The sequence below is a fragment of the Streptomyces mangrovi genome (assembly GCF_900114215.1).
Taxonomy (GTDB): Bacteria; Actinomycetota; Actinomycetes; order Streptomycetales; family Streptomycetaceae; genus Streptomyces; species Streptomyces barkulensis.
This window is the reverse complement of record NZ_FOSG01000021.1, coordinates 57672-105431: the sequence shown is the minus strand read 5'-3', so window position 1 is coordinate 105431 and position 47760 is coordinate 57672. Positions and strand designations below refer to the sequence as shown.

Sequence of the window (47760 nt, the reverse complement as noted above, 5' to 3'; positions counted from 1 at the left end):
CGGGGTGATGTTCGGGTCGCCGGAGACGACCACCGGTGGGCGGGCGCTGAAGTTCTACGCCTCGGTGCGGCTGGACATCCGCCGGATCGAGACGCTCAAGGACGGCACGGACGCGGTGGGCAACCGCACCCGGGTGAAGGTGGTCAAGAACAAGGTGGCGCCGCCGTTCAAGCAGGCGGAGTTCGACATCCTCTACGGGGTGGGGATCAGCCGGGAGGGCGGGCTGATCGACATGGGGGTGGAGCACGGCTTCATCCGCAAGTCGGGTGCCTGGTACACCTATGAGGGCGACCAGTTGGGGCAGGGCAAGGAGAACGCCCGCAACTTCCTGCGTGACAACCCCGATCTGGCCGACGAGATCGAGAAGAAGATCAAGGAGAAGCTCGGCATCGGGGTCCGGCCGGAGGCGGAGGACGAGGCGGAATCCGGGGAGGAGGCCATCCGCACCCTCGCCGCCGGGTTCTGACCCGCCTCGCCGGCACCCCGCCCCGCCGCCGTCCCGGCCGTCCCACGCCCGGAGGATCATGGGAGCCGGCCGGGACCGGGAGCCACGGCCTGCGGCCTGCCCCGGTCCCGGCCGGCTCCGCCGGGCTCAGCCGACCCGGACCGCCGGTTCCCTGCCGGCCTCACCGTCGGTCTCTCCGCCGCTCCCCCCGCCGGCTTCCGGAGCACCGTCACCGTCCACGGGCCGCTGCCCCGGGCCGTCCGAGGCCCGGGCTCCGGCGCCCGCGGACTCCTCGGCCAGCCGTTCCATGCCGCTGGTGGTCTTCAGCGGCTTCTCCTTGATGAACACGACGGCGACCAGGGCGAGCAGGGCGAAAGGCGTCGCGACGAGGAAGAGGTCCGCGGTGGCGACACCGTAGGCGTGCTCCACGATCGCCCGGATCGGCGCCGGCAGGGCGGTGACGTCGGGGACGCCGCCCTCCGGGCCGCCGGGGGCCCGGAGGGCGGCGGCGGGAACGCCCGCCTGCTCCAGCCCCCGGGTCATCTCGGTCGCGACCCGGTTGGCCAGGATCGCGCCGAGCACGCTGGTGCCGATCGTGCCGCCCATGCTGCGGAAGAAGGAGAGCACGGAGGTCGCGGCGCCCAGCTCGGCGGCGGGGACGTCGTTCTGCGCGGCCAGCACCAGGTTCTGCATCAGCATGCCGACTCCGATGCCGAGCACCGCCATGTAGACGCTCAGCAGGCCGAAGCCCGTGCCGGAGTCGATCGTGGAGAGCAGTCCGAGACCGGCGGTCATGGTGATCGCGCCCGCCACCAGGTACACCTTCCACCTGCCGGTGGCGCTGATGACCTGGCCGGCGACGGTGGAGGAGACCAGCAGGCCCAGGATCATCGGCAGGCTCATCAGACCTGCGACGGTGGGGGACTTGCCCAGGGAGATCTGGAAGTACTGGGAGAGGAAGACGGTGCCGCCGAACATGGCCACACCCACCAGCAGGCTGGCCACGGTGGTCAGGGTCACGGTGCGGTTGCGGAAGATGTCCAGCGGGATGACCGGCTCGGGCACCCGCGACTCGACGTAGACCGCGGCGATCAGCAGCACCGCGCCGCCACTGGTCAGAACGGCGGTCTGCCAGGAGAGCCAGTCGAACCGGTTCCCGGCCAGCGAGGTCCAGACGAGCAGCGCGCAGACACCCGCGACGATCAGGAAGGCGCCCAGGAAGTCGATCCTCACCTCGCGCCGGACGGTGGGCAGCCGCAGGGTGCGCTGCAGCAGCACGATCGCCAGCAGGGCGAACGGCACCCCGATGAAGAAGCACCAGCGCCACCCCAGCCACGAGGTGTCCACCAGGACACCGCCGATCAGCGGTCCGGCCACGGTGCCGACGGCGAAGACGGCGCCGAAGACGCCCGCGTACTTGCCCAGCCTGCGGGGCGGGATGACGGCGGCCATCACCACCTGGGCCAGGGCGGTGAGGCCGCCCGCGCCGATGCCCTGGACGACTCGGCTGAAGATCAGCAGCTCGACGCCCTGGGAGAAACCGGCCAGCAGCGAGCCGACCACGAACATGCCCAGGGAGAGCTGCAGCAGCAGCTTCTTGTTGTAGAGGTCGGACAGCTTGCCCCACAGCGGCACGGTCGCCGTCATGGCCAGCAGCTCGGAGGTGACGACCCAGGTGTAGGAGGACTGGCTGGCCCCCAGGTCGGTGATGATCCGGGGCAGCGCGTTGGCCACCACGGTGCCCGCCAGGATGGCGACGAACATGCCGGCCATCAGGCCGGACATGGCCTGGAGGATCTGCCGGTTGGTCATGGATGTGGGCGGCGCCTGGTCAGGCGCCTGCGATGCGGTCACAACGTCCTTCTCTGGGTCTCTCAAGGGCTCGTGGATCGCTCTCCTGCGCCGGTACGGAGCGCGCGGGGCCCGACCGGGCCCTGTCGGGCGGGGTGTTTCGGACCGGGCGGGGAGCGGGTCGGGTCAGCGCCGCCGGTTCCCGCCGGACGGCGCCGGCAGTCCGGCGGCCAGGTGCTCGAAGACCTGCCGGAAGACATCGGTGAAGGCGAGCCGGTCCTGCCGTGCGCACCAGTGCTCGACGGCGACCCGGACGGCGGTGCCGCCGACGGCGGCCAGCAGCCGTGGGTACAGATCCAGCGCCCTGCGCCGCTCCTTCTCGGAGACGGGAGGCGCCGGGCCGGCGGCGGTGGCGGAACCACCGCCGAGGCGCTCGGTGAGCGCCTCGGCCAGGCCGAGTTCGTCGGCCAGATGCGCGGCGAGACTGCGGGCGAGCAGATGCGGTGACGCGCTCAGCACCCTGGCGTGGAGGTCCCACACCTCATGGCGCTGCTCGACCTCCGCCAGTTCCGCCGCCATGGCCTCGCGCAGCGCCTCCAGAGGGGAGAGGCCGGCCGGCGCTTCGAGCACACCGCGACGGACCCGCACGCCCGACTCCGCGTCGACCATGACGAAGGCGTCGTCGCGGGAGTCGAAGTAGTTGAAGAACGTCCGGGGGGAGACGCCGGCCGCCTCGCTGATGGCCTCGACGGTGACGTGCTCCGCCCCGTGTTCCGCCGCGAGCCGTACCGCCGCTTCCGTGAGAGCGGCACGGGTGGCCCGCTTCTTGCGCTCCCGCAGCCCGCTTCCCGGAGCCTTCTTCTCCACCACATCTTGCATGCTAGGAAAAAATGCATGCTCTGTAAAAATTATTTCCGGCCGTCTCCGGTGCCGGGGTCACCCGTCCCCACCGATTGCGGGCCTTCCAGGCGGCCGGGTTCCGGCCGGTGGGAGCCGAGGTACTGCTCACCGAGCGATAGGAGCGTCCCCCGCGGCCTCGTCGGCGCCCGCGGGAGTCCCCACGCGCCCCAGTTCGCGCAGGATGCGGGCCAGATCGCCGGGGGCGGCGGCGAGGCGGACCGGGCGGCCGGCGTCGTCGAGGTCGGCGATGTGCCAGCCGCTGGGTACGGCCTTGCCGTCGCCGCCGCGGGCGCGCCGCACCTCCTTGACGGTGAGCCGTTCCGCGGGAATCGGCTTCGCCGCGAACCGGCCGGGGCCGGAGTGCGGCGTCACCGCGGGCGGCCCGCCGCCGATGACGATGTGGGTGCCGAAGTGGTGTGGGTTGTAGTCGGTGGACTCCAGGAAACGGGCGGCCAGGAACACCTCCGCGTCCCGCCCCGCGGGCTCCCCGGCCGCCGCGGCTGCGTCGGCTCCGCCGGGCGCGCGGACGCGGGTGGCGCGCCAGGCCCAGGCGAACAGACCCAGTGTGACCAGCGACCCCGCGGCCGTCCACACGATCCCCGCGGCGGAGTCGAACGGGCCTGTGGGGTGGAGGTAGGCCAGCGGCAGCAACCACAAGGCCGTGCCGGCGAGCGCGCCCACGAACGGAAGCTCCGAGGGGAGGACCTCGTCGTCGGGCAGCCGCCGCCGGCGCAGCCACAGCAGCACCCGCGCGCCGGGCCAGCCGGCGGCCAGGGCGCACAGGGCCGCGAGGACGGCCACGCTCCCCGGGGTGACGACGTGCTCGCGCCACACGTACCGCTCCCCGGCAACCTCCATCACCTCGCCCCGCCACAGGGTCAGCTCGACCCTGTCGCCGGGCCGGAACTCCTGGGCGGCCTCCTGGGAGACCCTGAGCCGCTCCAGCGGCCGGCCGTCGGCGAAGTACAGCCGGCCGGGATTCCTGGGGCGGCCCGCCTCGGTCCGCTCGATCTCGGTCGGCAGGGTGCTCAGGCACTCACCCCGCTCCGCCGCGGGCACCCGGGCGGTGCACGGGACGGCCGACTTCCACGCCCGTTCCTCGGCGGCGGTGCCCGATACGGACCACACCGCCAGGCCCGCCCCCGACAGCAGCAGCACGCACAGGGCCAGCGACCCGAGCCGGCCGTATCCGGCGGATCGGTGGGAGACGACCGGCAGATGGTCCGAGCGGGGGGTTCCGTGGCGGCGGTGCAGCGTACGGAGCGTCTCCAAGGCCGCGTCGAACCCCGGGTCCTCGGGGGACCAGCTGCGCGGCAGGGGCAGCAGCCGCCTGCGCCCGTCGTCCAGCACCACAGCGACGCAGCGGGTGTCCGGGGCCTTGTGGTTCCACTCGTTCTTCATGCGGATCTGCAGATCGGCGATGCCGGACCACGGCATGCTCCGGCGGCGCAGCAGCGTCCGGACGTGCAGACCGTACGCGTCGGCGCTCACCCGGGCGACGGCCCCGCGCAGCGAGGCGATGGCCACCAGCGCCGACAACAGGCCGATCCCCGACCACACACCCCACAGTCCGCCGCGATCCGCCGCGTACACCGCGGTCGCGGCCGTCGCGGCCGTCACTGCCGCTCCCAGGGCAGCGAAGATCCACTGGGTGCGTCGGTAAGGAGAACGACAGGTGACTTCCCGGACATCGGTCATGGGTACGACCCTGCCGCCGTCCGGCCGGGGCCTCATGTGCACGATGCGGCAGCTTTCCGCCCGGCGATGCTTCCGGATACGGGAGACTCCGCATCCCAGGCCGGGCCGGTCACCGCGGGGAGCCCCCGCGCCCGGGCGGAACCTCATGGCTTCCTTAGGGCTTCCTGAAGAAGCCCTTCTCCGGTGCCCCGCAGGCCCCGGACCTGCCTAGGCTCTCGCCCGACCCCGATTCCCCGACCGACTTCCCGAGGTACCGTCCGCATGAGCTCCCGCCGAGCCGGCCGTTCCCGCCACCGCTCCCACGCCCGTGCCAAGGGCGCCCCGCCGGCACGCAACATCGTCCTCGCGCTCAGCGTGGTCACCATGGCGGCGGGCGCCGGTCTCACCGTGGTCGCGGGCGGAGGGCAGGACGGACCGGCCGACCGTGTGGCGGCGGACGCGGCCGGCACCGCGCACGACACGGAGGACGGGGCGGCCGGCCGCGCGTCCCTTCCCGCCTCCCCCGATCCGCGGGAGAGTACGTCCGCCTCGCCCGGTGCCGACGGCGCCGGGAAGCCGGGGAAGTCCGAGAAGTCCGGGAAGCCCGCACGCGGCGCGACTCCCTCCGCCTCCGCGCCCGCGTCCGGTTCCGCCTCGGCCTCCGCCGGGGGAGCGGACCCCGGCAGGGCGGCCGGGAACGAGCGGGACCGAAGCGGCGCGGCCGGCTCCGAGGGCACTGCCGGGTCCGGCGGCGGGAAGGGCGCCGGCGCCCCCGGGGCGGACGCGCCGGAGGACAGCGGGCCGCAGGCGCAGGTACTCGCACTCGTCAACAGGGAGCGGGCCGCGGCCGGTTGCCGCCCGGTCACCGCCGATGCCCAACTGACACGGGCCGCGGAGGACTACAGCGACACCATGGCCGCCTCCGGCGTGCTGTCCCACACGGGGCCCGACGGCTCCACGATGGCCGGCCGGGTCGAGGCGGCCGGGTACGCCTGGAGCAACCTGGGCGAGAACATAGCCCAGGGGCAGCCGGACGCCGCCTCGGTCATGAAGGCGTGGATGAACAGCCCCGGCCACCGCGCGAACATACTGAACTGCGCCTTCGAGGAGCTGGGTGTCGGTGTCCACTTCGGCGACGGCGGCCCGTGGTGGACCCAGAACTTCGGCACCGGCCGGTAGCGGCGCGGCGCCGACGGCCGCCCACGGGCAGGAAAGAGGTCCGGCCCCGGTGCTGAACGCACCGGGGCCGGACCTTCCAGTAGCGGGGACAGGATTTGAACCTGCGACCTCTGGGTTATGAGCCCAGCGAGCTACCGAGCTGCTCCACCCCGCGGCGGTGCCACCACTGTACGGCACGCCGCGGCCCGAGGCGAAACGGGCAGGCCGCCAAGGGAATTCAGCCCGTGCCCGCGGCACGCACCGTCCGGGTGCGCACGGTGGCGCCGGCGCAGGCGATCACGGCGACGCCGCCGAGGACGGTGGGCCAGGTGATCTGCTCGCGCAGGAGCAGCGCGGCCCAGCAGATGCTCATCACGGGCTGGACGAGCTGCACCTGGCCGACCCGCGCCATCGGGCCGATCGCAAGCCCCCGGTACCAGGCGAAGAAGCCGAGGAACATGCTCACCACCCCGAGGTAGGCGAACGCGGACCACTCGGCCGGACCTCCGGTCGGAGGCCGCGACGAGGCGGAGAGGACGGCGAGGGCCGTCATCAGCGGCGCGGAGAGCACCAGCGCCCAGGAGATGGTCTGCCAGGCGCCGAGTTCACGGGCGAGGATCCCGCCCTCCGCGTAGCCGGTACCGGCCGCCGCGACGGCGCCGAGCAGAAGCAGGTCGGACCAGTGGAGCCCGCCGAACCCGCCCCCCTGGAGAGAGGCGAACACGACCGCGGCGACCGCGCCGACGGCCGCCATGACCCAGAACGGGGCCGGAGGGCGTTCGTGTCCGCGGAGCACGGCCATCACCGCGGTCGCGGCCGGCAGGAGCGCGATCACGACGGCGCCGTGACCGGCCGAGGCGGTGGTCAGGGCGTAGGAGGTCAGCACGGGGAAGCCGACGACCACACCGCCGGCGACGACCGCCAGGCGGCCCCACTGGGTGCCGCGGGGCGGGCGCTGCCGGGTGACCGCCAGCGCGACCGCCGCCAGCAGCGCGGCGACCACCGCGCGGCCGGAGCCGACGAACAGCGGTGACATCCCGCCGCCCTCGACGGCGACCCGGGTGAACGGGACGGTGAACGAGAACGCTCCGACCCCGAGCAGCCCCCACCCGAGACCGGAGCGGGACGGGGATAGCACCTGGGCTTCAAGTGCAGTAGCGCTACTGTTGTCTGTCATGGACAACGATAGCAGTTCGCGGATCGTCGCCGATCTCCGCGAATGGATCGCGTCGGCCGCCCCGGGCGCGAGACTGCCCTCCACGCGCACACTGGCCGCCCGTTACGGGGCGAGCCCCGTAACGGTCCAGAAGGCGCTGCGGACCCTGGCGGCGCAGGGAATGGTGGAGAGCCGCCCCGGCGTGGGGACCTTCGTCCGCGCGATCCGTGTGGCCCGCCCGAACGACTACGGGTGGCAGACCGCGGCGCTCGGGTCGCCGCGCAACCGGGCACCGCAGCTCTCCACCGCACTGCGCACCGCCCCGAACGACGTGATCGCGCTTCACTCGGGCTATCCGGACCGGGAGTTGCTGCCCGAACGCCTGGTCCGCTCCGCGTTCACCCGGGCGGCCCGGAGCGACGCCGCCGTCAACCGCCCCCCGGCCGCGGGACTGCCCGAACTCCAGGCGTGGTTCGCGGCCGAACTCGCCACCGCGACACCGGCCGGGACCACGCCGCCGGCACCGGGCGACGTCGTCGTCTTCCCCGGCAGCCAGAGCGGACTGGGCACCGTCTTCCGCGCCCTCGTCGGAGCGGGCCGCCCCCTGCTGGTGGAGTCGCCCACCTACTGGGGCGCGATCCTCGCCGCCGCGCAGGCGGGCGTACAGGTCGTGCCCGTCCCCAGCGGGGCGCGCGGCCCCGACCCGGAGGAACTGGCCCGGGCGTTCGAGCGGACCGGGGCGCGCGCGTTCTACGCCCAGCCGAACTTCGCCAATCCCACCGGCGCCCGGTGGGCGCCCGATCTGGCCGACCGGGTCCTCGGCACCGTCCGAAGGCACGGCGCGTTCCTGATCGAGGACGACTGGGCGCACGACTTCGGCATCGACGCGGATCCGGTCCCGATCGCCGCCCGGGACGACGCGGGGCACGTCGTCTACCTGCGTTCCCTGACCAAGAGCGTCTCCCCGGCCGTCCGCATCGCCGGGGTCGTCGCCCGGGGCCCGGCCCGCACGCGCGTCCTCGCCGACGCCCAGGCCGAGTCGATGTACGTCAGCGGTATCCTCCAGACCGCCGCGCTCGACGTCGTCACCCAGCCCGCCTGGCGCACACATCTGCGCAACCTCCGCCATCAGCTCGCCGCCCGCCGGGACCTGCTGATCGCGTCGCTGCGGGAGCACGCGCCCACCGCCCGCCTCGAAGCGGTGCCGCAGGGCGGGCTGAACATCTGGGTCCGGCTGCCGGACGCCACCGACCTGGCACGGCTGGTGAGGGACTGCGAGAGCGACGGGGTGCTCGTCGCCCCCGGCGGCGAATGGTTCCCGGCCGAACCGACCGGGGCCTACCTCCGGCTCAACTACTCGGGACCCAACCCCGGCGCCTTCCCCGACGGCGCGCACGCCGTCGGACGGGCGCTCGCCCGGCAGCGGACGCGGTAGCGTCGGTCAGGGTGCCCACAGGGTCCGCGTACGCCCCGACCCACTGCCCGGGCCCGGCGCGAGGCCCCTTTCGGAGGATTCCGGTGGCAGCGACCGAAACGGATCTCGTGCTCCGGCGGTTCGTCTCCGCGGCACGGTCGGTGGTGCCGGTGGCCGTCTGGGCACACGGTTCACTCGCGATGGGCGACTTCCGGCCGGGGCGCAGCGACCTCGATCTCATCGCGGTGGTCGAAGAGCCCCTGGACCGCGAGCACGGGGAACGGCTGACCGACCTCCACCGGAGGCTTACGGAGGAGGAACCGGCAGCGGCCGAGCTGCACTGCTCCTACATGGTCGAGGCGGCGCTCTCCGAGGCCGGGGCGGCCCATGTCACCTGGGCGCACGGCATGCTTCTGGAGCGCCCGGTCACACCGGTCACCCGGCGGGAGCCGCTCGACGGCGGACTCACCCTCCACGGCCTGCCGCCGGCGGAACCGCTCCCGCCGCTCGCCCTGGGCCGGCTGGAGGAGTTCATCCGGCGTGACCTGGCGGAGTTCTGGTTCCCGGCCACGGCCAGACCGTGGCTCTGGCTCCGGGACGTATGGGTGGATCTGGGCCTGCTGGTCCTGGCCCGCGCCACCGTCACGCTCCGCGACGGACGGCTGATCACCAAGGGCGAGGCCCTGGCGGAGCTGCCGGCGCTCGGCGCGCCCGCGGACGTGGTCCGCGACATCCGCGAGCGCCGGTACGCCGACCCCGGACCGACCGGCCCCCTGCGGCGTGTCCGCCGGGCGGTGCGGGCCCGCGCCTTCGTACGGCGAGGCATCGAACGCACTCTGGCCGCGGAGGCGGGACCCGGGCGGTCCCCGTAAGCCCTCGCCGGTACGGCCATCCGTGTCCGCGTCCGCCCGAGCGCCGGCTCCGCTCCGCTGCCGCCGTCCGGTCCAGGGGAAGGCCGCCCTCCGGTCCCGGACGAAGGCCCGGCGGCCGGTTCGTGACACGCCATCCGGGTGCCGCCGGTGTCCGCCGGATGCCGGAGGGCCCCGTGTGAGCGGGCGGCGGCGGGGGCACCGATCCCGCATGCGCACCGTGATCAACAGGGTGACCGGGAGTAACGGCCCCGCCGTCGAAGGCCGCCCGCGCGCCGAGAGCGCGTACGGCGGCGCCGGTCGGTCCCGGCGCCCACCCGCCGTGCCCGGCCCGCCGCGCGAGAGGCCCGCCGGGAACCGCGTCGCGGTACGGCGGTGCCCGTGACCGCCGGAGAGGTCCGGGCGCGCCCCGGACCATCGACCGCGCTCGCGCTGCTCACCGCCGCCCACGGCGGTCCGGCCCTGGCGGTCACCGCCGTCGCGGGCCTGCTCGCGCTCCGCGGCGGGCTGCGCCTGCCGGAGGCCGCAGCCGTCACCGCCGCGGTGCTCGCCGGCCAGCTCACCATCGGCTGGGGAAACGACCTGCGCGATCTGGCCCGCGACCGCGCCGCCGGACGTGCCGACAAACCACTGGCCGCCGAGGACCTCCCGGCGGGCGCGGTGGTGCGCGCCCTGGCCGTGGCCGCACTCGCCTGCCTCGTGCTGTCCGCGCTCGCCGGCCCGCGCGCCGCGCTGGTCAACATCGTCCTCGTCACCGGCGCGGGCCACGCCTACAACCTCGGCCTGAAGGCGACCCGCTGGTCCTGGGCGCCGTACGCCTGCGCCTTCGGGGCACTGCCCTCGGTGATCACCCTCGCCGGGCCCGCCCAGGCCTGGGCCGCGCCGTGGGCCACCGGCGCCGGCGCCGCGCTCGGAGTCGGGGCGCACCTGCTCAACACCCTGCCCGACCTCGCCGACGACGAACGCGTCGGAGTGCGCGGCCTGCCGCACCGGATCGGCGAACGCCCCTCGCGCGCCCTGGCCGCCGCTCTGCTGGCCGCCGCCTCGCTGCTCGCCGTGCTCGGCCCCGCCGGGAGCCCTCCGGCCTGGGCACTGGCCGCCCTCCTGCCGGTGGCCGTCCTCACGGTGCTCACCCTGGCCGCACACGGCCGTACCCCCTTCCGGGCCGCGGTGGCCGTCGCCCTGCTCGACGTGGCACTGCTCGTGGCGGCCGGCCGATGAGGCGGGCATCCACGCGATCCACGCACTGGGACCTCGTGGTGGTCGGCGCCGGCCCGGCCGGCGCCGCCGCCGCCCTGGGCGCGCTGCACACCGATCCCGGCCTGCGCGTCGCCCTGGTGGACCGGGCGGACTTCCCCCGGGACAAGGCCTGCGGGGACGCGGTGGCCCCGCACGTACTCGACCTCCTCGCCCAGGTCGGCGTCACCGGCCTCCTCGACGACCGGGTCCCGGTCGGCCGGCTCCGTCTGGGCCGCGGCGGCCTGACCGCCGAGCGGCCGATGGCCCGACCGGCATGGGTGGTGCCGCGCCGGATCCTCGACGCCCGGCTGGCCGACGCCGCGGTCGCCGCCGGCGCCCACCTCCTGCGGCACCGGGTCCGCGACCTGCGGCAGCACACCGAAGCGGTGGTCCTGGACGGGCGGATCCGCGCCGCGGCCGTCGTCGGCGCCGACGGCGCCCACTCGGCCGTCCGCCGCGCGCTCGGCCTGCCCGGCGGCCCGGTGGCCCTGGCGCTGCGCGGTTACGCCCCGGTCCCGCCCGGGCGGCGCGGCGCGCAGGTGATCGAGTTCGGCACCCGGCACCAGCCGTCGTACGCCTGGTCCTTCGACCGCGGCGACGGCCTGGCGAACGTCGGGTACGGCGAAACCCTCCACCCCGGCCGTACGGCGCCGGCCCGCGCCCGGCTGCTCGAACGGCTCGACGCGCTGCTGCCCGGCGCGGCAGAGGGCGGGCGGCAGTGGGTCGGGCACCATCTGCCGCTCTCGACGGCGCGCTGGCGTCCTCCGGCCGGACGGGTGCTGCTCGCGGGCGACGCCGCCGGACTGGTGAACCCGCTGACCGGCGAGGGCATCTACTACGCGGTGGCCACCGGCATCGCGGCGGGCCGCGCGGCGGCCGCGGCCTGCCGCGACCGAAGACCCGAACGGGCGGGGGAGCGGTACGCCCGCGCCACGCGCCGGATCCTGCTGCCCCACCTGCGCCACACCGCCCTGGCGGCCCGGCTCGCCCGCGGCCGCCGCACCGTCGAGGCCGCCCTGCGCGCCTCCGCGGCCGACCAGCGCGTCTTCGACGACCTCGTCGAACTCGGTCTGGCCCGGGGCCGCCTCACCCCCGCTCTGGCGTTCGGCCTCGGCCGGGCGCTCGCCGCATCCGCCCGCCCGACCGGCCCAATCCGGGAGCCAGCATGAGCACGCGCGTCCTCAGCGTTCGCGGCACCCTGCCCGAGCACCGCCACCGGCAGGAGGAGATCACCGAGTTCATCACCGCCATGCCGACCGCCGGCGCCGTCGACCGCGGCCTCGTCGAACGACTGCACCGCAACGTGTGCGTCGAGACCCGGCACACCGCGCTCCCGCTCCAGGAGTACGCCCGGCTGGAGGACTTCGGCCGGGCGAACGACGCCTTCATCCGGGCCGGCACCGAACTCGGCGGCCGCGCGGTCGTCGAAGCGCTCAAGGACGCCGGCCTCGCCCCCGCCGACGTCGACTACATCGTGTCGTGCACGGTGACCGGCCTGGCCGTCCCCTCACTGGAGGCCCGCGTCGCGGCGGAGATCGGGCTGCGCCCCGACGTGGTGCGCCTGCCGCTGGTCGGCCTCGGCTGCGTCGCCGGCGCGGCCGGCCTCGCCCGGCTGCACGACCTGCTGCGCGGCCGGCCGGACGGGGTCGCGGTGCTGATGTCGGTCGAGTTGTGCTCGCTCACCCTCCAGCGCGACGACGCCTCGGTCGCCAACCTCGTGGCCGGCGGCCTGTTCGGCGACGGCGCCGCGGCGGTGGTCGCCGTCGGTCCCGAGCATCCGCTCGCGCACTCCGAGAACCCCGCCCAGCCCCTGGTACTGGCCTCGCGCAGCCGCCTCTACCCCGACTCGGAGCGCGCGATGGGCTGGGACGTCGGACCCGGCGGCTTCAGGATCGTGCTCGACACCTCGGTCCCCGACCTGGTGCGCCGGTACGTCGGCGGCGACGTCCGCGACTTCCTCGCCGACCACCGGCTGACCGCCGGCGACCTCGGCTGGTACGTGGCGCACCCCGGCGGCCCCAAGGTGCTCCACGCGCTGCAGGACGCGCTCGGGGTCGGGCGGGACGCCCTGGGCGTGACCTGGGACTCGCTGCGCCGGATCGGCAACCTGTCCTCCGCCTCGGTGCTGCACGTCATGGCGGACACGCTCGCCGACCGCCCGCCCCGGCCCGGCTCCTACGGGCTGATGCTCGCCATGGGACCGGGCTTCTGCTCCGAACTCGTCCTCCTGCGCGCCCCGGGCGGTGCGCGATGAGCAGTGAGCTGCTGTTCACCGCCCTGGTCGTGGCCGTCGGCCTGGAGCGGATCGCGGAACTGGCCGTGTCCCGCCGCAACGCCGCCTGGAGCTTCGCGCGCGGCGGTGTGGAACTCGGGCGGGGGCACTACCCGCTCATGGTGGCGCTGCACACGGGCCTGCTCGCCGGCGCGCTCGTGGAGGTGTGGACGCGCGGACCGGACGCCGTACCGGTGCTGGCCTGGGCCATGCTCGTCCTCGTCGCGGCCTCGCAGGCGCTGCGCTGGTGGTGCATCGCCACCCTGGGGCGGCAGTGGAACACCCGGGTGATCGTCGTGCCCGGCGCCGCGCGGGTGACCGGCGGCCCCTACCGCCGCCTGCCGCACCCGAACTACCTCGCCGTCGTCGTCGAGGGGCTCGCCCTGCCGCTGGTCCACTCGGCCTGGATCACGGCGGCCGCCTTCACCGTACTGAACGCCCTCCTGCTGGCCGCCCGCGTCCGCACCGAGGACGCCGCGCTGGCACGACTGGCCTGAGATGTCCGGGAGGACCGCCGTGGACCTGCTCGTCGTCGGCGGCGGCCCGGCGGGGCTCGCCACGGCCCTGCACGCGGCCCGGGCGGGACTCGGGGTCACCGTCCTCGAACAGCGCGCCGGTACCGTCGACAAGGCGTGCGGCGAAGGGCTGATGCCGGGAGCCGTCGCCGCCCTGGCCGCGCTCGGCGTGCATCCGGCCGGGCACGAACTGCGGGGTGTCCGGTACGTCGCCGGACCCCGCCGGGCCGCCGCCGCCTTCCGGGCGGGACCGGGCCGCGGGGTGCGCCGCACCGTGCTGCACGCGGCGCTGCGCGAGGCGGCGCTGGCCGCGGGCGTGCGGATCGAGCACCGCACCGTGCGCGGCGTCGAGCAGGACGGGCGGGGCGTGGTGGCCGGCGGCCTGAGGGCCGCCCACCTGGTGGCGGCCGACGGCCTGCACTCGCCGATCCGCCGGGCACTGGGCCTGGACCGGCCGCACCGGGCGCGCCCGCGGTACGGACTGCGGCGCCACTTCGAACTGGCCCCCTGGAGCGACCATGTCGAGGTGCACTGGGCCCGCGGCGCGGAGGCCTATGTGACCCCGGTGGCCGACGGCCTGGTGGGCGTGGCGGTGCTCACCGCCGGCCGCGGATCCTACGACGACCACCTCGCCGCCTTCCCCGGCCTGCGCGAGCGGCTGTTCGGGGCCCGGCCGGCCGGACCGGTGCGCGGGGCCGGACCGCTGCGCCGCAGCGCGAGAGCGCGCACCGCCGGACGGGTGCTGCTCGTCGGCGACGCGGCCGGCTACGTCGACGCGCTGACCGGTGAGGGCGTCGCGCTGGCGCTGGCACAGGCGCCGGCGGCGGTACGCGCGGTCACCGGAGGCGATCCGAGAGCCTATGAGCGGGACTGGCGGCGGCTCACCCGGCGCTACCGCCTGCTGACCCGCGCCCTGCTCGCGGCGACCGGGCCGTCTCCCGCCCGGGCGGCGCTGGTCCCCGCGGCGCAGCGGCTGCCGTGGCTGTTCTCCGCCGCCGTCGACGCGCTGGCCCGCCCGGCGGGGGAGTGCGCCCCGGCGGACAGGTGGTGACCGGCGGTCAGCGCTTTCCGATGTCGGAGTCGACCGCCTCCCGGAAGTTGCGCAGCGCGTCACCGGGGAGCAGGTAGCCGGACAGGACGTTGCGGGTGTCGGCGCGGCGGACGGCCAGGACGTAGCCGGTGTGCGAGGGGTAGAGCCGGTCAAGACGGCCCTCGTCGAACGGGATGTGGGTGCCGAACAGGAGACAGAAGGTCTCCCCGGAGTTGTCGCCGGTGTTGAGCGCGGTCGGCACCCCGACCTGGGAGAGCCTGATGCCGCCGCGCGCCAGACCGAGCTCGTCGCGGGCCTTGCTGCCGTCGGGCGCGAACTCCAGCGGCGGCGCGGACGGCGGGCGGACTCCGTGCTCGGCCCAGCGCACCAGATGGCCGTAGGCGGCGGCGATCACATGCTGCAGCGGGACCCTGCTGAAGGGCGGCCGGTCGCATCTGTAGGCAGGTGCGGAGCCGAGGTCGCGGTCGAGGAGGGACTTGCGGTACTCCTGCCCGTGCCAGCCGGAGTGCGCGGTGCCGGCGACCTCCCAGCGCCGGTAGCGGTCGTCGTCGGCGCGTCGCTCGGGGGTGCGCACATCGGTCTCCGACAGCACGTGGAACACCGGTTCGGCGCCCTTCCGGGACGGCGCGGGACCGACGACATGGGCGTAGCCGTCGAAGACGGGCTCCACCTGGGGCAGGACGCGGTCGTAGTAGACCGTCATCCGCGCGGCGGACTGCGACGCACCGACGGCCAGCACCGTCTCGGCCCGGAGCGGGCCGAGGGGGGCGGCGCCCTCGCGGGTCCGCAGGGCCCGGGCGGCCTGCGCGAACACGTCGTAGGAGAGTTCGTCGGCGGTGAAGCGGCCCCGGCCGGTGACGTCGAGATTCCCGTAGCGGGCGGGGCTCCAGTCGCGCAGCTGGTCCACGCCGACCCGCTGGGCGGAGACGCCGACCCAGGCGTAGCCCCCGCGGACGATCTGCTCGGGGGACCACAGGGCGTCCAGGTCGTACCCGGCCGAGACGTTCTGCCACTCGGTCAGGACGGTGCCGTTGAAGCCCCCGGGGTCGGCGGGACGGCGGACGATGACGCGGGTGGTGTACGGCACACCGGAGGCGAGGAGTTCGCCGGTGGTGCTGTAGCCGTCGGCCTCGCCGGACAGGTAGAACTCCTCCTCCACGTATCCGGCGGCGGCCAGGTCGGTGGAGGTGGACAGCCACGGATGGGTGTCCTCCACCTCCGGGGCCGACGGGTCGCCGGGAACCGTCCCGGCGACGGGCCCCTGCACGACCGGCGTACCGACCGGTGTGCCGACCGCCGGCCCGGGTGCCGCCTCCGCCGCCGGGGCGGATCGCGGGGCGGCCTCGGCCGCTCCCGTGACCAGGGTGGCGGTGACCAGGGCGGCCAGTAAGATCCGCGACGTTCTGCGCCATGTGCTCATACGCGTCCGGCTCCTTTTCCCGGGCGGGGCTGTGTGCCCGCCCGTCCCCGAAGAGGATGGCCGGTGCGGGGCCGGGGCCCATCGGCCGAATCACCGGTCGCGCCCGGGGGCGGTGTGCGCCGACACGGCGTCGGCGCACACCGCCCCCGGGCGGGACGGGCCGCGGGAGACGGGCCGCGCGGTCGTTCCCGTTACCCCGGGTCGCGGTCGAACAGCGACTTGGACCAGAGGTGGCCGAGTGCGGCCAGGACCAGGCACCAGGCCACCGCGAGCGGCCCGTTGTGGCCGATCTCGGTGCCGAGCAGCAGGCCGCGCAGGGTCTCGATGGCCGGCGTGAAGGGCTGGTACTCGGCGATCGGCCGGAACCAGCCCGGCATCGCGTCGAGGGGGACGAAGGCGCTGGAGATCAGTGGCAGGACGATCAGCGGCAGCGCGTTGTTGCTCGCCGCCTCGGCGTTCGGACTGACCATGCCCATTCCGACGGCGATCCAGGTGAGTGCCAGGGCGACCAGCGCCACCAGCCCGAACGCTGCCAGCCACTCCAGGGCGGTCGCGTTCGCGGACCGGAAGCCGATGGCCACGGCGACGGTGCCGACGAGGACCACACTGGCGACCGACTGCAGCACGCTGCCGATGACGTGCCCGATGAGCACGGAGCCGCGGTGGATCGCCATCGTGCGGAAACGGGCGATGATGCCCTCGGTCATGTCCATGGACACCGACACCGCGGTGCCCACCACGGTGCTGCCGATGGTCATCAGCAGCAGGCCCGGCAGGAGGTAGGCGAGGTACGCGGAGCGGTCGGCGCCGCCGATGCCCGCGCTCATCACCTCGCCGAAGACGTAGACGAACAGCAGCAGCAGGACGATCGGCGTGAGCAGGAGGTTCAGCGTCAGGGACGGGTAGCGCCGCACATGCAGCAGATTGCGGCGCACCATCGTGGAGGAGTCGCGGACGGCGAGGGACAGGGAACTCATCGGGAGGTCTCCTCAAAGGGCTGGTCGGTGCCGCCGGTCAGGGCGAAGAACACGTCGTCGAGGTCGGGGGTGCGCACGGTCAGCTCGTCCGCCTCGACACCGGCGGAGTCCAGCCGGTCGAGGACGGAGCGCAGCTCGCGCTGACTGCCGTCGCCGGGGATGGACAGCGTGAGGGCCGCGTCGTCGCGGGCGGCCCCGCGCAGGGCGCCGGCGGCGGACCGGTAGGCGGCCGGGTCGGTGAAACGGAGGCGGACATGGCCGCCGGGAACCAGCCGCTTCAGCTCTTCCGGGGTGCCCTCGGCGGCGATCCGGCCGTCGGTGAGCACGGCGATGCGGTCGGCGAGCTCGTCGGCCTCCTCCAGGTACTGGGTGGTGAGGAGGACCGTGGTGCCGCCCGTGACGAGTTCACGGACGACTGCCCACATGTTGTGGCGGGCGCGCGGGTCGAGGCCGGTCGTCGGCTCGTCGAGGAAGATGACGCGCGGACCGCCGACGAGTGTCATGGCGATGTCGAGGCGCCGCTTCATACCGCCGGAGTAGGTGGAGGCCGGCTTCCCGGCGGCGTCGGCGAGGCCGAAGCGTTCCAGCAGTTCGGCGGTGACCCGCCGCCCCTCGCGCCTGGACAGGTGGTGCAGGTCGGCCATGAGGAGCATGTTCTCCTCGCCGGTGATCAGGCCGTCGACGGCGGAGAACTGCCCGGTGACGCCGATCGCGGCGCGCACGGCCTGCGGTGACGTGGCGATGTCGTGGCCCGCGACCCGGGCCCGGCCGTCGTCGGCGCCGACGAGGGTGGAGAGGATCTTGACGGTGGTGGTCTTGCCGGCGCCGTTGGGCCCGAGCAGCGCGAACACGGACCCGGCCGGGATGTGCAGATCGATGCCGTCGAGGACGGTCTTGTCGCCGTAGGACTTGCGCAGTCCGGCGGCGGAGACGGCGGCGGGCCGCTGAGGTCCGCCGCTCCGTTTGGATGTGGGCATGACAGGTGAAGGCATGGAGTCTCCCTTTCGGAGGCCGAAACGGTGAAGTGGTGAAGTGGTGAAGTGGTGAAGCGGTGGGGGAGCGGGTCGGCCCGCGGGGCCGGTGTTCAGGCCCGGGCGCGGCGGATGTCGATGTTGCCGTAGCGGGTCCGGGCGCGTACCTCGACGGTGTCCTCGGTCTTCTCCGGGGCCTCGGAGGCGGCGAGCGTGTTGCGCACCTGCCCACGACCGGAGCTGACGTCGAGCCAGGCGGCCGTCCCCTCGCGGACGCCGACCTCGATGGCTCCGTAGGAGGTCTCCAACTGGACCGCCCCGCGAGCGACTTCCGCGACGCGCAGGGTGCCGTGGGCGGTGGTGGCGACGACCGGGCCCTCGGCGCGCGTGATGTCGATGTCGCCGTTGGCGCCGCTCACCCGCAGCTCGTCCGCCGCGGCGCCGACGGTCGTGGTGCCGTGCGAGTTCTTCAGGACGGCGGGACCGCGGACGGCGCCGACACGCAGGCTGCCGGAGCTGGTGGTGATCTCGGCCGGGCCCTCGACCCGGTCGACGGTGATCGAGCCGTGGGAGGCCGTCAGCTTCAGCGGCCCGGTCGCGTCGAGGCGGACGTCACCGGACGAGGTCTTCACCCGGACCTCGCCGAGCCGGCCCTCACCGAGCACCTGGGCCCAGGCGCCGGTCATGTCGACGTGCGAGTCCGCGGGCAGTTCGACCGTCACGTCGACGATGCCGGTGCGCCCGACGAGGTGGCGCCGCCTGGGGGTCCTGACGGTCAGGGCACCGCCCGAGTACGTGACCTCGGTCTGGTCGGCCGCCCGTACGTCCTGCTCCCGCTTCGGGTCGCGGGGGCGCACCTCGACGACGGTGTCGAGGCGGTCTCCCGCGGTGAACCGGATGGAACCGGCCTCCACGTGCGCCGTGGCCGAGATCGGTTCGGGGGTGTCGAAAGAAGGCATGGCTGTCCCGTCCTCCTGGGTCTTGGGGCGTCCCCGCTGGTGGGACGTGGTGTGGGTGAAGTGGTGCGGGCCGGGCGGGGGTTAGCGCACCCAGCCCGTGTAGCTCTGCCCGATGGTCTGGGTCCTCTCCACCGGGCGGGGACGGTGGCCGCCGTCGACCGCGGCCGACACGGCGCGCACCAGCCAGGCGTTGACCGACAGGCCCTCGCGGCTCGCGGCCTCCTCGGCCCGGGCCTTGAGATGGGCCGGCAGGCGCAGGTTGACGCGGGCGGTACCGCCCTCCTCGCCATCGGCCGGGGCCGGGGCCGGGGGCGCGAGCGGTTCGACGGGCGCGGAGGATTCCGTGGGGGTGCCGTCGGCGGGCGGTGTCACCACGAACTCGGGGTCGAGTCCGCGCAGCCGTACGTCGACCGAGCCGGGAGCGAGGTCGCGGGTGATCTCGTCCATCGCGGCGGAGAGCACGTTGAGCATGGTCAGCCGGGCCGCCGACTCCAGAGGGGTGGTGAGCCTCTCGGCCAACTCACGGGCTTCGCCACCGCCGGCCTCGGCGGCCACCGCGAGTTCGCGGCGGAGGGTGTCGACATACGGGGTGAGGTCCATAGCGCCATAGTGGCACCATGTGGTGCCATGCGCAAGCCCGAATGGCGCCCCGGGTGGGAGAAGTTCAGGAAGGGCCGCCCTGAACTGCGGGAACATTGGATCGATGGTTCGCGCGGTCGCGACGCCATGCGAGTCTGCGGCGTCTTGAGGGTGTGCGGTGGCACCCTGTGATGCCATTTGGTGCCACATGGCGCCAGTGGGTGCCATCGAGTGTCACCGTGGTCACCCTCCTGTCGGCACGGCCCGCCGCGGTGGCGGCGGGCCGTGCCGACAGGAGGGGCGGCTCCCCGGCTCCCCGGCTCCGGGGCGCTCCGGGAAGAGCCTCGCCTCAGGCGCCGACGTAGGCCGCGAGATGCTCGCCGGTGAGGGTGGAGCGGGAGGCCACGAGGTCGGCGGGCGTGCCCTCGAAGACGATCCGGCCACCGTCGTGCCCGGCGCCGGGGCCGAGGTCGATGATCCAGTCGGCGTGTGCCATGACCGCCTGGTGGTGCTCGACGACGATGACCGTCCTGCCGGAGTCCACCAGCCGGTCGAGCAGGGCGAGCAGTTGCTCGACGTCGGCGAGGTGGAGACCGGTGGTCGGTTCGTCGAGGATGTAGACGCCGCTCTTCTCGCCCATGCGCGTGGCCAGCTTGAGCCGCTGCCGCTCGCCGCCGGACAGCGTGGTGAGCGGCTGGCCGAGGGTGAGATAGCCGAGTCCGACGTCGGCGAGCCGGCCGAGGATCCGGTGCGCGGCCGGGGTGCGGGCCTCGCCGGCGCCGAAGAACTCCTCGGCCTCGGTCACCGGCATCGCGAGCACCTCGCTGATGTCGCGCCCGCCGAGGCGGTGTTCCAGCACCGACGCCTGGAACCGCTTCCCCCCGCACTCCTCGCAGACGGTGGCGACACCGGCCATCATCGCCAGGTCGGTGTAGACGACGCCGGCACCGTTGCAGGTGGGGCAGGCGCCCGAGGAGTTGGCGCTGAACAGTGCCGGTTTCACCCCGCATGCCTTGGCGAACGCCTTGCGGATCGGGTCGAGCAGCCCGGTGTAGGTGGCCGGGTTGCTCCGCCTGGAGCCGCGGATGGGCGTCTGGTCGACACAGACCACGCCGGTGCCCTCGGCCTCCGACCGGCGCAGCAGCGACCCGTGCACCAGCGAACTCTTGCCGGAGCCCGCCACGCCGGTGACCACGCAGAGCACTCCGAGCGGGATGTCGACGTCGACGTTTCGCAGGTTGTGCGTCGTCGCGCCGCGGATCTCCAGAGTGCCGGCGGGCTCGCGCACCGTCTTCCTGAGGGAGGCCCGGTCGTCGAGGTGGCGGCCGGTGAGGGTGCTCGCGGCCCGCAGCCCCTCGACGGTGCCCTCGAAGCAGACGGTGCCGCCCGCCGTCCCCGCGCCGGGGCCGAGGTCGACGACATGGTCGGCGATGGCGACGACCTCGGGCTTGTGCTCGACGACGAGAACGGTGTTGCCCTTGTCCCGCAGACGCAGCAGCAGGTCGTTCATCCGCTGGATGTCGTGCGGGTGGAGGCCGATGGTGGGCTCGTCGAAGACGTAGGTGACGTCGGTGAGGGAGGAGCCGAGGTGGCGGACCATCTTCACCCGCTGCGCCTCGCCGCCCGACAGCGTGCCCGTCGGCCGGTCGAGCGAGAGGTAGCCCAGCCCGATCTCCACGAACGAGTCGAGGGACTGCCCCAGCGCGGTGAGCAGCGGCGCCACCGAGACCTCGTCGAGGCCGCGGACCCACTCGGCCAGATCGCGGATCTCCATCGCGCAGGCGTCGGCGATGGAGATCCCCCCGATCTTCGACGACCGGGCCCGCTCGCTGAGCCGGGTGCCGTCGCACTCGGGGCACTCGGTGAAGGTGACCGCCCGGTCCACGAAGGCCCGGATGTGCGGCTGCATCGATTCCCGGTCCTTGGAGAGGAACGACTTCCGGATCTTCGGGATCAGCCCCTCGTAGGTCAGGTTGACTCCGTTGATCTTCACCTTGGTCGGCTCGCGGTACAGGAAGTCGTACCGCTCCTTCTTGGTGTACTCGCGGATCGGCTTGTCCGGGTCGAAGAAGCCCGACTCGGTGATGATCCGCACCACCCAGCCGTCCCCGGTGTAGGTGGGGATGGTGAACGGGCCCTCGGAGAGCGACTTGGAGTCGTCGTAGAGCTGGGCGAGGTCGATGTCGGAGACCGCGCCCCGGCCCTCGCAGTGGGTGCACATGCCGCCGGTGCGGCTGAAGGTCACCTTCTCGGTCCTGGTCCTGTCGGCGCCGCGGTCGACCTTGACGCCGCCGCTGGCCGAGACCGAGGCGACGTTGAAGGAGAACGCGGCGGGCGGGCCGATGTGCGGTTTGCCGAGCCGGCTGAAGAGAATGCGCAGCATCGCGTTGGCGTCGGTGGCGGTGCCGACGGTGGAGCGGGGGTCGGCGCCCATCCGCTGCTGGTCGACGATGATCGCGGTCGTCAGCCCTTCGAGCACGTCGGCCTCGGGCCGGTTCGGCGTGGGCATGAAGCCCTGGACGAAGGCGCTGTAGGTCTCGTTGATCAGCCGCTGCGACTCGGCGGCGATCGTGTCGAACACCAGTGAACTCTTGCCCGAGCCGGAGACCCCGGTGAACACCGTCAGCCGGCGCTTGGGGATCTCGATGCTGACGTCCTTGAGGTTGTTCACGCGCGCGCCGTGTACGCGGATCAGGTCGTGGCTGTCGGCGGCGTGCGGCTCGGGCGTCCGCGTGTCAGTCCTCGCGGTGGTGCTCATGGTGTCCCCCATCTGCCGGCCGGCTCGTTCCGGCCGGATCCGAGTGTCGTGTGTGTTCCCTCGTCCGCCGGTGCGGGGCCGGAGCTCACCGCGCGCGGGCCTGGACGAAGCGCAGCATGTTGCCCGCGGGGTCGCGGAAGGCGCAGTCGCGCACCTCCGGGCCGAGGACATCCGGGTGGAAGGCGAGCGCCCCGCCGTGGTCGTCGACGGCGACGAAGCACTGTGACAGTTTGATGTCCATGGGTCTCACGCTACGGAGGGGGAGCGGGTTTCGCTTCTTTGTTCCTGACCGGCCGTGTGTGGACCTTCGCGATGCAGGCCGGGACGGCGGCGCCCTCGTCGTGCCGGCGGGCCCGGTACGCGCTCGGGCTCTCGCCGACCAGCTCGGTGAACCGTGAGCTGAACGACCCCAGCGATGTGCAGCCGACCGCGAAGCAGACCTCCGTCACCGACAGGTCGCCGCGCCGCAGCAGCGCCTTGGCCCGCTCGATCCGGCGTGTCATCAGATAGCTGTACGGAGTCTCCCCGAAGGCGGCGCGGAAGCTGCGGGAGAAATGCCCCGGTGACATGAGGGCGACGCGTGCCAGGGCGGGGACGTCGAGCGGCTCCGCGTAGTCGCGGTCCATCAGGTCACGTGCCCGGCGCAGCCGGACGAGATCCTCCAGCGTCACCAGGTTCCTCCGAGGACGCCCCGGCCTTCAGGGCGATTCGGTGTCCGCCACGGTGTTGTCGCGCTCGACCTCCAGCCGGTAGACGATCTCGGAGTTGAGGGACCTGCGGGCGGATCTGGCCTGTGCGGCCAGCCAGGCGTGCAGGTCGGCGGGCAAGCGGAGCGTGATGCGCTTCTCTTCATCCATGACTTCAGAGTAGTGGATTCCGAGCGTTGCATCGGTGGTACGGTGACACCATGGCGACGCGACAGAGGATTCCGGAGGACGCCGGGCGTGCCCGGTACACCTACCGGCTGCGCGTGTCGTCCACCGCCCGCACGGGCCTGATGGCCGAGTGGGACCGCTGCCGCTGGATCTGGAACGAATGCGTCGCCAAGTCCCGGCAGATCCACGCCCACAACCGTGCGCATCCCGACGACAGGCTGATGTGCGGCCCGGCCCGGCTCGACAGGATGCTGACCGAGGCCCGCGCCAGGCTGCCGTGGCTGCGTGAGGGCGCCTCGGTGCCGCAGCAGCAGACCATCCGCGACTTCGCCACCTCCCGCGCCAAGGCCGTCAAGGACATCAAGGACCGGCTTCCGATGCACCGTCGGGCCGGCATGCCGAAGCCGAAGAAGAAGCGTGAGGCGCCGCCGACGCTGAACTACACCACCCGCGGCTTCCGGCTGAAGGACGGCCGCCTGCACCTCGCGGGCGGCATCGTCCTGACCGTGGTGTGGTCCAGGGATCTGCCGTCCGCGCCGTCCTCGGTGCGCGTCCACCGCGACAGCCTCGGGCACTGGTACGCGTCGTTCGTTGTCCTGGCCCGGGTCGAACCGCTGCCGGAGACCGGGTGTGTGATCGGCGTGGACTGGGGCGTGAAGGAGATCGCCACCACCACGAGCGACGCGCACGACCTGCCGCACGCCCGGCACGGGAAGAAGGCGCAGGCGAAGCTGACCCGGTATGACCGGATGATGGCTCGCCGCAAGCCGAAGAAGGGCCGGCCCGCCTCCAAGGGCTACCAGGCTGTGAAGAAGCTGCGCGTGAAGGCGCACAAGAAGGTTGCGCGGCAGCGGGCCGACAGCGCCCGCAAGTGGGCCAAGCACGTCGTCCGCGATCATGACGCGATCGCGGTGGAGGACTTCCGGCCGAAGTTCCTTGCCAGGACCACCATGGCGCGTAAAGCCGCTGATGCGGCGATCGGCGCCACGAAGACGGCCCTGATCGAGATGGGCCGCAAGCACGCACGGGACATCCGTCTCGTGCACCCCGCGCACACCACCATGGACTGCGCGTCGTGCGGAGCGAGAACCAAGCACGCACTTCCCCTGTCAGAACGTACCTACACCTGCACCTACACCTGCACCGCGTGCGGAGCCGCTTCCCCACGGGACAAGAACTCCGCCCGTGTGATGCTCATCCGGGCTGGTCTCAACCCGGCTGGTGTTGATCGTGTAAGAGCCGGCGGACCGCTGGTCCCCAGCCAACGTGAGCCAGGAATCCCCATCCTGTAGGACGGGGAGGATGTCAAATGTCCACCATCCCACGATCCCGGCCCATACCGGCACCGTTTCCGTTGTGCCGCAGCAGCGCCTCGGCCCGCTCGGTCCGGCGTGCCGTCAGGTACGCATGCGGTGATCTGCCGTAGGCCAGCCGGAACCAGCGGCCGAGGTGTGCGACGGACACACCCGCGTCGCGGGCGAGCGCCTCGACGTCCAGCGGCCGCGCGTGCTCCCGGTCGATCCTGTCGCGGACGCGGCGCAGCCGCGTGAACTCGCTCAGGCGCTGCGCCTGGACGAGCGCGCGTCTCCAGTCAGGGCGGCACATGGCGGAACTCCTTCCCGTCGGTTCCCGTCGGCGGCCTGGCGGCTCAGCGCAGTTCCTGGACGCGGACCAGGTTGCCCGCGGGGTCGCGGAAGGCGCAGTCGCGGACGCCGTACGGCTGCTCGACCGGCTCCTGCACGATCTCGGCTCCCTCGGCCCGCACCTTCTCGAAGGTGCCGTCGAGGTCCGGTGTGGCCAGCTGGATCCAGCCGTAGGTGCCCTTGGCCATCATCTCGGTGATGGTGCGGCGCTCGTCCTCGGTGATCCCGGGGTCGGCGGCCGGCGGCGCCAGGAGGATGGAGGTGCCGGTCTGGCCGACGGGGCCGACGGTGATCCAGCGCATCCTGCCCTCTCCGACGTCGGTGCGGACCTCGAAGCCGAGGGTGTCGCGGTAGAAGGCCAGGGACGCGTCCGGGTCGTCGTGCGGGAGGAAGACGGTGTGAATGGTGATGTCCATGGTGATCAGGCTAGACACGGTCCCGTGACTCCGCTTCTCGAATCCTGACCGGTTCCCGGCCACCCCGGCCCGCCCGCCCGGCCCGCCCGGCTCATCCGGCGGACAGGGCCTGCCGCAGCGCCTGTGCGGTGGCGGCCGGGTCGTACCCTTCGGGAACGCCCTCGACCAGGATGATGTCGCCGGCGATGTGCCGGGAGCGCAGCGGTGCGATCTCCCGGTAGGCCGGTGAGTCCCACCAGGCCCGTGCCTCCGCGATCCCGGGGAAGCCGATCATCACGACGTGCCCGGGCCAGTCGCCCTCCTTCACCTCGTGCTGCGTGCCGTGCACCAGGAAGCGGCCGCCGTAGGGCTCGAAGGTGGCGGGGATGCGCTCGATGTACTCGGCGATCTCCGGGTGGGGGGTCGCTTCCCGCAGATGGGCTATGGCGTAGGCGGTCATGGTGTCCTTCCGGTCGGCCGGGCCTTCCGTACGCGGACGATCCTGGCACCCGGACGCGCCGGGGGCGATGACCCGCCGGGTCATCGCCCCCGGCGCGGCACGTCCCCGCCCGCGCCGTGCCGCGCGGGCGGGGACGTGCGGCCTACCGGGCCGCGGAGGGCAGGCGCAGGCGGCCGTCGTGCATCTCGGCGACCCGGTCGACCGCGGTGAGGTGGGCGCGGTCGTGGGTGACCAGGACGGTCGCGGCGGCCTGCCGGTGGGTGAGGCGGGTGATCAGGTCGACGACCGCGGCGCCGCGTTCGTGGTCCAGGGCGCTGGTGGGCTCGTCGACCAGGAGCACGGTGGGGTCGTTCATCAGGGCGCGGGCGATGTTGACGCGCTGGCGCTGGCCGCCGGAGAGCTGATGGGGGCGCCGGCCGGCCCGGTCGGCCAGGCCGACGGCGTCGAGCAGTTCCATGGCCCGGGCGCGGGCCTTGGCCGGGGGGCGTCCGTCGATCCGTGCCATGACCTGGAGCTGTTCGGCGGCGGTGAGGGAGGGCAGCAGGTTGGGCTGCTGGAAGACGATGCCGATCTTTTGGCGGCGGAGCCCGGCGAGGTCGGCGCGGGTCATGCCGGTGGTCGTGGTGCCGTCGACGGCGACGGTGCCGCGGTCGGGGGCGATGAGGGTGGCGGCGACCGCCAGGAGGCTGGACTTGCCCGAGCCCGAGGGGCCGACGACCGCGGTGATGCTGCCCCCCGGCACCTCCAGGGTGACCCCGTCGAGGGCGGTCAGGCGGGAGTCACCGTCGGGGTAGGTCAGGGTGACGTCGGTCAGGTGCAGGCTCATCGGGCGCTCCCCAGGGCGGTCAGCGGATCGACGGAGGTGATGCGGCGGATGGACAGGACGGCCCCGAGCGCCCCGAGCGCGGTCATCACGGCGGCCGGGACGAGGACGGTGGCGGGGGTGAGGAGGAAGGGGACGTCCATGCCGGAGAGGAGGGAACCGGCGGCCGCGGCCGCCCCGGTGCCGATCAGGGTGCCGCCGGCCAGCAGGACGAGGGCCTGGCCGAGCGCGTCCCCCAGCAGGGTGGCGGTCGAGGCGCCCAGAGCCTTCAGGACGGCGATGTCACCGCTGCGCTGGATGGTCCACACGGTGAAGAAGGCGCCGACGACCAGGGCGGAGATCACGAACAGGAAGCCGCGCATCAGCTGCAGGGAGCCGTTCTCGGAGGCGTAGGAGCCGATCGCGGACAGCGAGTCGTCCCGGGCGACCGTCCTCGTTCCCGCCGCCCGGTCGGCGGCCTCGACGTCGGCGGCGGAGGTGGTGTTCAGGGCGATGACGGTGGCCGCCGGCCCGTCGGCCCCGCCCGCGGGGGGTGTGATCTCCCGCCAGAGGCCGAGGCCGGTCCAGACCACCGGGGTGTGGCTGAAGAAGGCGTCACCGCTCACGGCGGCGACGGTCGCCCGCCGCCCGGCGAGGGTGAAGGCGTCGCCCACCGCGAGGCCGAGATCGTGCGCGGCGGTGGCGGACAGGACCGCCGCGTCGCCGTCGAGTCCGCTGCCGAGCCTGTCGCCGCCGGGGGCGAGGGCGGAGCCGGAGCGGACACCGAAGACGGACACCCCGGTGCTCCTTTCGCCGGTGGCCGCCTTCGTGGTGGTGATGCCCAGCGGCTCGGCGCCGCTCACGCCGGGCGTCCGGGCCCACCGCCGCCACTGCCGCTCGGTGACGGTGGAGTCCGCGTACGACAGCTCCCCGCCCTCGTCCGGCGCCGCGAAGGCGATCGCGTCGGCGGGCAGGGAGGTGATCGCGGAGACGTTCTGCCGGCCCAGGCCGGCGGTCAGGCCGGACAGCAGTCCGACCAGCAGGGTGATCAGCACGATGACGGCGCCCATCAGGGCGAAGCGCCCCTTGGCGAACTTCAGGTCTCTCCACGCTACGAACACGGTGCGGCCGGCCCTTTCGGATGACACCAGGGGAAAACCCAGGGAAAACGGTGTGCCCCCACCCTCGGCCGCCGCCCCCGGGGCCGGCATCCGGCCCAGGGTGGCAATCGGCGGACCGAAAGGCGGTGTGCCGGTTCCAACTTTCGACAGAGGCCCGGCCGGGGGCCGCCTCCCTAGGATGGAAGGACTGTGAACACCGCCGTCCCCGCCCCGACCCCCACCGCCCGGGCACTGACCTGGTGCCTGCATCTGCTGGTCGTCGGGCTGCTCGCACTCGCCGCCGGGCGGGCCGTGGCCGACGGCCGCCCGCACGCCGCGGCGATCGTCGCGGCGGCGGTGGTGTGCGGCCTGGTGTACGCGGCCGGCCCGCTGCTGCCCCGGGTCGGCCGCTCGCGGCGGGCCGCCGCGCTGTGGCTGGCCGCCGTGGACGCCGCCTGGCTGGTGCTGCTGGCCCTCTCCGCGGACGGGGTGTGGGTGGCGTTCCCGCTGTACTTCCTCCAGCTCCATCTGCTGCCCCGCCGCGCCGGCCTGGTCGCCGTGGCGGCCACCGCGGCGGCCGCCACCGGCGGCTACGCAGCCCACCAGGGCTCCTTCGGCGCGGCGATGGCGATCGGGCCGTCCCTCGGCGCCGCCGTGGCGGTGGCGGTGGCGTGGGGGTATCAGGCCCTGTACCGGGAGAGCGAGCGGCGCAGGCACCTGATCGAGGAGCTCACCGCCACTCGTGCCGATTTGGCCGCGGCCCAGCACACCGCCGGTGTGCTGGCCGAGCGCGAACGCCTGGCCCGCGAGATCCACGACACCCTCGCCCAGGGCCTGACCAGCATCCAGCTGCTGCTGCGGGCCGCGGAGCGGGCCCTGCCCGGGGCGCCGGAGACCGCCGCCCGCCATGTCGACCAGGCCCGCCGGAGCGCCGTCGACAACCTCGCCGAGGCCCGCCGCTTCGTCGCCGCCCTCGCCCCGCCCGCCCTGGAGGGCACCACCCTGGCCGGAGCCCTGGAACGCCTGTGCGCCACCACCGGTGCCCACCACCGGATCGCCGTACGTCTCCGTGTCACCGGCGACCTTCTGCCGCTGCCGACCGCGCACGAGGTCGCGCTGCTGCGGATCGCCCAGTCGGCGCTGTCCAACACCGTCCGCCACGCCGGGGCCACCACCGCCGAGGTCACCCTCGGCCTCCTCGGCGACCATGTCACCGTGGAGATCGCCGACGACGGACGCGGCTTCGACCCCGCCCGCCTGCCCGCCCCCGACCCGGAGACCGGCGGGTTCGGACTGGCCGCCATGCGCGCCCGCGCACACGCCCTCGGCGGGGAGCTCACCGTCGCCTCCGCTCCCGGCCGCGGCACCGTCCTGACCGCCCGGCTGCCCCTGGACCGGCCCGGCGGCACCGGGCCCGGACCCGGCCTCGGACTCCCGTCCGGCCTCGACCCCGATCCCGTGCCCGATCCCTCACCCGAGGCACGCCCGTGACCGATCCCGCCATCCGCCTGCTCCTGGCCGACGACCACCCCGTGGTACGGGCGGGGCTGCGCGCCGTACTGGAGACCGAACCTGGCATCGAGGTGGTGGCCGAGGCCGCCACCGCCGAGGCCGCCGTCGCCCGTGCCGCCGGGGGAGACATCGACGTCGTCCTCATGGACCTCCAGTTCGGAGGGGGGATGAACGGGGCCGAGGCCACCGCCGCGATCACCGCCCGCCCGCCGGCGCCCCGGGTGGTGATCGTCACCACCTACGACACCGACGCCGACACCCTCCCCGCCATCGAGGCCGGCGCCACCGGCTACCTCCTCAAGGACGCCCCGCCCCAGGAGCTGGCCGCCGCCGTGCGCACCGCCGCCGCGGGCCGCACCACGCTGGCCCCGGCCGTCGCGGACCGGCTGATGAACCGGCTGCGCACCCCCGGCACCGCCCTGACCCGGAGGGAGACCGAGGTGCTCGCCCTGGTCGCCGAGGGCCTGTCCAACCAGGCCATCGGCGCCCGGCTCCATCTCACCGAGGGGACCGTCAAGTCCCATCTGGCCCGTGTCTACGCCAAGCTCGGCGTCGAGTCCCGCACCGCCGCCGTCGCCACCGCCACCGAACTCGGCCTCATCCGGCGGTAGCGGACGGTGCCGTCGGCCGCGTACCGGGCCCGCACCGGGCCCCGAACACTTCCGGCGGCCGCCTCCCTCACGTGCGCGCCGGCGCCCGGGCCGTGCACGCCGACCACGATCTGCCGCCCGTTCACCAGGAGACACATTTTGACCACGCACTCATCTCCCGTGAGGGAAGCCGCCGCGGAGGGAGCCGCCGGACACGCCGAAGGAGTCGACCGGTAGTGGCGACCGGGCCGAGCACGACCGCGCCGAGCACGAAGCCGAGACCGCGCAGCGTGTTGGTCGTGGCGCTCGCCATGCCCGCCGAGTGCGGGGGCACGCTGTCCAGGGCCACGGCACGAGGCCCGGGTGCGGCGGGAGGGCTCGTCCGGGTTCGTCCGCACGAGTCGAAAAATCCCGCGCGGTGATGTCGAGAACCCGCGGCCGGCTCCGTCCCCGGGGTGAGCGCGGCCACAATGGGCCGCACCGGCACCGAGGAGAGACACGATGGCCAAGTACCTGCTGCTCAAGCACTACCGCGGCGCCCCCGCCCCGGTCAATGACGTGCCCATGGACCGGTGGACGCCGGAGGAGATCTCGGCCCACGTGCGGTACATGCAGGACTTCGCGGCCCGGCTCGAGAGGACCGGCGAGTTCGTGGACAGCCAGGCGCTCGCACCCGAGGGGACCTTCGTCCGGTACGACGGCGAGGGACGCCCTCCGGTCACCGACGGACCCTTCGCCGAGACCAAGGACCTCATCGCCGGCTGGATGGTGATCGACGTCGACAGCCGTGAGCGCGCCGTCGAGCTGGCCGGGGAACTGTCGGCCGCCCCCGGATCGGGCGGGAAGCCCATCCACGAGTGGCTCGAGGTGCGCCCGTTCCTGACCGCACATCCCCCCACCACGGAATGACCCCCCAGGTGGACGAGGCGCTGCTCCGTAGCCTCGTACCGGGCGTGCTCGCGATCCTCGGCCGCCGCGGAGCCGATTTCGCGGCGGCCGAGGACGCCGTGCAGGAAGCACTTCTGGAGGCGCTCCGCGTCCGGCCGGCCGACCGGCCGCGGGACCCGAAGGGCTGGCTGGTCACCGTGGCCTGGCGCAAGTTCCTCGACGCGACCCGGGCGGACGCCGCCCGCCACCGGCGCGAGGAGCGGATCGAGCGGGAACCGGGGCCCGGGCCGGCGCCCGCGGTGGACGACACCCTCCAGCTCTACTTCCTGTGCGCCCACCCGTCGCTCACACCGTCGTCCGCGGTCGCGCTCACACTGCGTGCCGTCGGCGGACTGACCACCGGCCAGATCGCCCGGGCGTATCTGGTGCCCGAGGCGACCATGGCGCAGAGGATCAGCCGGGCCAAGCGCACCGTGGCCGGTGTACGCCTGGACCGGCCCGGCGACGTAGCCACCGTGCTGCGCGTCCTCTACCTGGTCTTCAACGAGGGCTACTCCGGCGACGTCGACCTCGCGGCCGAGGCCATCCGGCTCACCCGGCGGCTCGCGGCGGCCGTCGACCACCCGGAGGTGGCCGGGCTGCTCGCCCTCATGCTGCTCCACCACGCCCGGCGCGCCGCCCGGACCGCACCCGACGGCAGCCTCGTGCCGCTCGCCGAGCAGGACCGCGGCCGGTGGGACACCGAACTGATCGCCGAGGGTGTGGACATCCTGCAGGCGGCCCTCGCCCGCGGTCGGCCGGGCGAGTTCCAGGCCCAGGCCGCCATCGCGGCGCTGCACGCGGATGCGCCCACCGTCGAGGAGACCGACTGGGCGCAGATCGTCCAGTGGTACGACGAACTCGTGCGCCTGACCGGCAATCCGGTCGCCGAACTCAACCGCGCGGTGGCCGTCGGCGAGGCCGACGGCCCGCGCGCCGGCCTGGCGGCGCTCGCCGCGCTGGACGACTCCCTGCCCCGCCACGCCGCGGTGGCTGCATACCTCCACGAGCGCGACGGCGATACGGCGACGGCGGCACGGCTGTACGCCGAGGCGGCCGGGAAGGCCCCCAGCCTCGCCGAACGCGACCACCTGACGCGCCGGGCCGCCCGGCTCAACGCCCGCCGTAGCCGCTGACGAGGCCATCGGCGGGCCGCGTCCGGACCGTCCCGGGCCCGCCGAGGCACCTCATCGTCCCGACCGGCTCCCGGTCAGGCGCGCAGACGGGCCGGCAGACCGCCGTCCACGGGACAGGGGCGTTCCACGGGCAGGAGCCGCCGGGCGGCTTCCAGCGCCCCGTCCCGCACATGGGCGTGAACCGCGTGCGCGAGCGCGGTGACGTCGGTGATGGAGACCGTCCATTCGTCCGCATACCTGCGCGCCGCCTCGCCGGTGAGGCCGAGCTGCAGGGAGCGATGGGGCAGCGGCCGCAGGTACAGATCGCGTTCGGGATCCCACTGGACCCGGGCAGGAGCCCGCTTCAGCTGACGCCTCCAGGTGGCGGGGTCGGGATGCAGCCCGCGTTCGTAGTGGCTCAGGCAGGCGTGTTCCAGGGCCCACTCGAAGCCCTCGCGGGTGATCTCGACGGCGAGGACAGTCTGCTGACCGTCCTTGGTGCCCCACCCGGAGCGGTACATCATCCACAGGAACGACGGCTTGATCCACGTCATCCGGTCCCTCTTCCACGCTGCGGGGAAGCGTCCGTCCCGGGCGGCGGGCACGCCGATCCCCGGCGCGTACGCCTGGTACACGGTCACCGTCGAGGCGGTGTGGAGGGCGCGGATCCGGTGTCTGGGCTCTGTCACGGTGACCAGGTTCGGTGCCCGCCGCGGTCGGGGCCACCGAATTACCGGACCGGCCCCGCCGCCGGGCTCCGGCTCACGGCCCCGCCGCCGCGGATCGGGCGGGATCCGGGGAGGACGCACCGGCCGCGGCGGTCTCCCACGCGTTCACGCACAACGCCCGCTCCACGGTGTCGAGATAGACGGCGGCGGCCAGCCAGGCGCGGGCGAAACGGCCGGTGTCGGCCGGGAGCAGGCGGCCGAAGGCGTCGCGGGAGCGGTCCGCGGCGGCGGCGTGGAGGCCGTCCAGGAGATCGGCCCCCGTGGCGAGGCCGAGACGGCGCAGCCGGCCGCCGTCACCCGACCCGCCCCCGGCGAAGGCGAGGACACGGCGGCCTCCCGACACCGCCTGGTGGACACGGCGGCGCAGCAGGTGCAGCGGGGCGGCGGCGTCGCGGTCCCCGGCGGGTACGGCGGAGGGCTGTGGTGCGACCGCCCCGGCGGGCAGGTCCGCGTGCTGGAGGCGGTCCAGGCCGAGGTCCACCCGGGCGCCGGGGTCGCAGGGGTGCTCGGTGGCGAGCAGCAGGGCGCGGGGCAGCGGTCCGGGCACCAGACGGGCGACGATCCGCCGCCGGCCGTCCCCGGCGGCGGCGAGCAGACGGAGGTTGTCGCGGCAGGGGAGGGCGGGATCGTCGTGGGCGGTGGCCAGCCGCAGGGTGAGGCCCGCGCAGTCGGCCAGCAGGCAGTCGCCCGCCGCCTCCCGCACCGTGCCGGTGACGGCCACTTCGAGGAACAGCAGGTCCTGTCCGCCGTCCAGCGCCCGGGCCACCTGCTCGGCGGCGGGCACGGCCCACAGCTTCTCCAGCGGTTCGGCACGCCAAGTGGCGCCGGATGCGCGGACCGCCCGCACCCCGGCCCCCGCGCCCAGACGGCCCGTCGGGGAGACGGTGGCGCCGGACACGGCCAGACCCGCACGCGACAGCTCGCGGTGGGTCAGGGCGGTGTCGCCGATCCGCACGGCCCGGTCGGCGGCGCCGGTCGCCCGGGCGGGTCCGCCCGGCGCCACGTCCGACACCGTGTACAGGCGCCCGTCCGCGTCGGCGGTCCAGGTGACCGCGCCCGCGTAGCCGGTCGCGGTGAGGACGGGCTCGCAGAAGAGCCCGTACAGGCGCAGGGAGCCGTCCGGGCGGTACGGCTGCCGGGCTCTGCCGCGCAGTCGGGCCAGCTCCGGGCCGGTGGCGTGCGGGAGGCGGTGGGCGGTGCCCAGGGTGTCGGCCAGCGCGCCGGCGAGACCGGCGAGGCGGTGGCCGGGGTCGGCGGAGCGGGCCGCGCGCACCCCGGTGACCACGGAGACCGCCGCGGCGCCGGCTCGTGGGAGGCCGGCGAGCCGGGCGGTGTGCGCGGCGCGCAGGAGCTCCGCCTGGAGTACCGCGCCGGCGCCGTCCGCACCGGCCTCCAGGACGGCGGCGGCCGCGTCGAACACCGCTTGTGCGGCGGCGCGTTGCCCGGCGGTGGCGGCCTCGGTTCCGATTCCTTCCGCCCGACCCGTCCGCGCCGCCGGTCCCGTATCGCCCCGCGTCCCTGCCTCCCCCCGCGCTTCCGGGGCCCCGGCGGGCCCCGGGGCCGGGGTCTCGTCGGCGACCGGCGCGGCCGAGGCCGCCGCCGCGCGGTGCAGGCAGCCGGGGGCCAGCAGGCATCCGCAGCGGATCGCGTCCGCCCCGGTCACCGTTCCGCCGGGAGCGTGCAGGACGATGTCGGTCTCGTCGTCGACGGCGATCCGCACGGTGTCGCCCTCACGGACGGCCGGCCGCGCGGCGAGCTTGGCGACACCGGCGTCCAGCCGCTTGCGGAGCCGGGGCGGGAGCGCCGCGACGAGTTCGGCGGTGACGGACGGGGCGACCGGAGGAAGGTCCTGGCTCATGAGATCTTCTCCCCTACCCAGCGGGCGAGTTCGAGCGGACTGAGGGCGGCGACGGGCATGCCCGCGGCGACGAGCTGACCGGCGACCGACGTGGAGTAGCGGGGCCGGCCCGTGTCGTCGAGGCTCGCGCAGCCCAGGACGTGGCAGCCGGCCGAGACCAGCGCGCGGACCTCGGCGAGCAGGCCGCCGAGCGGATAGCCCTCCTCGAAGTCGCTGACGACCACGACGAGGGTGCGCGAGGGCACGGTGACCAGCTCGCGCGCGTGCCGCAGCCCCGCGGCGATATGGGTGCCGCCGCCCACGCTGACCTCCAGCAGCAGCGACAGCGGGTCGTCCACGTGCCCGGTGAGGTCTACGACCTCGGTGGAGAAGGCCAGGAAGTGGGTGGAGAGCGTCGGCACCCCGGCCAGTACCGAGGCGGTCAGCGCGGCCCACACCGTGGACGCCTCCATGGACCCCGACACATCCGTGACCAGGACCAGCCGCCAGTCGGCGGCCCGGCGCCCCCGGGCGCGGAAGACCGGACGCTCGGGGATCACCCGCACCGTGCCGTCCGGGCCGCGGCGGGCCGTGGCCAGGTTGGCCCGTAGCGTGCGGGGCAGGTCCAGGGCTCCACCGGGGCGTCTGCCCGGACGCGGCAGGGACGCGCCGTGCAGTGCGGGCCGCAGACGGGTGGCCAGCTGCCGGGTCAGTTCCTCGACCAGCCGCCGCACCAGTGGACGCAGCGCGGCCAGCCGGGCCTCGGGCAGCCCGCCCGCGTGCCGCAGCACGGTGCGCAGCAGGTCCACCGAGGGCCGCACGGCCTCCGCGTCCAGCTCCGCCAGGACGTCCCGGCGGCCCGCCTCGGCGGCCGCCGCCAGCACCTCCTCCCGGATGCCCGGCCCGAACAGCGCGGCCAGCTCCTCGGACCACTCCCGCACCCCTGGATACGGGGCCTCCCGCCCGCCGCCTCCCGCCGGGCCGGCGAGCTCGCCCCGGCTGCCCTCACCGCGACCGCTGCCGTACAGCTCGTCCAGCGCGGTCGCCAGCGGTGCGGCGGAGGGCGGCAGCCGGTCGGTGCGGCGGCCCAGCAGGAGACGCCAGCGGTCCGCGGGGGCGAGGAGGCGGTCCCCGGCCGGGAGCACGGAGGGTACGGAGGGTGCGGCGGTCCCGCAGACGCCGTCGGCCGCCGGGGCCCCCGGCGCGGACCCGGGGGCGGCGCCCTCCGGGGCGTCCTTCGCCGGGGCTCCGTCCGGCCCGGGCGGAAGTCCCCACGAGCGCAGCGTCTCGCGGGCCGCGAGGTCCGCCTCGGCCCAGGCGGCGAGGGCTGCCGGATCGACGCCGCCGGTGTCGGCGACACGCGTGGTGCCCAGACGCTCCTCGACGGCCGAGAGAAGGCGGTCGCGGGCCGCGGGGCTGAGGGTGTCGAAGCCGCCGCGCAGCGCGGGGAGCCGGTCGAGGAACGCCCGGTCGGGCAGCTCGGCCACCCGGTCGAGCAGGGGCTCCAGGGCGGGCGGCGCCGCCTCCAGCAGCGGGCCTGCGGCGGTCAGCAGCCCGCCGAGCCGTGCGGTGAGCGCGGTGCGGGAGCCGGGATCGCCGGCCCCGTCGACCCAGGAGGCCACGCGGTCGCCGAGGGCCCGCGCGTCCTCGTGCCCGAGCAGGACGCGCACGGCCGCGGCGGCGCCGCGCATCAGGGGGGAGCCGTCGGCGGCCAGGCGGGCCAGGGCGCCGGACAGCCGGATGCCGCCCAGCAGGTCGGCCCGGGAGGAGAGTTCGAGCAGGGCGCGGGCGTCGGCCGGGTCCTCGGAGCCGGTCAGGCCGTCCACCTGCCGCACAGCCGCCGCCGTGAGCGGCTCCGCGGCGGCCGCCGCCCGGGCCTCACGGCCGCTCTCGGCGCCGAGTCCCGGGACATGGCCGGCCCGCAGCCGGTCCAGCAGGGCCAGTCCGGCCAGCAGCTCCGGCAGGGTGCCGGCCCGTGGCAGGACGTCGGCGACCTCGGCGAGCCGCTCGTCCGCGAGCCCGGCCAGACCGCACTGCGCCGCCTGCCGGAGCCCCTCGAGGGTCTGCGCGGCCGTCGGCCCGCCCTCCTCGCGCTCCAGGCGCCGCCGTTCACGCAACACGCCCTCGGCGGCCTGCGCGGGGGTGACCCCGCGTGCGCCGGCCGCGGTCAGCACGGCCTCCGTGGCGGGCGTCCAGCTCACCTCCCAGCGGGAGGTGAGGGCCTCGGCGCCGCCCGCGCCCACGACCTGTCCGGCCTCGCCGTAGGGCACCCCGCACACCGCCAGCCGTCGCAGCAGCAGTTCACGGCGGCGGTCGAGGTCGGAGCGCAGCGGGTCCAGCCGCATCTCCCGCGTGGGGCCGGGGCCGCCGGAGGAGGGGCCGGGCAGGCCCAGCCGCGCCACCTCGGCCTCGACCGCGGGAGCCAGGCCGCTGCGCGGTGCCCGCGGGGCGGGACGCCCGCCGCGCGTGCCGACGAGCACCCGCTCCATCGCCCGCGCCACGGCCCGCCCACGCCCGTACGGCTCACCCTGCGCGAGCACCGCCTGCACGGCCTCGACCAGCTCCCCGCGGCCCGCGGCGGGCAGGCCGCGCAGCCGGGCGAGGTCCGAGGCGAGCCGGGTTATCTCCCGCGCGTCGGCGGGGCCCGAGGGGTGCCCCAGGTTCCGCAGTTCGCCGCAGACGCGCACGGCCGCCCGCGTCAGGGCCTCCTCCAGTGCGGCCGGGTCACCCGCCGCGTGCAGAACCATGTCCTGCCACTGAGGATCCCGGATGCCCGCCGGGTAGCCGGACCGCTCGTCGAGGAGGGCATAGGTGTAGGGGATCAGGGAGGTGGTCCAGGCGGGCCGCCCCGCGCCGGCGGCCGTCCCGGCCTCCCCGACGCCGGCCTCCCCGCCGCGCTCCTGTTCGGCCTCCTGCTCCACGAGCGCCGGGGCGTGGAACGCGCCGACCACCACGGCGGCCCGCCGACCGTGTGCGGTGGCCTCGGCCAGCCGGGCCCGCATCCAGCGCTCGCGGCGCAGGTCCAGCTCCGGTACGCCGCCCGAGGCAGCCGCGTCCTCACGCAGCGCCCACCCGGTGAGCAGGGCGGCCCGGCGCAGGGCCTCGGGCGGGGAGCCGGGAGCGGTCGCCTCGACGAGCCGGTCCCACAGGTCGTCCCCCGCGCGGCCCGTCAGCCGGGCCCGCAGGGCGGCGGCGAGACGGGGCCCGCCGGTCCGCCCCTCCTCGGCCCGCCGCCCCCCGGCCCACGCGGGGTCGGCGAGCGGCAGGTCGCAGGCGACCACTTCGACACCGCGCCGGGTGGCCCAGCGCACGGCGGCCAGCTCGGGCGAGAAGTCGGCGAAGGGGTAGAACGCCGGCCCCCCGCCGCCGCTCCCGTCCGAGGGGGCGGCGGCCAGCGCCACCGGGGCCCGTGTCTCCTCGTGCCCCAGCCAGGGCAGCCACCGCTGCATCTCGGCGGGCAGCTCGACCAGCAGCACGTCCGGCTCCGCATCGTCCAGCAGCGCGGGCACGGCGGCGGCCAGGGAGGGCGCGTGGTGCCGTACGCCGACGAGGTAGGGCGCGGACGGGCCGGTGAGGGCGGCGAGCACCTCGCCGGGCGGGGCCGGCGCGGCAGGGTTGCCGGGGAAAGGGGAGCCGACCGGGGCGGGGGAGACGGGGGCGGCCCCGTGGGAGAGGGACACGGCCGTCAGCCCTCCAGGACGGTGCGCAGGTCCCACAGGGTGCGCCAGGTGGCCGACCCCTGCTCGGCGCGGCGGCGCACCGGGCCGTCCCAGTAGCCGCGCAGCCGGGCGGCGTCGGCGGGATCGTCCTTGCGGACCACGCCGAGCAGATGGCCCGGCAGCAGGGAGAGCACGTCCCGGTCGCCGGGGAAGTACGCCGCCGCCAGAGCCAGCGCCCCGGCCACGGACACCGCCTCCGCGGTGGACATCACCGTGGAGGGCCGCTCCACCTCCCAGCCCTCCGCCGAACGGCCCTCGCGCAGGTCCCGGAAGGCGGTGACCAGGGCCTCCAGCACGGCGTCGTCGACCCGGAACGGCGCCCCGGCCCGCTCCACGGACGCCCGCGCCTGGCCGCGCACCAGCGCGGTCTCCGCCTCCAGGTCCCCGATGGGGCCGACCGTCTCGAAGTTGAAGCGGCGTTTGAGGGCCGCGGACATCTCGGAGACGCCCTTGTCGCGGAGGTTGGCGGTGGCGATGAGGGTGAAGCCGGGCGCCGCGTGCGCCAGGGCGTCCTCGGTGCCGGCCAGTTCGGGGACGGCGATCCGCCGCTCCGAGAGCAGCGACACCAGGGAGTCCTGCACCTCGGGCAGGCAGCGGGTGACCTCCTCGACGCGGGCGACGGCGCCCCGGGACATGGCGGTCAGCACCGGGGAGGGCACGAGCGCCTGCCGGCTGGGCCCCTGCGCCAGCAGCAGCGCGTAGTTCCAGCCGTACCTGAGCTGGTCCTCGGTGGTGCCGGCCGTGCCCTGCACGGTCAGGCCGCTGGTGCCGCACACGGCGGCGGCCAGCAGCTCCGACAGCATCGACTTGGCGGTGCCGGGCTCGCCGACGAGCAGCAGGCCGCGTTCCCCGGCGAGGGTCACCACGCACCGCTCGACCAGGGCGCGGTCGCCGACGAACTTGCCCTCGACCACCAGGCGGCGCGGCACCCCCTCGGGGGCCTCGGCGCCGTCGGGCAGCTTCAGGGCGGCGCCCCCGCTGCCCATGACGAACGTGACGACCGCGCGCGGGGTGAGCCGCCAGGCGGGCGGGCGCGGACCGCCGTCGTACGCGGCGAGGAAGGCCAGCTCGGTCGCGTACCGCTCCTCGGGCGGGACGATCTGACGGGCCGGTGCGGAAGGGAGGGTGGTGGTCATGGGCGTTGTTTCTTCCGGGTGGGGGCGGGCGGTGGTCATCGGCGGCCCTTGCGGCCGGCACGGGTGGCGCGGGTGGTGAGTTCCTCGTAGGCCGGGGCGTCACCGGCGCGGACACGGTCCCACGCGCGCTCGAACAGCTCGGGCACCGGCACCAGGGGCACCGCGCGGGAGCGGTCGGGGACCGGGTACAGGCCCTGCTTCCAGATCTCCACCGGCAGCGCGGGCGACTTCAGGTCGAGCCAGCCGCACGGCAGGAAGAGGTTGCGCCCGGCGCGTGCCCGCTTCGCCTCGACGACCAGGTTCGTGGCCGCCAGTTCGGCGCGGGCCTTCTTCATACGGGCGGGCTTCCAGCCCGTCCAGCGGGCGCGGTTGCGGTCCGTCGGATCGGGCAGGGCCAGCAGTTGCAGGTAGAGCGCCGCCGCGTCCCGGCCCATGCCGTGGGTCTCGGCGACCTCGGTGACCAGTTCGGGCACGGCGGCGGTCGGGTCCTGGGCGTACCCGGCGGGCTCCTCGGAACCGGCTCCGGCCGTCAGGGCGCGGGCGAGCCCGTCGCCGAGGAGGATCCGCAGCGCCCGCAGGCCCTCGCCCCGGTCCGGTCCGACGATCCCCTCGAGCAGCCCGAACACGGGGTCGTCCGCGCCGGTGAGGCCGCTCGGGCGGAGCAGGACGGCTTCCTGGCCGCCGTACCCGGGGCACAGCACCAGCGCCTCGCCCACATCCGTCAGACCGCGCGCGCCCGCGCCGCCGGTGGCGGGCAGCCCGTACGCCCTGCGCAGCTCGACGGCGGACGGCGAGCCCTTCTGCGCCCACGACAGGCCCAGGTCCAGCAGCAGACCCGGGTCCGCGACGCGGCGGCGCAGCGCGGCCAGCCCCTCCGGCAGGGCGGAGCGCAGCGGGTGCCCGTACGGCAGTTGGTAGGAGAGACCGGCCAGGGCGGTCACGGCGTGTGCCAGGTCGTACCGTCCGGGCAGCGCCGCGGGATCCTCCGCCACCAGATTGCCGTCCCTGTCGGGCCGCTGCACAGTGGTGCGGCTGAGCCAGGGGGTGCGGTGCGGGTTGAGCACCCCCTCGGCGGAATCGGCGGGCAGACCCGACAGGAGGAACTCCTCGGCTGTGTCCTCGGGCAGGCGGACGAAATCGGCCAGGCGCTCGGCCCACACCCGGCCCGCCGCGTCCGTGTCCGGCCCGGACGTCCACAGGTCGCCGGGGTCCTTTGGTAGCAGCGCGCCGGCGAGCGCCGTCAGATCGCCGGGCTCCAGCGACTCCAGCAGCGCGTCGCCGAGCTTCTTCTGCCGCGGCTTCAGCGCGGTGACGGCGGCCGCCTCGCCGGTGAGCCGCGACGGCTTCCCGGCCAGCAGCAGAGTCGCCTGCACGGGGCCCACGCCGCCCCGTGTCGCGGTGGCCAGGGCGGCGGGCGCCTCCGGCCGCCAGGGCGCGGGACCCTTGTCCCGGATCAGCCCGGTCACCGCGGTCAGCGCTTCCGCGGGGAAGACCGGTGGGTGAGCGCTCTCCTCCCTCAGCACGAAGTGCGCGACCGCGCCGAACGAACCGGCCGGGTCGTACTCCAGCGCCAGCCAGCTGATATGCCCGCCGCGATGGTGGTCGACGCCCTGGCAGCGCAGGATGACGACGGTGCGGCCGTCCCGGCGCAGCACCTGGCCGGTGCGCCTCTGCCCGTTATGCGGTTCGCTCAGCACGATCTCGCGCAGCGCACCCCCGGGTGCGGCCAGCGGTCCCTCCGCGACCGCCTCGAACAGCAGCAGCAGCGCCCGGCGGTGCGCCTCGGGCAGGGCCGGGGAGGCGGCGCGGTAGGCGAGCGGACGCAGCATGTCCAGCACGGGCAGCCACACCACGCCGTCGCCCGGGACGGTGAGGTCCTCACTGCGCCACCCGCCGGCGGACCCGGCGAGCCGGGCGGACTCGGGCAGGGGCCTGCCGTCGGCGGGCTCGCCGGACAGGACGCGGTTCACGGCGCGTATCTGGCGCAGCGCGCTCCAGGACTGCCCGCCGCCCCACCAGCCGTACAGCGTGACGAGACCCATGACCGCCTCGCGCAGCGTTTGGTCGTCGCCGTCCTCGGGGCTGTAGTCGGCGAACATGCCCTCGGCGCGTCTGCGCTCCGCCCCGGTCGGCTCGGCCGGGGGCGACACGAAGGCGGCGACGGACCCCGCCAGGCGCAGTGCGGCGTGTACGTGGCCGGCGACGCCGGCGAGCAGGCGGGGCTCGGTGAGGGAGGGCAGAATGCGCGAGACGGCCTTCCGCAGCACCTCGTCGGAGGTCGGACCGGCGGGTTCGCCCGCACCGGCCCCCGCGGTGCTCCGCGGCCCGGCCCGCAGGCCGCCGGCCGCCTTCGCCGGTACGGCCGCCGCCCTGAACGCCGCCTTGATCTCCGCGTCCCGCTCCGCCAGCGCCCGGGCCCCGGCGCGCAGCAGCTCACCGGCCTGCTCGTCGCTCAGCGCCCGCAGGACCGCCGAGGAGCCCTCGTCGCGGGGCCGCAGCGCGTGCCAGAAGTCGGCCGGCGGGACCAGCCGCGTGCCGGCGGCGAACTCGCCGCCCCGCTCCAGCGGAGTCACCTGGCCCGACTCCCACCCGCTGCCGTTGTCACCGCCGGCGTACAGGGCTATGCGGCGGTACTGGGCGACGAGGACGGGCTCGGCGCCGCCGGGCAACCGCAGCGCGCCGAGCGGAACGCCCGGCGTCCTGCCGTCCGCCGCCGGCAGGGTGACGGTCCGGCCGTCCGGCGTACCGGCGGTGGTGCGGGCCCGGCCGCCCTCGCCCTCGGTGCGCACCCAGCGGCCCAGGACCGTGCCGTCGGTGCCCAGCGGGCTGTGCTCCAGGCCGGGCTGGAGGGGCAGCACGGCGCAGTGCTGCTGGAGCAGGGTGGCTCCGTCGCGGATGCCGGAGCGCAGGAAGGCGGGCAGCGAGGCGCGCCCGTGGGTGCCGGTGACCGGGTCGTACTCGAGCCACACCTGCTGCCGTCCCTGGTGGCCCTGGCGCCAGTAGGAGGTGCCGTCCCCCAGTACGGGGCGGCCGGGCGGCAGGACCGTGTCGCCGGCGTGCAGGGCGCGCCCGCCGGTGGCGCGGCCGCCGCCCGGCAGGGGGATGGAGGTCTCGCCCGCGTCGCTGCCGCCGTACCAGTGCGGGAGCCTCTCCCCGCCGAGCGGGAACACCTCGGTGGGGCGGGCCGACCAGTAGCCGTGCTGCTTGCCGTCCTGCCGCCACATCACGAGCAGTTCGCCATCGGTGTAGCGGAACGACGGGCGGTTCCAGCGGTCCGGCTCCACCGGCAGCCGCAGGTCGTGCTCCAGCAGGATGTCCTCGGGGCCCACGACGATCGCCTTGTGCCGGCGGGAGAGGATCAGCGCCGGCCAGGCCTCGTGGACGGCGAGCGTGTCGTCACGGTCGCGCCCGGTCCGTGTCTGCTCGTCCAGGCGCCGCAGCGCCTCCTCCAGGGCGGGCCAGCCCAGTTCGTCCAGGATGCCGGCGCGCAGGGTGCGGCCCAGCAGCGGTGTGGCGTCGAACGCGGCGGCCCCGGCGACGGCCCGCGGGCCGACTCGGGCGGCGACCGCCTGGAACGGGCGCAGCCGTTCCAGTGCCGCGCGTGCGGCGGGCAGGCCGGCCGCGGCGGCCAGTTCCCCGGCCGCGTCGTCCAGCCACTCGCGCAGCACGTCGGCGAGTACGGGGTGCCCGGCCAGCTCCTCCAGCAGCCCGGCGCCGAGGCGGTGGCCGCTCAGATTCCCCACGGAGTGGTACAGCAGGCGCCGGCAGCGCGGGTCGGCCGCGACGGCCGTCAGGTCCCGCCGCCCGGTCCGGGTGTCCCGCAGCCACCGGTCGACCGGGAGGAGGGCGCCCTTGCGGGCCTCCGGCAGCGTCAGCGGTACGCCCCGCGCCACGCACAGGTCCAGCAGGTCGAGGTCGGCGCCGGCGTTCCAGCGGCCGGTGAAGAGGTCCACGGGGCGGCCCTGGGCGCGCAGACGCGGTGCCATGCGCTCCACGAGGGCGAGGGTGGCCGGTGAGCGGCCGCTGACGGACGAGCCGTGCTTGCGGTGCAGCGCCCAGCGGCCGAGCCAGTCCGCCGCGTCGGCCCCGCCCGCGTCGGCCTCCGCTCCGTCCGCCCCGGCCTCGCCCGTCAGCAGCCGGTCGGCGCCGGTCTCGGCGAGCAGCGCCAGCCAGAACTCGTCGTCCTCGGTGGAGCGGCCCAGCCCGGCCGGCATGATCTCCAGCAGCCGGGCCCGTACGGCGGGCCGCTGCCCGGCCAGGACGGTCAGCGTGGCCCGGTAGGCGTTCCAGAAGGACGCGGGAGCCCGTACCGCCGCGGGCGACGCGAGCAGATCCCCCACCAGGGCGCACTCCTCGGCGACCTGGTCCAGCCCCGCCGCCCTGATCAGACGGCGCGCGTCCTGCGGCAGGGAGGCGTACGGCGGCATGCCCGCCGCGCAGCGCTCCACGGTCAGCTGCCGGAACTGCGCCCACGCCCCGGCCGGGGCCAGCCGCGCCGCGAGGGCCTTCACATGCTCCTTGAGCGCCTTGACCGTCAGAGCCCCGGCGAAGGCGAACTCCAAAAACACCGCCCGCTGCCGATCCTCGTCCACGGGCAGCGCGTGCACCCGCTCCGCCTCGCGGGCCTTACCGAAGAAGGTCGCCGCGTAGGTGGTGTTCTCGTGCCGGAGGAAGACGCGGGCGGCCTGCTCGTAGAAGGTGGGCAGGAAGTGCGGCACGGCCCGGCCGAGCCGCTCGCCGAGCTCCTCGAAGCCCTCCTTCGCCGCACCGGGGCGGGACTTGGCCTGCCGGGCGAGCCGCTCGACGTCCTTGACCAGCGCCAGCGCGTGGTGGCCGTTCGCCGGGTCGTTGACCAGTGCCCACGCGGGGAAGCCCAGGGTCTCCCGGCGCACCTGCCCGACCTCGGGGGTCTCCGGCTCCCGGACCAGCCCGAGGAAGTCCAGGGCGAGATCCTCGGCCTCGCCGAGCGTGCCCGGCACCAGCCTCACGATCCTGCGCTCGTCCAGCGCGGGATGGGTGTAGGCGCGGACGGTGAGGGCGTCGGCGTCCTCCCGGTCCGTGGTGCCCACCGGCAGCACGGCGCCGGCCTCCAGCAGCGCGGCGCAGGCGGCCTCGTCGTAGGTGTCGTAGGTGATGCCGTCGTACGCGCCGTATGCGGCGCCGTCGTACGCCGTCATGCCGCACGCTCCTCGTCCTCGATGTCACGCCCGGCGTACAGCGCGGCCGCCATACGCATGCCCTCCGACCAGGCCACCGGCCCGACCTGACCCAGCTTCAGCACCCGGCCGGCCGGGTCGGTGAAGACCAGGGAACCGGTCTCCGTCTCCTCGTAGCCGTCGTAGTCGCCGACCCACACCCGGGCCTCGACACCGCGGCCGCCCTCCAGAACGGAGCACACCGCGTGGCCGCCGCGCACCCGGTAGCCCAGCTGGGCGGCCCGCCCGTGCAGGAATCTCAGCTCCTTGAAGACGCCGCCCGCGTAGTCCTCGACGCAGGTCGCCTCGGCGTCCAGTGCCGCGGGCCGGCGCCACACCTCCCGGAAGAGCTGTTGGGCACGCTGCTCGACGCCCAGCTCGACGGCGAACTCGCGCAACTCCTCCAGCTCCTCCAACAGCACCGGATGCGGCAGGCGGACCAGATCGGGGGTGAGGCGGACGGTGTCGCCGTCGAGGTCGACCACACCGAGGCCGCGCTCGGGATCGGCGTCCCGCAGGAACCCGGCCACCTCCCCGTCCGCCCCCGTGACCACCAAGTCGCGCAGAGCGGCCCGCCAGGCCGGATCCGGCCACACCCGCGCCAGGACCGCGAACGGCACCGGCAGCGAGCGCACCATCCACCGCTCCACATCGGCCAGGCACTGCCGCTCGTGCCGCTCCAGCCACTCGGCGAGCTGACGCAGTCCCACCACCGCCGGATCGTCGGCGATCTTCGGCGGTACGGACTTCAGCCGCCGCCCGGCCGAGTTGCGGCACACCACCTTTCCGTCGTCGAGGGCGACCTCGTAGCCGCCGGCCGACACCCACCCCATACGTGCCTCCCCGCACCCGCAGTGATCAAGTGACGGGAACTGTAGGGCAGGCCGCTGACAACGGTGCCGACGCACGGCTCCGGCCGGGTGCGGGCGAAGCGGCAGGGGTGACGGGCGGTGAGGTTCCGCGCCGTCACCCCTGCCGCCGTACGCGCAGGTCAGGTCAGCATTTCCTCGATGAGGCCGACGGCGCGCCGGGTGCCGCCCCCGGCCCGTGCGGCGGCGCTCAGCAGCGCCGAGCGGCGGGCGACCTCCGGATCGGTGACCAGCTCCTCCAAAGCCGCACGCAAGACCTCGGCGGTGGCCTCCGCGGTGTCGATGCGGCGGGCCACGCCCAGCTCCACGAGCCGGTCGGCGTTCATGAACTGGTCGGTGGCCTGCGGCACGGCGATCATCGGAACCCCTGCCAGCAGACCCTCGTTGCAGCCGCCCATACCGGCGTGGGTGACGAAGGCGTCGGCCTGTTCCAGGATCGCCCGCTGTGGGACCCAGGAGCGCACCTCGACGTTGGAGGGCGGGGCGCCGAGCTCCCGCGGGTCGGTGTGCCTGCCGATCTGGAGGACGACATGCCAGCCGGGCAGGCCGCCGAAGGCGGCGACGCACCGGCGGTAGAACTCCGGTCTGCGGGTGTACGCCGATCCCAGGGAGACCAGCAGCACCTTCTCCGCGTCCGCGGGACGGGCCCAGCCCTCCGTGCCCGCGGACATCTCGAAACAGGGCCCGACGAAGGTCACCGTGGTGGTGTCGACCCTGTCGGCATGCGGCTGCATCGCCCGCGGGATCAGCGCCAGGGTGTGCGCGGGACGGCCGGAGAAGGCGTCCACGTCGGTGGTGGAGGCCCCGCAGTCGGCGAGCCACCGCGCGAACCGGGCCCGGTAGGCGTCGGCGCCCGGCAGCCGCCACAGGTGTGCCGCGACCTCCTGGCCGTAGCCTTCCCAGGTCACGAACGTCGGGGAGAGCTGCATGAGGGGACGGCCCTGCGACTCGGCGAGGGCGCGCGCGGCGTAGGCGCCGATGTCGTACAGGTACAGGTCCGCCGGGTCGCGATCGTAGGCGGCGCGCAACCGGGGCAGCGTCCGTACGGCGTCGTCGAGGAAGAGGCCCATCGCGGCGATGGGGTCGTCGGGCCAGTCGTTGTCGGCGACCGGCAACCCGGAGGCGCAGGGGAGGAGTTCGGCGCCGGTGGGCGCGATCAGGCCGGCCACCGCCGGGTCGTTGGCGTAGGTCACGCGGTGGCCGCGGGCCACCAGCTCGCCGATGACCGCGAGGCTGGGCAGGACGTGGCTGACGGCGGGGATGCCGACCATCGCGATATGGGCACGGCGACGGGACATGGATGATCACTCACTTCGGGTCCATGGCTGACGGTGACACCGCGGGCCCGCACGCCGGCCCGTCCGGGAGTCCCGGAAACCGGTGTGCGCACGGGCGTGCGGGTGGGAGGCGGGGCGCTGCCCCGGCCGTGTCAGCCGTAGATCTGAAGGAAGGAGAACATGCCCGCGACCCTAGACCCCCGCCGGGCTGCGGCGCATCCCGATTACCGCCGCCCGCCGCCCGCCGTCCGGGGCGTGCTGCCGGCCGGTGGACGGGACGCCCGTCCCGCCGATCCGCCGGATCTCCTCCAGCGGGTACGGGGTCTGCCTGCTGCCGTACCGGAACTCGTGGTTGAAGTCCGACATCACGGCGGCGACCGGCGCGTGCCGGGCGATGGCCGCCGCGGCCTCCTCCGGGACTCCCGTGGGGCGTCTGCCCCCGGCGTAGGCGCGCACCAGCGCGTGGCGGCCGTCGCGGTCCTCGATCCGGTATCCGAACAGAGCGGTGACCAGCCAGTTCACCAGGTATGTGGCGGTGTAGCAGCGGTCGTAGGTCTGATGCCGTTCGAAGAAGTCGGCCTCTTCCCGCGACAGTTCGAACCGGGAGGAGAGCGCGAGGCCGTAGTCCGCGAAGTAGAGACGCCGGCCGTCGGTCAGGATGTTCTCGAAGTGCGCGTCGAAGTGGATGAGCCCGCGGCCGGCCATGAAGGAGGTGCCGGCCGCCAGTTCCCTCTCGACCATGGCGCAGGCCCGGTTCGCGGCCTCGTCCCCGGCGGCCACCCGCTCGCCCAGCCACTGGTGCAGGTTCCGCGGGATGTACTCCAGGAAGACCACGACGCTCGCCGAGGAATCCCGGAGGGCCTCGATCCGGCGGCGCACCTGCGGTCGGCCGCCCCAGTAGGCCACGGCCCGTTCCACGTCGGCCAGTTCCGCGGGCAGCGGCGTCGAGTCCGGCAGCACCCTCCAGTGGTACATCAGGGGAAAACCCTCGTACTCCCCGGTGAGCACCCAGTCGGTCGTCATGGCGTGCACGGCGAGTTCCCGCCAGGCTCCGAACCCCGGCCCGCCGATGGCACCGATGCCGTACTGGCAGAAGACGGGCAGGTCGAACAGGTTCGCCGTGGAACGGAAGTGCGCGGGTTCCCTCTCCAGACCGGTGAGGGGCACCCGTTTGACGAAGACCGGGGTCCCGGCGACCTCCAGCAGGGACGACTTCCCGCCGATGCCGGAGCCGAGCGGCACGGCCGCGTCCGCCAGTTCGCGCAGTTCACGGTCGCCGAGCCGGGCCAGGGCCGTGGAGACGGCGCCATGGGCGGTCAGACGCGCACCGCGTGACATGCCTGGGTGCTCCACCGCTGCCTCCGTCCGGGCGCCCGGCGCCGGCCGCCGGTCTCGATTCCGCGACGGCCACTCTACGCATGGTGACCGG

At 74.9% G+C, this 47760-nt stretch carries 39 protein-coding genes, 1 tRNA gene and 1 pseudogene; 14 read left to right on the top strand and 27 right to left on the bottom strand.

The window, feature by feature from the left end; genetic code table 11:
• A partial coding sequence (locus tag BM237_RS23865; RefSeq protein ID WP_483883299.1) for a recombinase RecA family protein occupies positions 1-466 on the top strand: 466 nt, incomplete at its 5' end.
• A gap of 126 nt (positions 467-592) precedes the next feature.
• Here BM237_RS23865 and BM237_RS23860 read toward each other — a convergent pair.
• From BM237_RS23860 to BM237_RS23850, 3 genes are all read right to left on the bottom strand, one after another.
• On the bottom strand, positions 593-2257 hold the full coding sequence (locus tag BM237_RS23860) for an MDR family MFS transporter (protein WP_175541111.1): 1665 nt from the start codon (positions 2255-2257) through the stop codon (positions 593-595).
• Between the two features lie 165 nt (positions 2258-2422).
• Positions 2423-3115 (bottom strand): TetR/AcrR family transcriptional regulator, encoded by a 693-nt coding sequence (locus tag BM237_RS23855; RefSeq protein ID WP_093851790.1) that lies wholly within the window; start codon positions 3113-3115, stop codon positions 2423-2425.
• Positions 3116-3241: 126 nt separating this feature from the next.
• Positions 3242-4834: a PH domain-containing protein gene (locus BM237_RS23850; RefSeq protein WP_093851798.1), complete on the bottom strand. Its 1593-nt coding sequence runs from the start codon at positions 4832-4834 to the stop codon at positions 3242-3244.
• 261 nt (positions 4835-5095) lie between these two features.
• Between BM237_RS23850 and BM237_RS23845 the strand changes: the two genes are divergently transcribed.
• The gene (locus BM237_RS23845) at positions 5096-5992 is read left to right on the top strand and encodes a CAP domain-containing protein (protein ID WP_093851789.1); all 897 of its coding nucleotides are present in this window, start codon (positions 5096-5098) and stop codon (positions 5990-5992) included.
• Positions 5993-6072: 80 nt separating this feature from the next.
• Here BM237_RS23845 and BM237_RS23840 read toward each other — a convergent pair.
• Together BM237_RS23840 and BM237_RS23835 are read right to left on the bottom strand one after the other, a co-directional pair.
• Positions 6073-6146 (bottom strand) — tRNA-Met (locus BM237_RS23840).
• A gap of 63 nt (positions 6147-6209) precedes the next feature.
• Positions 6210-7109, bottom strand: a complete 900-nt coding sequence (locus BM237_RS23835; protein WP_093851788.1) for a DMT family transporter — start codon at positions 7107-7109, stop codon at positions 6210-6212.
• Between the two features lie 37 nt (positions 7110-7146).
• On the opposite strand from BM237_RS23835, the gene BM237_RS23830 reads away from it, so the two are divergent.
• The 7 genes from BM237_RS23830 to BM237_RS23800 all read left to right on the top strand — a co-directional run bounded on the left by BM237_RS23830 (position 7147) and on the right by BM237_RS23800 (position 14487).
• The gene (locus BM237_RS23830; RefSeq protein WP_093851787.1) at positions 7147-8562 is read left to right on the top strand and encodes an aminotransferase-like domain-containing protein; all 1416 of its coding nucleotides are present in this window, start codon (positions 7147-7149) and stop codon (positions 8560-8562) included.
• An 83-nt stretch (positions 8563-8645) separates the two neighbouring features.
• The gene (locus BM237_RS23825) at positions 8646-9413 is read left to right on the top strand and encodes a nucleotidyltransferase domain-containing protein (protein ID WP_093851786.1); all 768 of its coding nucleotides are present in this window, start codon (positions 8646-8648) and stop codon (positions 9411-9413) included.
• 378 nt (positions 9414-9791) lie between these two features.
• Complete coding sequence (locus tag BM237_RS23820; protein ID WP_245793985.1) at positions 9792-10631, top strand: UbiA family prenyltransferase; 840 nt, start codon at positions 9792-9794, stop codon at positions 10629-10631.
• Positions 10628-11818: a geranylgeranyl reductase family protein gene (locus BM237_RS23815; protein ID WP_093851784.1), complete on the top strand. Its 1191-nt coding sequence runs from the start codon at positions 10628-10630 to the stop codon at positions 11816-11818. Before BM237_RS23820 ends, BM237_RS23815 begins: the two co-directional genes overlap by 4 nt.
• A complete protein-coding gene (locus BM237_RS23810; RefSeq protein ID WP_093851783.1) occupies positions 11815-12903 on the top strand; it encodes a type III polyketide synthase in 1089 nt (362 codons plus the stop codon). Before BM237_RS23815 ends, BM237_RS23810 begins: the two co-directional genes overlap by 4 nt.
• Positions 12900-13418 carry an isoprenylcysteine carboxyl methyltransferase family protein gene (locus BM237_RS23805; protein WP_093851782.1) on the top strand — a complete coding sequence of 173 codons (519 nt, stop codon included), beginning with the start codon at positions 12900-12902 and terminating at the stop codon, positions 13416-13418. The genes BM237_RS23810 and BM237_RS23805 overlap by 4 nt, the downstream gene beginning before the upstream one ends.
• A gap of 19 nt (positions 13419-13437) precedes the next feature.
• Positions 13438-14487 carry an FAD-dependent oxidoreductase gene (locus BM237_RS23800; protein WP_281253957.1) on the top strand — a complete coding sequence of 350 codons (1050 nt, stop codon included), beginning with the start codon at positions 13438-13440 and terminating at the stop codon, positions 14485-14487.
• 7 nt (positions 14488-14494) lie between these two features.
• Here the strand turns inward: BM237_RS23800 and BM237_RS23795 are convergent, their stop codons facing one another.
• The 9 genes and pseudogenes from BM237_RS23795 to BM237_RS23760 all read right to left on the bottom strand — a co-directional run bounded on the left by BM237_RS23795 (position 14495) and on the right by BM237_RS23760 (position 23008).
• Positions 14495-15907 (bottom strand): alpha/beta hydrolase domain-containing protein, encoded by a 1413-nt coding sequence (locus tag BM237_RS23795; protein WP_217655923.1) that lies wholly within the window; start codon positions 15905-15907, stop codon positions 14495-14497.
• A gap of 191 nt (positions 15908-16098) precedes the next feature.
• Entirely contained in the window at positions 16099-16884 is a 786-nt protein-coding gene (locus tag BM237_RS23790) for an ABC transporter permease (protein ID WP_093851780.1), read from the bottom strand.
• Positions 16881-17861, bottom strand: a complete 981-nt coding sequence (locus tag BM237_RS23785; RefSeq protein ID WP_093851779.1) for an ATP-binding cassette domain-containing protein — start codon at positions 17859-17861, stop codon at positions 16881-16883. The genes BM237_RS23790 and BM237_RS23785 overlap by 4 nt, the downstream gene beginning before the upstream one ends.
• A gap of 107 nt (positions 17862-17968) precedes the next feature.
• Positions 17969-18814 carry a DUF4097 family beta strand repeat-containing protein gene (locus tag BM237_RS23780; RefSeq protein WP_093851778.1) on the bottom strand — a complete coding sequence of 282 codons (846 nt, stop codon included), beginning with the start codon at positions 18812-18814 and terminating at the stop codon, positions 17969-17971.
• A gap of 81 nt (positions 18815-18895) precedes the next feature.
• Positions 18896-19414: a toxin-antitoxin system HicB family antitoxin gene (locus tag BM237_RS23775; RefSeq protein ID WP_093851777.1), complete on the bottom strand. Its 519-nt coding sequence runs from the start codon at positions 19412-19414 to the stop codon at positions 18896-18898.
• Positions 19415-19742: 328 nt separating this feature from the next.
• Positions 19743-22151 carry an ATP-binding cassette domain-containing protein gene (locus BM237_RS23770; RefSeq protein ID WP_093851796.1) on the bottom strand — a complete coding sequence of 803 codons (2409 nt, stop codon included), beginning with the start codon at positions 22149-22151 and terminating at the stop codon, positions 19743-19745.
• A 145-nt stretch (positions 22152-22296) separates the two neighbouring features.
• Positions 22297-22392 (bottom strand): annotated as a pseudogene (locus BM237_RS30575) (VOC family protein); the annotation flags it as partial.
• A 10-nt stretch (positions 22393-22402) separates the two neighbouring features.
• Positions 22403-22822, bottom strand: a complete 420-nt coding sequence (locus tag BM237_RS23765) for a helix-turn-helix domain-containing protein (RefSeq protein WP_093851776.1) — start codon at positions 22820-22822, stop codon at positions 22403-22405.
• Positions 22823-22849: 27 nt separating this feature from the next.
• Positions 22850-23008, bottom strand: a complete 159-nt coding sequence (locus BM237_RS23760; RefSeq protein WP_093851775.1) for an Arc family DNA-binding protein — start codon at positions 23006-23008, stop codon at positions 22850-22852.
• A gap of 50 nt (positions 23009-23058) precedes the next feature.
• On the opposite strand from BM237_RS23760, the gene BM237_RS23755 reads away from it, so the two are divergent.
• The gene (locus tag BM237_RS23755) at positions 23059-24318 is read left to right on the top strand and encodes an RNA-guided endonuclease InsQ/TnpB family protein (protein ID WP_093851774.1); all 1260 of its coding nucleotides are present in this window, start codon (positions 23059-23061) and stop codon (positions 24316-24318) included.
• Positions 24319-24331: 13 nt separating this feature from the next.
• Here BM237_RS23755 and BM237_RS23750 read toward each other — a convergent pair whose 3' ends face one another.
• The 5 genes from BM237_RS23750 to BM237_RS23730 form a co-directional block, all read right to left on the bottom strand.
• On the bottom strand, positions 24332-24631 hold the full coding sequence (locus tag BM237_RS23750) for a helix-turn-helix domain-containing protein (RefSeq protein WP_107415254.1): 300 nt from the start codon (positions 24629-24631) through the stop codon (positions 24332-24334).
• A gap of 43 nt (positions 24632-24674) precedes the next feature.
• Positions 24675-25085, bottom strand: coding sequence for a VOC family protein (locus tag BM237_RS23745; protein WP_093851773.1), 411 nt, complete (start codon positions 25083-25085; stop codon positions 24675-24677).
• Positions 25086-25176: 91 nt separating this feature from the next.
• On the bottom strand, positions 25177-25524 hold the full coding sequence (locus tag BM237_RS23740) for a DUF1330 domain-containing protein (RefSeq protein WP_093851795.1): 348 nt from the start codon (positions 25522-25524) through the stop codon (positions 25177-25179).
• A gap of 142 nt (positions 25525-25666) precedes the next feature.
• Positions 25667-26350, bottom strand: coding sequence for an ABC transporter ATP-binding protein (locus tag BM237_RS23735; RefSeq protein WP_093851772.1), 684 nt, complete (start codon positions 26348-26350; stop codon positions 25667-25669).
• The gene (locus BM237_RS23730) at positions 26347-27447 is read right to left on the bottom strand and encodes an ABC transporter permease (RefSeq protein ID WP_093851771.1); all 1101 of its coding nucleotides are present in this window, start codon (positions 27445-27447) and stop codon (positions 26347-26349) included. The genes BM237_RS23735 and BM237_RS23730 overlap by 4 nt, the downstream gene beginning before the upstream one ends.
• Positions 27448-27636: 189 nt before the next feature.
• Here BM237_RS23730 and BM237_RS23725 point away from each other — a divergent pair, with 189 nt between their 5' ends.
• The 4 genes from BM237_RS23725 (at position 27637) to BM237_RS23705 (ending at position 31591) form a co-directional block, all read left to right on the top strand.
• Positions 27637-28917 (top strand): sensor histidine kinase, encoded by a 1281-nt coding sequence (locus BM237_RS23725; RefSeq protein WP_093851770.1) that lies wholly within the window; start codon positions 27637-27639, stop codon positions 28915-28917.
• Positions 28914-29549 (top strand): response regulator, encoded by a 636-nt coding sequence (locus BM237_RS23720; RefSeq protein WP_093851769.1) that lies wholly within the window; start codon positions 28914-28916, stop codon positions 29547-29549. The genes BM237_RS23725 and BM237_RS23720 overlap by 4 nt, the downstream gene beginning before the upstream one ends.
• A gap of 480 nt (positions 29550-30029) precedes the next feature.
• A complete protein-coding gene (locus tag BM237_RS23710) occupies positions 30030-30437 on the top strand; it encodes a YciI family protein (RefSeq protein WP_093851767.1) in 408 nt (135 codons plus the stop codon).
• 8 nt (positions 30438-30445) lie between these two features.
• Entirely contained in the window at positions 30446-31591 is a 1146-nt protein-coding gene (locus BM237_RS23705) for an RNA polymerase sigma factor (RefSeq protein ID WP_093851794.1), read from the top strand.
• A 74-nt stretch (positions 31592-31665) separates the two neighbouring features.
• On the opposite strand, the gene BM237_RS23700 is transcribed toward BM237_RS23705, so the two are convergent.
• The 8 genes from BM237_RS23700 to BM237_RS23665 all read right to left on the bottom strand — a co-directional run bounded on the left by BM237_RS23700 (position 31666) and on the right by BM237_RS23665 (position 47669).
• On the bottom strand, positions 31666-32259 hold the full coding sequence (locus BM237_RS23700) for a DUF4291 domain-containing protein (protein ID WP_093851793.1): 594 nt from the start codon (positions 32257-32259) through the stop codon (positions 31666-31668).
• Positions 32260-32332: 73 nt separating this feature from the next.
• Complete coding sequence (locus BM237_RS23695) at positions 32333-34156, bottom strand: hypothetical protein (RefSeq protein WP_093851766.1); 1824 nt, start codon at positions 34154-34156, stop codon at positions 32333-32335.
• Positions 34153-37815: a vWA domain-containing protein gene (locus BM237_RS23690; protein ID WP_093851765.1), complete on the bottom strand. Its 3663-nt coding sequence runs from the start codon at positions 37813-37815 to the stop codon at positions 34153-34155. Before BM237_RS23690 ends, BM237_RS23695 begins: the two co-directional genes overlap by 4 nt.
• A gap of 5 nt (positions 37816-37820) precedes the next feature.
• Positions 37821-38990: an ATP-binding protein gene (locus BM237_RS23685; protein ID WP_093851764.1), complete on the bottom strand. Its 1170-nt coding sequence runs from the start codon at positions 38988-38990 to the stop codon at positions 37821-37823.
• 35 nt (positions 38991-39025) lie between these two features.
• Positions 39026-44167 (bottom strand): hypothetical protein, encoded by a 5142-nt coding sequence (locus BM237_RS23680; protein WP_093851763.1) that lies wholly within the window; start codon positions 44165-44167, stop codon positions 39026-39028.
• Positions 44164-45018 carry a DUF4132 domain-containing protein gene (locus tag BM237_RS23675; RefSeq protein ID WP_093851762.1) on the bottom strand — a complete coding sequence of 285 codons (855 nt, stop codon included), beginning with the start codon at positions 45016-45018 and terminating at the stop codon, positions 44164-44166. The genes BM237_RS23680 and BM237_RS23675 overlap by 4 nt, the downstream gene beginning before the upstream one ends.
• 158 nt (positions 45019-45176) lie before the next feature.
• Positions 45177-46352: a macrolide family glycosyltransferase gene (locus tag BM237_RS23670; RefSeq protein ID WP_217655921.1), complete on the bottom strand. Its 1176-nt coding sequence runs from the start codon at positions 46350-46352 to the stop codon at positions 45177-45179.
• A 171-nt stretch (positions 46353-46523) separates the two neighbouring features.
• Positions 46524-47669 carry a protein kinase family protein gene (locus tag BM237_RS23665; protein WP_093851760.1) on the bottom strand — a complete coding sequence of 382 codons (1146 nt, stop codon included), beginning with the start codon at positions 47667-47669 and terminating at the stop codon, positions 46524-46526.
• Between the last annotated feature and the right edge of the window lie 91 nt (positions 47670-47760).

What these genes read in the sequence shown, in the direction of transcription:
- BM237_RS23860 (WP_175541111.1), bottom strand. Translation starts at nt 2,257, where the DNA reads ATGACCAACCGGCAGATCCTCCAGGCCATGTCCGGCCTGATGGCCGGC.
- BM237_RS23855 (WP_093851790.1), bottom strand. Translation starts at nt 3,115, where the DNA reads ATGCAAGATGTGGTGGAGAAGAAGGCTCCGGGAAGCGGGCTGCGGGAG.
- BM237_RS23850 (WP_093851798.1), bottom strand. Translation starts at nt 4,834, where the DNA reads ATGACCGATGTCCGGGAAGTCACCTGTCGTTCTCCTTACCGACGCACC.
- BM237_RS23845 (WP_093851789.1), top strand. Translation starts at nt 5,096, where the DNA reads ATGAGCTCCCGCCGAGCCGGCCGTTCCCGCCACCGCTCCCACGCCCGT.
- BM237_RS23830 (WP_093851787.1), top strand. Translation starts at nt 7,147, where the DNA reads ATGGACAACGATAGCAGTTCGCGGATCGTCGCCGATCTCCGCGAATGG.
- BM237_RS23815 (WP_093851784.1), top strand. Translation starts at nt 10,628, where the DNA reads ATGAGGCGGGCATCCACGCGATCCACGCACTGGGACCTCGTGGTGGTC.
- BM237_RS23810 (WP_093851783.1), top strand. Translation starts at nt 11,815, where the DNA reads ATGAGCACGCGCGTCCTCAGCGTTCGCGGCACCCTGCCCGAGCACCGC.
- BM237_RS23805 (WP_093851782.1), top strand. Translation starts at nt 12,900, where the DNA reads ATGAGCAGTGAGCTGCTGTTCACCGCCCTGGTCGTGGCCGTCGGCCTG.
- BM237_RS23795 (WP_217655923.1), bottom strand. Translation starts at nt 15,907, where the DNA reads ATGAGCACATGGCGCAGAACGTCGCGGATCTTACTGGCCGCCCTGGTC.
- BM237_RS23790 (WP_093851780.1), bottom strand. Translation starts at nt 16,884, where the DNA reads ATGAGTTCCCTGTCCCTCGCCGTCCGCGACTCCTCCACGATGGTGCGC.
- BM237_RS23785 (WP_093851779.1), bottom strand. Translation starts at nt 17,861, where the DNA reads ATGCCCACATCCAAACGGAGCGGCGGACCTCAGCGGCCCGCCGCCGTC.
- BM237_RS23780 (WP_093851778.1), bottom strand. Translation starts at nt 18,814, where the DNA reads ATGCCTTCTTTCGACACCCCCGAACCGATCTCGGCCACGGCGCACGTG.
- BM237_RS23775 (WP_093851777.1), bottom strand. Translation starts at nt 19,414, where the DNA reads ATGGACCTCACCCCGTATGTCGACACCCTCCGCCGCGAACTCGCGGTG.
- BM237_RS23770 (WP_093851796.1), bottom strand. Translation starts at nt 22,151, where the DNA reads ATGAGCACCACCGCGAGGACTGACACGCGGACGCCCGAGCCGCACGCC.
- BM237_RS23760 (WP_093851775.1), bottom strand. Translation starts at nt 23,008, where the DNA reads ATGGATGAAGAGAAGCGCATCACGCTCCGCTTGCCCGCCGACCTGCAC.
- BM237_RS23755 (WP_093851774.1), top strand. Translation starts at nt 23,059, where the DNA reads ATGGCGACGCGACAGAGGATTCCGGAGGACGCCGGGCGTGCCCGGTAC.
- BM237_RS23750 (WP_107415254.1), bottom strand. Translation starts at nt 24,631, where the DNA reads ATGTGCCGCCCTGACTGGAGACGCGCGCTCGTCCAGGCGCAGCGCCTG.
- BM237_RS23745 (WP_093851773.1), bottom strand. Translation starts at nt 25,085, where the DNA reads ATGGACATCACCATTCACACCGTCTTCCTCCCGCACGACGACCCGGAC.
- BM237_RS23740 (WP_093851795.1), bottom strand. Translation starts at nt 25,524, where the DNA reads ATGACCGCCTACGCCATAGCCCATCTGCGGGAAGCGACCCCCCACCCG.
- BM237_RS23735 (WP_093851772.1), bottom strand. Translation starts at nt 26,350, where the DNA reads ATGAGCCTGCACCTGACCGACGTCACCCTGACCTACCCCGACGGTGAC.
- BM237_RS23710 (WP_093851767.1), top strand. Translation starts at nt 30,030, where the DNA reads ATGGCCAAGTACCTGCTGCTCAAGCACTACCGCGGCGCCCCCGCCCCG.
- BM237_RS23695 (WP_093851766.1), bottom strand. Translation starts at nt 34,156, where the DNA reads ATGAGCCAGGACCTTCCTCCGGTCGCCCCGTCCGTCACCGCCGAACTC.
- BM237_RS23685 (WP_093851764.1), bottom strand. Translation starts at nt 38,990, where the DNA reads ATGACCACCACCCTCCCTTCCGCACCGGCCCGTCAGATCGTCCCGCCC.
- BM237_RS23680 (WP_093851763.1), bottom strand. Translation starts at nt 44,167, where the DNA reads ATGACGGCGTACGACGGCGCCGCATACGGCGCGTACGACGGCATCACC.
- BM237_RS23675 (WP_093851762.1), bottom strand. Translation starts at nt 45,018, where the DNA reads ATGGGGTGGGTGTCGGCCGGCGGCTACGAGGTCGCCCTCGACGACGGA.
- BM237_RS23670 (WP_217655921.1), bottom strand. Translation starts at nt 46,352, where the DNA reads ATGTCCCGTCGCCGTGCCCATATCGCGATGGTCGGCATCCCCGCCGTC.
- BM237_RS23665 (WP_093851760.1), bottom strand. Translation starts at nt 47,669, where the DNA reads ATGTCACGCGGTGCGCGTCTGACCGCCCATGGCGCCGTCTCCACGGCC.